The 56,552-nt window shown below is 73.0% G+C and carries 52 protein-coding genes, 1 pseudogene and 1 riboswitch (1 of these 54 cut by a window edge); of the genes and pseudogenes, 30 read left to right on the top strand and 23 right to left on the bottom strand.

Going from position 1 to position 56,552, the window contains the following annotated elements:
- Positions 1-44 precede the first annotated feature (44 nt).
- From SM611_RS30610 to SM611_RS30600, 3 genes are all read left to right on the top strand, one after another.
- Positions 45-983, top strand: a complete 939-nt coding sequence (locus SM611_RS30610) for a LysR substrate-binding domain-containing protein (RefSeq protein ID WP_371953784.1) — start codon at positions 45-47, stop codon at positions 981-983.
- A gap of 171 nt (positions 984-1,154) precedes the next feature.
- Positions 1,155-4,598, top strand: a complete 3,444-nt coding sequence (locus SM611_RS30605; protein ID WP_371953783.1) for a bifunctional glycosyltransferase/CDP-glycerol:glycerophosphate glycerophosphotransferase — start codon at positions 1,155-1,157, stop codon at positions 4,596-4,598.
- Positions 4,599-4,641: 43 nt separating this feature from the next.
- Positions 4,642-8,160: a bifunctional glycosyltransferase/CDP-glycerol:glycerophosphate glycerophosphotransferase gene (locus SM611_RS30600; RefSeq protein WP_371953782.1), complete on the top strand. Its 3,519-nt coding sequence runs from the start codon at positions 4,642-4,644 to the stop codon at positions 8,158-8,160.
- Positions 8,161-8,223: 63 nt separating this feature from the next.
- Here SM611_RS30600 and SM611_RS30595 read toward each other — a convergent pair whose 3' ends face one another.
- From SM611_RS30595 to SM611_RS30570, 6 genes and pseudogenes are all read right to left on the bottom strand, one after another.
- On the bottom strand, positions 8,224-8,925 hold the full coding sequence (locus SM611_RS30595) for a class I SAM-dependent methyltransferase (protein WP_371953781.1): 702 nt from the start codon (positions 8,923-8,925) through the stop codon (positions 8,224-8,226).
- Between the two features lie 123 nt (positions 8,926-9,048).
- Positions 9,049-9,882, bottom strand: coding sequence for an SRPBCC family protein (locus SM611_RS30590; RefSeq protein WP_371953780.1), 834 nt, complete (start codon positions 9,880-9,882; stop codon positions 9,049-9,051).
- Positions 9,883-10,046: 164 nt separating this feature from the next.
- Positions 10,047-10,901 carry an FAD binding domain-containing protein gene (locus SM611_RS30585; RefSeq protein WP_371953779.1) on the bottom strand — a complete coding sequence of 285 codons (855 nt, stop codon included), beginning with the start codon at positions 10,899-10,901 and terminating at the stop codon, positions 10,047-10,049.
- On the bottom strand, positions 10,898-13,297 hold the full coding sequence (locus SM611_RS30580; RefSeq protein WP_371953778.1) for a xanthine dehydrogenase family protein molybdopterin-binding subunit: 2,400 nt from the start codon (positions 13,295-13,297) through the stop codon (positions 10,898-10,900). Before SM611_RS30580 ends, SM611_RS30585 begins: the two co-directional genes overlap by 4 nt.
- A complete protein-coding gene (locus tag SM611_RS30575; protein WP_371953777.1) occupies positions 13,294-13,785 on the bottom strand; it encodes a (2Fe-2S)-binding protein in 492 nt (163 codons plus the stop codon). Before SM611_RS30575 ends, SM611_RS30580 begins: the two co-directional genes overlap by 4 nt.
- A gap of 187 nt (positions 13,786-13,972) precedes the next feature.
- Positions 13,973-14,083, bottom strand: a pseudogene (locus SM611_RS30570) (peptidoglycan-binding domain-containing protein); the annotation flags it as partial.
- 425 nt (positions 14,084-14,508) lie between these two features.
- On the opposite strand from SM611_RS30570, the gene SM611_RS30565 reads away from it, so the two are divergent.
- Positions 14,509-14,925 carry a cysteine dioxygenase gene (locus SM611_RS30565; protein ID WP_371953776.1) on the top strand — a complete coding sequence of 139 codons (417 nt, stop codon included), beginning with the start codon at positions 14,509-14,511 and terminating at the stop codon, positions 14,923-14,925.
- A gap of 2 nt (positions 14,926-14,927) precedes the next feature.
- On the opposite strand, the gene SM611_RS30560 is transcribed toward SM611_RS30565, so the two are convergent.
- The 3 genes from SM611_RS30560 to SM611_RS30550 all read right to left on the bottom strand — a co-directional run bounded on the left by SM611_RS30560 (position 14,928) and on the right by SM611_RS30550 (position 17,290).
- On the bottom strand, positions 14,928-15,632 hold the full coding sequence (locus SM611_RS30560; protein WP_371953775.1) for a TetR/AcrR family transcriptional regulator: 705 nt from the start codon (positions 15,630-15,632) through the stop codon (positions 14,928-14,930).
- Between the two features lie 79 nt (positions 15,633-15,711).
- On the bottom strand, positions 15,712-15,915 hold the full coding sequence (locus SM611_RS30555) for a hypothetical protein (RefSeq protein ID WP_371953774.1): 204 nt from the start codon (positions 15,913-15,915) through the stop codon (positions 15,712-15,714).
- Positions 15,916-15,991: 76 nt separating this feature from the next.
- Positions 15,992-17,290 (bottom strand): PspC domain-containing protein, encoded by a 1,299-nt coding sequence (locus tag SM611_RS30550; RefSeq protein ID WP_371953773.1) that lies wholly within the window; start codon positions 17,288-17,290, stop codon positions 15,992-15,994.
- A 140-nt stretch (positions 17,291-17,430) separates the two neighbouring features.
- On the opposite strand from SM611_RS30550, the gene SM611_RS30545 reads away from it, so the two are divergent.
- The 3 genes from SM611_RS30545 to SM611_RS30535 all read left to right on the top strand — a co-directional run bounded on the left by SM611_RS30545 (position 17,431) and on the right by SM611_RS30535 (position 20,152).
- Positions 17,431-18,636, top strand: coding sequence for an ATP-binding protein (locus SM611_RS30545; protein ID WP_371953772.1), 1,206 nt, complete (start codon positions 17,431-17,433; stop codon positions 18,634-18,636).
- Positions 18,633-19,289, top strand: coding sequence for a LuxR C-terminal-related transcriptional regulator (locus tag SM611_RS30540; protein ID WP_371953771.1), 657 nt, complete (start codon positions 18,633-18,635; stop codon positions 19,287-19,289). The genes SM611_RS30545 and SM611_RS30540 overlap by 4 nt, the downstream gene beginning before the upstream one ends.
- A 113-nt stretch (positions 19,290-19,402) precedes the next feature.
- Positions 19,403-20,152 carry a DUF4190 domain-containing protein gene (locus tag SM611_RS30535; protein ID WP_371953770.1) on the top strand — a complete coding sequence of 250 codons (750 nt, stop codon included), beginning with the start codon at positions 19,403-19,405 and terminating at the stop codon, positions 20,150-20,152.
- 89 nt (positions 20,153-20,241) lie between these two features.
- Here the strand turns inward: SM611_RS30535 and SM611_RS30530 are convergent, their stop codons facing one another.
- From SM611_RS30530 to SM611_RS30515, 4 genes are all read right to left on the bottom strand, one after another.
- Complete coding sequence (locus tag SM611_RS30530) at positions 20,242-21,141, bottom strand: serine hydrolase (RefSeq protein ID WP_371953769.1); 900 nt, start codon at positions 21,139-21,141, stop codon at positions 20,242-20,244.
- A gap of 89 nt (positions 21,142-21,230) precedes the next feature.
- Complete coding sequence (locus SM611_RS30525) at positions 21,231-21,686, bottom strand: SRPBCC family protein (protein WP_371953768.1); 456 nt, start codon at positions 21,684-21,686, stop codon at positions 21,231-21,233.
- A gap of 93 nt (positions 21,687-21,779) precedes the next feature.
- Positions 21,780-22,463 carry a PIG-L deacetylase family protein gene (locus SM611_RS30520; RefSeq protein ID WP_371953806.1) on the bottom strand — a complete coding sequence of 228 codons (684 nt, stop codon included), beginning with the start codon at positions 22,461-22,463 and terminating at the stop codon, positions 21,780-21,782.
- A 170-nt stretch (positions 22,464-22,633) separates the two neighbouring features.
- Entirely contained in the window at positions 22,634-23,590 is a 957-nt protein-coding gene (locus SM611_RS30515) for a nucleoside hydrolase (protein ID WP_371953767.1), read from the bottom strand.
- A 59-nt stretch (positions 23,591-23,649) separates the two neighbouring features.
- Between SM611_RS30515 and dhaK the strand changes: the two genes are divergently transcribed.
- From dhaK to SM611_RS30490, 5 genes are all read left to right on the top strand, one after another.
- Positions 23,650-24,645 carry a dihydroxyacetone kinase subunit DhaK gene (gene dhaK / locus SM611_RS30510; RefSeq protein WP_371953766.1) on the top strand — a complete coding sequence of 332 codons (996 nt, stop codon included), beginning with the start codon at positions 23,650-23,652 and terminating at the stop codon, positions 24,643-24,645.
- Positions 24,642-25,265, top strand: a complete 624-nt coding sequence (gene dhaL, locus SM611_RS30505) for a dihydroxyacetone kinase subunit DhaL (RefSeq protein ID WP_371953765.1) — start codon at positions 24,642-24,644, stop codon at positions 25,263-25,265. Before dhaK ends, dhaL begins: the two co-directional genes overlap by 4 nt.
- A 1-nt stretch (position 25,266) precedes the next feature.
- Positions 25,267-25,653 (top strand): dihydroxyacetone kinase phosphoryl donor subunit DhaM, encoded by a 387-nt coding sequence (gene dhaM / locus SM611_RS30500; protein WP_371953764.1) that lies wholly within the window; start codon positions 25,267-25,269, stop codon positions 25,651-25,653.
- Positions 25,654-25,804: 151 nt separating this feature from the next.
- The gene (gene pcrA / locus SM611_RS30495) at positions 25,805-28,099 is read left to right on the top strand and encodes a DNA helicase PcrA (RefSeq protein WP_371953763.1); all 2,295 of its coding nucleotides are present in this window, start codon (positions 25,805-25,807) and stop codon (positions 28,097-28,099) included.
- Positions 28,099-28,440, top strand: a complete 342-nt coding sequence (locus SM611_RS30490) for a DUF5713 family protein (RefSeq protein WP_371953762.1) — start codon at positions 28,099-28,101, stop codon at positions 28,438-28,440. The genes pcrA and SM611_RS30490 overlap by 1 nt, the downstream gene beginning before the upstream one ends.
- A 142-nt stretch (positions 28,441-28,582) precedes the next feature.
- On the opposite strand, the gene SM611_RS30485 is transcribed toward SM611_RS30490, so the two are convergent.
- Positions 28,583-29,185: a TetR/AcrR family transcriptional regulator gene (locus tag SM611_RS30485; protein ID WP_371953761.1), complete on the bottom strand. Its 603-nt coding sequence runs from the start codon at positions 29,183-29,185 to the stop codon at positions 28,583-28,585.
- Positions 29,186-29,236: 51 nt separating this feature from the next.
- Between SM611_RS30485 and SM611_RS30480 the strand changes: the two genes are divergently transcribed.
- The gene (locus tag SM611_RS30480; protein WP_371953760.1) at positions 29,237-29,800 is read left to right on the top strand and encodes a GNAT family N-acetyltransferase; all 564 of its coding nucleotides are present in this window, start codon (positions 29,237-29,239) and stop codon (positions 29,798-29,800) included.
- Here SM611_RS30480 and SM611_RS30475 read toward each other — a convergent pair.
- A complete protein-coding gene (locus tag SM611_RS30475; protein WP_371953759.1) occupies positions 29,797-31,329 on the bottom strand; it encodes a glycoside hydrolase family 15 protein in 1,533 nt (510 codons plus the stop codon). The two genes, SM611_RS30480 and SM611_RS30475, sit on opposite strands and share 4 nt — an antisense overlap.
- 299 nt (positions 31,330-31,628) lie before the next feature.
- Here SM611_RS30475 and sucC point away from each other — a divergent pair, with 299 nt between their 5' ends.
- The 3 genes from sucC (at position 31,629) to SM611_RS30460 (ending at position 35,702) form a co-directional block, all read left to right on the top strand.
- Complete coding sequence (gene sucC, locus SM611_RS30470) at positions 31,629-32,828, top strand: ADP-forming succinate--CoA ligase subunit beta (RefSeq protein ID WP_371953758.1); 1,200 nt, start codon at positions 31,629-31,631, stop codon at positions 32,826-32,828.
- A 2-nt stretch (positions 32,829-32,830) separates the two neighbouring features.
- The gene (sucD, locus tag SM611_RS30465; RefSeq protein WP_371942870.1) at positions 32,831-33,718 is read left to right on the top strand and encodes a succinate--CoA ligase subunit alpha; all 888 of its coding nucleotides are present in this window, start codon (positions 32,831-32,833) and stop codon (positions 33,716-33,718) included.
- 145 nt (positions 33,719-33,863) lie between these two features.
- Positions 33,864-35,702: a cell division protein PerM gene (locus SM611_RS30460; RefSeq protein WP_371953757.1), complete on the top strand. Its 1,839-nt coding sequence runs from the start codon at positions 33,864-33,866 to the stop codon at positions 35,700-35,702.
- 39 nt (positions 35,703-35,741) lie between these two features.
- Here SM611_RS30460 and SM611_RS30455 read toward each other — a convergent pair whose 3' ends face one another.
- Positions 35,742-36,212 carry a DUF4190 domain-containing protein gene (locus SM611_RS30455; RefSeq protein WP_371953756.1) on the bottom strand — a complete coding sequence of 157 codons (471 nt, stop codon included), beginning with the start codon at positions 36,210-36,212 and terminating at the stop codon, positions 35,742-35,744.
- Positions 36,213-36,339: 127 nt separating this feature from the next.
- On the opposite strand from SM611_RS30455, the gene purN reads away from it, so the two are divergent.
- From purN to SM611_RS30440, 3 genes are all read left to right on the top strand, one after another.
- Positions 36,340-37,029 carry a phosphoribosylglycinamide formyltransferase gene (gene purN / locus SM611_RS30450; protein WP_371953755.1) on the top strand — a complete coding sequence of 230 codons (690 nt, stop codon included), beginning with the start codon at positions 36,340-36,342 and terminating at the stop codon, positions 37,027-37,029.
- On the top strand, positions 37,010-38,575 hold the full coding sequence (gene purH, locus SM611_RS30445; RefSeq protein WP_371953754.1) for a bifunctional phosphoribosylaminoimidazolecarboxamide formyltransferase/IMP cyclohydrolase: 1,566 nt from the start codon (positions 37,010-37,012) through the stop codon (positions 38,573-38,575). The genes purN and purH overlap by 20 nt, the downstream gene beginning before the upstream one ends.
- A 128-nt stretch (positions 38,576-38,703) precedes the next feature.
- Positions 38,704-38,880: a hypothetical protein gene (locus SM611_RS30440; protein WP_371953753.1), complete on the top strand. Its 177-nt coding sequence runs from the start codon at positions 38,704-38,706 to the stop codon at positions 38,878-38,880.
- On the opposite strand, the gene SM611_RS30435 is transcribed toward SM611_RS30440, so the two are convergent.
- Positions 38,877-39,470, bottom strand: a complete 594-nt coding sequence (locus SM611_RS30435) for a GNAT family N-acetyltransferase (RefSeq protein WP_371953752.1) — start codon at positions 39,468-39,470, stop codon at positions 38,877-38,879. The two genes, SM611_RS30440 and SM611_RS30435, sit on opposite strands and share 4 nt — an antisense overlap.
- An 82-nt stretch (positions 39,471-39,552) precedes the next feature.
- A riboswitch (ZMP/ZTP riboswitch) is annotated at positions 39,553-39,637 on the top strand.
- 56 nt (positions 39,638-39,693) lie between these two features.
- On the opposite strand from SM611_RS30435, the gene SM611_RS30430 reads away from it, so the two are divergent.
- On the top strand, positions 39,694-40,542 hold the full coding sequence (locus SM611_RS30430) for a bifunctional methylenetetrahydrofolate dehydrogenase/methenyltetrahydrofolate cyclohydrolase (protein WP_371953751.1): 849 nt from the start codon (positions 39,694-39,696) through the stop codon (positions 40,540-40,542).
- Between the two features lie 163 nt (positions 40,543-40,705).
- Here the strand turns inward: SM611_RS30430 and SM611_RS30425 are convergent, their stop codons facing one another.
- A complete protein-coding gene (locus SM611_RS30425; RefSeq protein ID WP_371953750.1) occupies positions 40,706-41,434 on the bottom strand; it encodes an FHA domain-containing protein in 729 nt (242 codons plus the stop codon).
- Positions 41,435-41,650: 216 nt separating this feature from the next.
- Between SM611_RS30425 and SM611_RS30420 the strand changes: the two genes are divergently transcribed.
- The 4 genes from SM611_RS30420 (at position 41,651) to SM611_RS30405 (ending at position 45,324) form a co-directional block, all read left to right on the top strand.
- Positions 41,651-42,103, top strand: a complete 453-nt coding sequence (locus SM611_RS30420) for a DUF3017 domain-containing protein (protein WP_371953749.1) — start codon at positions 41,651-41,653, stop codon at positions 42,101-42,103.
- Between the two features lie 126 nt (positions 42,104-42,229).
- Positions 42,230-43,447: an NADP-dependent isocitrate dehydrogenase gene (locus SM611_RS30415; protein ID WP_371953748.1), complete on the top strand. Its 1,218-nt coding sequence runs from the start codon at positions 42,230-42,232 to the stop codon at positions 43,445-43,447.
- Between the two features lie 223 nt (positions 43,448-43,670).
- Positions 43,671-44,675 carry a malate dehydrogenase gene (locus SM611_RS30410; RefSeq protein ID WP_371953747.1) on the top strand — a complete coding sequence of 335 codons (1,005 nt, stop codon included), beginning with the start codon at positions 43,671-43,673 and terminating at the stop codon, positions 44,673-44,675.
- Positions 44,676-44,823: 148 nt separating this feature from the next.
- Complete coding sequence (locus tag SM611_RS30405) at positions 44,824-45,324, top strand: DinB family protein (RefSeq protein WP_371953746.1); 501 nt, start codon at positions 44,824-44,826, stop codon at positions 45,322-45,324.
- Positions 45,325-45,335: 11 nt separating this feature from the next.
- Here SM611_RS30405 and SM611_RS30400 read toward each other — a convergent pair whose 3' ends face one another.
- The 3 genes from SM611_RS30400 to SM611_RS30390 form a co-directional block, all read right to left on the bottom strand.
- Positions 45,336-46,190 (bottom strand): class I SAM-dependent methyltransferase, encoded by an 855-nt coding sequence (locus tag SM611_RS30400; RefSeq protein WP_371953745.1) that lies wholly within the window; start codon positions 46,188-46,190, stop codon positions 45,336-45,338.
- Positions 46,129-46,392: a hypothetical protein gene (locus SM611_RS30395; protein ID WP_371953744.1), complete on the bottom strand. Its 264-nt coding sequence runs from the start codon at positions 46,390-46,392 to the stop codon at positions 46,129-46,131. Before SM611_RS30395 ends, SM611_RS30400 begins: the two co-directional genes overlap by 62 nt.
- A 115-nt stretch (positions 46,393-46,507) precedes the next feature.
- Positions 46,508-46,792: a hypothetical protein gene (locus SM611_RS30390; protein WP_371953743.1), complete on the bottom strand. Its 285-nt coding sequence runs from the start codon at positions 46,790-46,792 to the stop codon at positions 46,508-46,510.
- A gap of 117 nt (positions 46,793-46,909) precedes the next feature.
- Between SM611_RS30390 and SM611_RS30385 the strand changes: the two genes are divergently transcribed.
- Positions 46,910-48,676, top strand: a complete 1,767-nt coding sequence (locus SM611_RS30385; protein WP_371953742.1) for an HSP90 family protein — start codon at positions 46,910-46,912, stop codon at positions 48,674-48,676.
- Positions 48,673-51,339: a hypothetical protein gene (locus tag SM611_RS30380; protein WP_371953741.1), complete on the top strand. Its 2,667-nt coding sequence runs from the start codon at positions 48,673-48,675 to the stop codon at positions 51,337-51,339. Before SM611_RS30385 ends, SM611_RS30380 begins: the two co-directional genes overlap by 4 nt.
- A gap of 30 nt (positions 51,340-51,369) precedes the next feature.
- Here SM611_RS30380 and galK read toward each other — a convergent pair whose 3' ends face one another.
- Both galK and galE read right to left on the bottom strand, forming a co-directional pair.
- Positions 51,370-52,527: a galactokinase gene (gene galK, locus SM611_RS30375; protein ID WP_371953740.1), complete on the bottom strand. Its 1,158-nt coding sequence runs from the start codon at positions 52,525-52,527 to the stop codon at positions 51,370-51,372.
- A complete protein-coding gene (gene galE / locus SM611_RS30370) occupies positions 52,503-53,456 on the bottom strand; it encodes a UDP-glucose 4-epimerase GalE (RefSeq protein ID WP_371953739.1) in 954 nt (317 codons plus the stop codon). Before galE ends, galK begins: the two co-directional genes overlap by 25 nt.
- Positions 53,457-53,537: 81 nt before the next feature.
- Here galE and SM611_RS30365 point away from each other — a divergent pair, with 81 nt between their 5' ends.
- The 4 genes from SM611_RS30365 to SM611_RS30350 all read left to right on the top strand — a co-directional run.
- Positions 53,538-54,539, top strand: a complete 1,002-nt coding sequence (locus SM611_RS30365; protein WP_371953738.1) for a hemolysin family protein — start codon at positions 53,538-53,540, stop codon at positions 54,537-54,539.
- Between the two features lie 13 nt (positions 54,540-54,552).
- Positions 54,553-55,623, top strand: a complete 1,071-nt coding sequence (gene trpS, locus SM611_RS30360) for a tryptophan--tRNA ligase (RefSeq protein WP_371953737.1) — start codon at positions 54,553-54,555, stop codon at positions 55,621-55,623.
- Positions 55,613-56,293 carry a 2'-5' RNA ligase family protein gene (locus SM611_RS30355; protein ID WP_371953736.1) on the top strand — a complete coding sequence of 227 codons (681 nt, stop codon included), beginning with the start codon at positions 55,613-55,615 and terminating at the stop codon, positions 56,291-56,293. Before trpS ends, SM611_RS30355 begins: the two co-directional genes overlap by 11 nt.
- A 237-nt stretch (positions 56,294-56,530) precedes the next feature.
- Positions 56,531-56,552: the 5' portion of a YihY/virulence factor BrkB family protein gene (locus SM611_RS30350; protein WP_371953735.1), read on the top strand. 983 nt of this gene lie beyond the right edge of the window; the window shows 22 of its 1,005 coding nt (coding positions 1-22); it begins with the start codon at positions 56,531-56,533; its stop codon lies off the right edge, out of view.

The raw sequence follows: 56,552 nt of genomic DNA, 5'->3' as shown, positions 1-56,552 counted from the left end.
AAGCATCACGATCTGTGACGGTCGTTGGATAACGTTCGGTCGAGATGGCGATCAGCAGACCGACGGTGGCCCAGTTGCGGGCGTTCCTGGCGCTCGCGGAGCATCTGCACTTCGGGGACGCCGCCGCCGCGCTGCGCATGAGCCAGCCCGCGCTGTCCGGGGCCGTGTCCGCGCTCGAGGAGAACCTGGAGACGCGGCTCGTCGAGCGGACGACGAGGAAGGTCCTGCTGACGCCCGCCGGCGAGCACGTCGCACGGCGCGCGGAGGTCGTCCTGGCGGAACTGGACCGCCTGGTGGACGAGGTCAAGGCCGTCCGGGGGCCGCTGGTGGGCCCGCTCCGGGTCGGGGTCATCCCGACCGTCGCGCCGTACCTGCTGCCCATCGTCCTGCCGAGGCTCGCCAAGGAGCACCCCGACCTGGAGCTGTCGGTGCACGAGGACCAGACCGAGCACCTCGTCGCGGAACTGCTCGCCGGGCGGCTGGACGTGGTGCTGCTCGCGCTGCCCCTCCTCGCGGCCGGGGTGACGGAGATCGTCCTGTACGAGGAGGACTTCGTGCTCGTCGCGCCCGCCGGTTCCGAACTCGGCGACGACGGGATCGAGCGCGAGGCGCTGCACGACATGGACGTCCTCCTGCTGAACAAGGGCCACTGCCTGCGCGACCAGGCCCTGGACGTCTGCCGGGACGTGGGCGCCCGCACGGCCGCGGCGACCTACGCGACGAGCCTGGCGACGCTGGTCCAGCTCGTGTCGGGCGGGCTCGGCGTGACGCTCGTCCCGGAGACGGCGCTGCCGGTGGAGACGCGCCGGGCGCCGAACCTCGGGCTGCACCGGTTCGCGCCGCCGGCGCCGTTCCGCCGGATCGGGCTCGGGTTCCGGTCGACGTGCCCTCGCGTGGACGAGTTCGAGGCGCTCGCGGAGAGCGTCCGCATGGCCGTCGCCGAGTCCGGCGTCGCCCCGGGGATCCGCCCCGCGCGACCGTAGGCCGCCACCGCCGCGGTTCCGCGCCTGGAGCCGCCGGACGGAGGGTCACGGGACCGTAAGCACCGGGCCAGGCGAGGTCAAGTCTGCGTCAGGGGAGGCTCTGGCAATGGCGATGCGCGTTCATGCGGTGGCGTGACGTCACCATGCTCTGTGGGGCGAGGAGGAGGCCCCATGTCCCCGAAGCTCAGCGTCGTCGTGCCGTTCCACAACACCGAGGAGTACTTCCGGGAGTGCCTGGAGTCACTGGCCCGGCAGACGCTGCGCGACATCGAGGTGATCCTGGTCGACGACGGGTCCACCGACAACAGCGCGGTGCTCGCCAAGGAGATGTGCGCCCGCGACCAGCGCTTCCGCCTGTTCACGCGCGAGCAGGAGGGCCCGGGGCCCGCGCGCAACGCGGGCGTGCGGCAGGCGAGGGGCACGTACCTGGCGTTCGCCGACGCCGATGACGTCGTGGAGCGGGACGCCTATGCGCGGCTGGTCGGCTCCCTCGACCGGACGGGTTCCGACATGGCGGGCGGCAACGTCCAGCGCATGGAGGCCGACCGCACGTGGCAGTCGCCCCTGCATGACGGCGTGTTCACGGAATCCTGTTCGCGGACGCATGTGTCGTCCAAGCCGGTCCTGATGCGCGACCGTACGCCGTGGAACAAGGTGTACCGGCGCGAGTTCTGGGAGCAGACCGGCCTGGAGTTCCCCACGGGCTTCTACGAGGACCCTCCCGTCATGGCGCGCGCGCACGCCCTGGCCCGTTCCGTGGACGTCCTGAGCGAGACGGTCTACTACTGGCGTAAGCGGCCGGGGTCCATCACCGACGACCGCCATGACTGGGACAACCTCCGGCAGCGTTTCGCGTCCGCGCGTGCGCTGCGGGAGGCGATGACCGGTTACGCGCCCCAGTTCCTCAACGCGTACGACGAGCACTCCCTCATCGAGATCGACCTCCGCATCCTCTTGGAGGCGCTCCCCAGGACGCAGGACGAGCACCACGAGGAGCTCGTCGCGATGGGTGCGGCACTGGCCCGGAAGATCAGCCCGCGCGTGCTGAAGCGGCTGCCGGCGATCCTGCGCCTGCAACTGCACCTGCTCTGCCGCCGGATGCTGCCGGAGCTGCTGGAGGTGCTGCGGTTCGTCCGGCTCAAGATGGCGGCGGACGCGCCCCGGGTGCGGCGCGGCCTGCGGCACCGCTGGTACGCGGAGTTCCCGTTCTTCGAGGACGAGGAGCGGGCCGTCCCCGCGCACGTGTACGACGTGACCGACGAGCTGAAGCCGGTCGCGGCCGTCGACCGGGCCGCCTGGGTGGACGGGCGGCTCCGCATCGAGGGGCACGCCTACATCCGGCACCTGGACTCCTCCACCGAGGACGGTTCCCGGATCCGGCTGTGGCTGGTGGCGGCGAACAAGCGGGGCCTCATGCGCGTCCCGGTCACGCGGGTCCGGCGGCCGGACGTGACGGCCCGGTCGCGGCAGTCGGCCGTGTCCTACGACTGGTCCGGGTTCGTCGCGGAGATCGAGCCGGCCGCGCTGAAGATGTTCGGGCGCTGGCGCGACATCGACTGGGTGCCGTGCGCGGAGGTCGTCAACCGAGGGCTGCGGCGGCGCTCCACGTTCGCGAACCCGCGCCTCACGAGCCGGCAGTGGCCGGACGACCGGGAGTGCGCGCCGGGCGTCCTCGTCCAGGGCGTCGCGGGCCGGCAGCGGTTCGTGGTGCAGGTGCGGCGGACGGCGGCGGCGGTCGTCGGGTGCCATCTGGAGGGCGGCGAACTGTGCCTGGACGGCTGGAGCCGCGCCCCGCTCGGGGACGAGCCGCGCGTCACCGCCACGCCGAGGTCGGGCCGGGCCACGGTGGCGGGCCCGGTCGAGCGGGTCGGCGGGGAGGGGTTCCGGGCGAGGCTGCCGGTGGCCGGGCTGGTCCGGCGGAAGGGCGACTGGGAGGTCGCCCTGCCGGGCGGCGTCCGGCCGTACCTGGACGAGGACGCGGCCGGGGCCGCGTTCCCCGTCCCCGGCGGCGAACTGGAGATCGCCAGGACGCGGCGCAGCACCCTGCGGATCGTCGTGCGCGGGCGGTCCCTGATCGCCGACGAGGTGTCCTGGTCGGACGACGGCGCCCTGCGGCTGTCCGGGACGTGCACCGACCGCGTCGGACGGCCCGACTCGGTGTTCCTCCGGCGGCGGCGGTCGTCCGAGGAGCACGTCGTCGACCTGGTCTGGGACGGCGACCGTTTCACCGCGAAGTTCTCGCCCGCGCGCATGCCGATGCTCGGGCTGTCCCGTCCCCTGGTGACCGGCCGCTGGGACGTCCTCACGACCATCGGCGGTCAGGAGCACCCGGTCGCCGTCAGGCGCCACACCCTCCGCGACCTGCCCGAACCCTACGAGGCGGGGCTGCACCGCATCACCGTCCGCGCGCATAAGACCGACCAGTTGCTGCTGCGGGTCGAGACCGCACTGGACGACGACGAGCGCGGGGCGTACGCGCAGAGCCGGATCCGGTCGGGCCACTACCGGCGCCACCTCAACCTGCCCGTCCGCGACCTCGCCGTGTTCGACGCGTACCGGGGGCGCCAGTACTCGTGCAACCCGCGCGGCATCTACGACGAGCTCCGGCGGCGCGGAACCGACCTGGAGTGCGTGTGGGTCACCGAGAACGGCCAGTTCGGCAAGCCGGCGGGCGCCCGCACCGTCCTGGTGGGCACGCGGGAGCACTACGAGGCACTCGCCCGCGCGCGCTTCGTCTTCGGCAACTGGTCGCAGAAGGAATGGTTCACCAAACGCGACGACCAGACCTATGTGCAGTGCTGGCATGGGACGCCGCTGAAGAAACTGGGCTACGACGTCAAGCAGATGCCCTTCAAGCGCACGGAGGGCGTCGACTGGATGGAGTACGACGTCCCCCAGTGGGATCTGCTCCTCGCGCAGAACGCGTTCTCCGTTCCGCTGTTCCGCCGGGCGTTCGGCTACCAGGGGGACGTCTTCGAAAGCGGCTACCCGCGCAACGACGTCCTGAGCAGCCCGCACCGCGACGAGATCGCGGCGGCGGTCAGGCGGCGCCTGGGCATTCCCGAGGGCAAGCGGGTGGTGCTGTACGCGCCGACCTGGCGGGACGACTTCCACCACGCCATCGGCAAGCGCGCGTTCCGCCTGGAACTCGACGTCGACCGGTTCAGGGCGGCGCTGGGCCGCGACCACGTCCTGCTCCTGCGCACGCACTATCTCGTGACCGACCGGCCGAAGCTGCGGCCGGGCGACTGCGTGATGGACGTGTCCGTCTACCCCGACATCTCCGAACTCTTCCTCATCAGTGACGTGCTCGTCACGGACTACTCGTCGTCCATGTTCGACTTCGCCGTCACGGGCCGTCCGATGGTGTTCTTCACCTACGACCTGGAGCGGTACCGCGACCATGTGCGGGGTTTCTACTTCGACTTCGACGCGGAGGCGCCGGGGCCGCTGCTGAGCACGTCGCGGGAGGTCGTCGACGCGCTGCGCGACCCGGCCGCGCTGGACGCGGGCTACCGGGACGCGCGCGCCGCCTTCGCCGCCCGGTACTGCCCGCACGACGACGGCCACGCCGCCGCCCGCGTGCTGGACCGGGTCCTCCGATCCGGTCGCTGACCCGCTCCAGAAAACCCCGCTCATCACCATCACGGAGTCGCACGTGTCCCCGCAGATCAGCATCGTCGTCCCGTTCCGCAACACCGGCGGCCGTCTCGCAGCGTGCCTGGAGTCGCTCGCAGGGCAGACCCTGCGCGACGTCGAGGTGCTCATGGTGGACGACGGGTCCGATGACGGCAGCGCGGTCCTCGCGAAGGAGTTCGCGGGGCGCGACGACCGTTTCACACTGCTCCAGCCGGGTCCCGACACGCCCGCTGGCGACGCCGGTGCGGAGCAGGCGAAGGGCCGCTACCTGGCCTTCGCCGACGGGGAGGACGCCCTGCCGCCCTACGCCTACGAGTTGCTGGTCGGCACGCTGGACGCGACCAGGTCGGATCTCGCCGGCGGGAACGTCATGTGCCTGGACGGCGACCGGGTGTGGCAGTCGCCGCTGCACCGGGAGCCCTACGCCAGGAGAATGAGGTCGACGCACGTCACCCGTCATCCGGCGCTCCTGCAAGACCGGACGCTCTGGAACAAGGTGTACCGGCGCTCGTTCTGGGACGCGCACCGCCTCGAACTGGGGACGGACCAGGACGTCCTGGTCGCCGCGCAGGTGCAGCTTCTGGCCTCGGCCGTGGACGTGCTGGACACGCCCGTCTACTACTGGCGCGACCGTCCGGGGACGGCGACGCGGCTCCGTCCCGACCCGGCCCACATCACCGACCGGATGGCGACCCTCGCGGCCGTCCGCAACTTCGTCCACGACCACGAACCGGAGCTGCTGGCCGTCCACGACATGTACGCGCTCGACCTGGACGTGCGCGAGCTCATGCTCGCCTTGCCCGGTGCCACCTGGGAGGAGCGCGAACGGCTCGTCGAGCTGGGCGCGGAGGTCGTCGCCGACGCCGACCGCTCGGCCACGGAGGGACTGGAGGCGATCAGGCGGCTGGAGCTGCACCTGCTGCGCGAGCGCATGGTGCCCGAACTCCTCGACGTGCTCCGGTTCGAGGAGGGCGGGCTCCAGGACGTCCCGGTCGTCCCCAGGGGGCGCCTGCGCGCACGCTGGTACGCGCGCTACCCCTTCTTCGACGATGCGGAACGTTCCATCCCGGAGGACGTGTACGACGTCACCGACGAGATCGGCCTCTGGGCGGACGTCGACCGTGTCGAATGGGACGTCGACACCCTCATCGTGGAGGGCCACGCCCACTTCGACCATTTCGACGTCTCGGCGGAGGCCGCGTCCCGCATCCGGGTCTGGATGCGGGACGCGAAGACCGGCAGGGAGATCCGGCTGCCCGTCGAACGGACCCGCTGCCCGGAGGTCACGGCACGGTCCGGCCAGACGAACCTCTCCTACGACTGGTCCGGGTTCATCGTGCGGGTGGAGCCCGAATACCTGCTGGACGGCGACGAATGGCGGACGGCCACCTACGAGCTGTTCGCGGAGGTGTCCACGGCCGGGCGCAGGGCGGCGCAGCGGCTGACCGCGACGGCCCCCGCCGTGCGGTGGACGGCGGCGCGCCATGTGGACGAGCACGTGGCCGTCCAGCCGGCGGCAGGCGACGACGACGCGTTCGTCGTCCACGTCAAGCGGGCCAAGGCCGTCCTCACCCGGATCCGGCGCGACGGGGACGTCCTCGAACTGACCGGCTGGACGCGGCGGGCCCTCGGCGCCGGCGCCGCCATGGTCGCGGCCCGCCGGCACGGGGGAGAGGAGGTCCGCGGCGAGGTGACGCTGCGCCAGTCGGCGGTCCTGCGCATGGCGGAGGGCACCGGTTTCGACTTCACGGCGCGGCTCCCGCTGGAGTACCTGGTGTCCGCCGGCGGGAGCCCCGCCCTCCAGCCGCACCTGCGCGACGCCATCGACTGGGACATCCGGCTGACCGGCGAGGGCGGCCCGCTGCGGCTCACCGTCGCGAGCAACGTCAAGCCCGTCCGGCTCGCCCTGCCCGGGGACCGCGGCCGGGAACTGGCGCTCACCCGGACGGCGTTCGGCAACCTGCGCGCCGTCGAGCGCGGCTTCCGCCCGGTCGTCCGGGAGGCCGGATGGGACGCCGGCGGGCATCTCACACTGAGCGGCGACTTCGCCGACCCGGACGACCGGCCCGGCCACCTCGTCCTGCGGCGGCGCCGGTCGGGCGACGAGCACCGCGTCCCCGTCACCTGGGAGGAGCACCGCTTCACCGCCGTGTGCACGCCCGCCACCATGGCCGTGTTCGGGACGGACCTGCCGTTGCGCAGCGGAACATGGGACGTGCTGGCGCGCACGCGCGCCGGCGCGGTGGCGGTCGTCGTCGAGCGTGAGGCGATCCCGTCCCTGCCCGGCCGGCGGAGCGTCGGCACCCACGAATTCGAGCTCGGCGTACACCAGACCGACGCGCTGACACTGGAGAGCCGTCCCGCCTTGGGCGACGACGAGCGAGGCCGCCACGCGCAGGCGCTGCTCCAGCAGCGCGACTACCCCGTCTATCTGCGCAGCCCGCTTGCGGACATCGCCGTCTTCGACAGCCACGACGGCACCCAGTACAGCTGCAACCCGCGGGCCGTCTACGAGGAACTCGCCCGGCGCGACCCCGGCCTGGAATACGTGTGGGTCACCCGGGACGGCCAGTTCTCGGTCGACGCCACGGGCGACACGGAGATCAGGACGGTCCTGGCCGGAAGCCGCGAGCACTACCGCGTCCTCGCGCGCGCACGGTACATCGTCACCAACCACGGCCTCCCGCCCTGGTACTTCAAGCGCGACGGCCAGACCTACCTCCAGACCTGGCACGGAACCCCGCTGAAGCGTCTCGCCCACGACCTCAGGGACATGCCGTACCAGCGCACCGAGCGCCTGGACTGGATGGAGTGGGAGGTGCCGCGCTGGGACCTGCTGCTGTCGCCGAGCCCGTACGCCACCCAGATCATGCGCCGCGCGTTCCGGTACGACGGGGACGTCCTTGAGGCGGGGTATCCGCGCAACGACATCCTGAGCAGCCCCGAGTGGGAGAGCGCCGGGACGCACATACGCAAGCGCCTGGGCATCCCGGACGGCAAGAAGGTCGTCCTCTACGCGCCGACCTGGCGGGACGACCGGCGGCACGGCCCCGGCAGGCAGGGGTTCTCGCTGGAGCTCGACGTGGAGACCATGCGGCAGATCCTGGGCGACGACCACGTCCTCCTTCTGCGGACGCACCACCTCGTCACGGACAGGGCCCCCGCGGCCACCGACGAGTTCGTCATCGACGTGTCCCGCTACCCCGACATCGCCGAGCTCTACATGGCGGCCGACGTGCTCGTCACCGACTACTCGTCCGCCATGTTCGACTATGCCGTCCTAGGCCGGCCCATGGTCTTCTACGCCTACGACCTGGAGCGCTACCGCGACCATGTGCGCGGTCTCTACTTCGACCTGGAGATGGAGGCACCCGGCCCCGTCGTGAGGACGACGGCGGAGGTCGCCAAGGAGGTCAAGGCGGCGCCGGACAGCGAGGAGCGGTACGCGGACGCCTACGACCGCTTCTTCGTGAAGTACTGCCCCTACGACGACGGCCAGGCGGCGGCGCGGACCGTCGACCGGCTCTTCCAACGTTGACCTGCGGCGTGTTGTTGTCATCCGGCGGCCCATAACAACAACACGCCGCAGGTCAACGGGGGGTCAGCCGGGGCGGCGGGCCCGCGCCCACAGCCACACGCCCGGGCAGCCGGACAGCGGGAGGCGGCGCTCCAGCGCGGCGGAGACGCGCAGCGCCTCGTTGGCGAGCGGATGCAGCGGCGCGAGGTCCTCGCGGCGCGCCGTCCGGTGCCTGACGCGCCGCAGCAGCGGGCGCAGCAGGACGCCCCTGCCCCACACGGCCTCCAGCACCAGCCCCGCGCCCTCCAGCAGTTCGGTCAGCGCGCGGCGGGTATAGCGGCGGACGCGGCCGAGCGCCACGTCGTGCGCCGACCACAGCGCCATGTCGCACGGCACGGACACCAGCGCGATCCCGCCCGGCCGCAGCACTCGGGTGATCTCCGCCGCGGCCCGCGCGTCGTCCTCGATGTGCTCCAGGACGTCCAGCGCCAGCGCCAGGTCGTACGCGCACGGGGGAAGCGGCAGGAAGCGGGCGTCGCCCAGATAGGCCTCGACGCCGTGCGCGCGCGCCAGCGCGACCGCGTCCGGGCTCAGGTCGACGCCCGTCGCCCGCCAGCCGTGCTCGGTGAGGACCCGGCAGCCCGTCCCGGACGCCGCGCCGATGTCGACGGCCGTCCCGGGCACGCTGAACCGCAGCAGCTCCGCGGACAGGATCTCCCGCCGCTCGCGGTACCACCAGTTGTCGTTCTCGATCCGCGCGATCCGCTCAAGCTCGATGGTGTCCACGGGACAACCCGACGGCATCGGCGGCGGCCCGTTCCACCGTCGCCGCCGTCCGCGGGCGGATCGTTGACCCGCGCTTGACCCCCGCCCTGTGCTCCAGGACGTCCTGTGCTCCAGGCCGCCGCGTCAGCGCTTGCGGCGCCGCCGGACGAGGAAGCGGACGGCCAGCAGCAGCGCGACGGCGCCGCCCAGCGCCGGGACGGCCCGCTTCACGACCGACGGGCCCGCGACCTCCAGCAGGTCGATCGCGTCGTCCTCGTCCGCGACGTGCAGTGGCCGCCGCGCGGGACGCTCCGGCACCGCGGCGGAAGACGCTGCGGCGGGCTCGGTGGCGGGCTCGGTGGCGGGCACCGCGGCCTCGGCCCTGGCGGCGGCCTCCTCCGTGGCCTTCACCGGGCCGGGCTTGTCGACCGGTTCCGCTGCCGCCCCGGTCTTGGCCGCCGGCTCCGGCTTCACGGCCTCGGCGGGCTCAGCGGGCGCGGGGCTCTCGGCGGGCGCGGCGGCGGTTCCGCCGGACGTCTCCAGCTCGGTCTCCAGCGCCTTCGCGAACCGCGAAATGATCTTCGAGCCGACCTCGGACAGGATGTTGCGGCCGAACTGCGCCGGACGTCCCGTCACGTTCAGCTTGGTGTGCACGGCGACCCGCGTGGTGCCGTCGCCCTGCTCGTGCAGCCTCGCCTGGACGGTCGCCGACGCCGTCCCGGAGCCGCGCGCCTCCTTCGCGGACGCCTCCAGCGTCACGACCCGGGCCGACTCGTCCGCCGAGACGATCCGCGCGGTGCCGCGGTAGGTGATGGTCATCGCGCCGACCTTGACCTTCATCCGGCCCGAGTACTCCCCGCCCTCGACCGAGTCGAGCGTGGCGCCCGGCATGCACGCCGCGACGCGCTCCACGTCGAGCAGCACCGACCAGGCCTGATCCACCGGTACGGGGACGGTGAAATCGTGGTCGAGCTCCATGATCAAAGTCCTTATCGTCCGGAGAACTTGCCGCGACCCTACGGTGGTCGCCCGTCCCGCCGCCAGTGGGGCACCCCCGACAGGGGTCGGTTACCCGGCGGCGCGGCGATCATGCGGCCGGATCCCGGGGCGACGGGACCCGGCCGCATGCCCTGCGGATCGCCTCAGCCCGCGGCGGCGGCCAGCGCCCGCGCGGTGAGCACCGTCGCGAGATGCGTCCGGTACTCCGACGACCCGTGCAGGTCGGTGGGCGGTTCGGTGCCGGCTGCGGCCTGCGCGGCGGCGGTCCGGAACGCGTCCTCGGACGCCGCCCCGCCCTTGACGGCGACCTCCACCGCGCCGGCCCGCACGGGCGCCGGGCCCATGTTGGTCAGCGCGACGCGCGCGTCCTCGATCCGGTCCCCGTCGCGGCGGACGGCGCACGCGACGCCCACGATCGCCCACGCCTGCGCCGTCCGATGGAACTTCTCGTAGTGCACGCCCCAGCCCGCACCCAGCTTCGGTACGCGGACGCCCACGAGCAGCTCGTCCGCCTCCATCGCCGACGTCATCCAGTCGACGAAGAACTCCGACGCGGGGATCTCCCGCTCGCCGCGCACGGACCGGACGAGGAACACCGCGTCCAGCGCCAGCGCGACCGCCGGGAGGTCGCCCGCCGGGTCGGCGTGCGCCAGCGACCCGCCGAACGTGCCGCGGTGCCGGACGGCCGGGTCGGCGACCGTCTCCGTGGTCTCCGCGATCAGCGGGACGTGCTCGCGCACCAGCGGGTCGCGGATCACCTGGTGGTGGGTCGCCATCGCGCCGATCACGATCGCGTCGCCGTCGTCGCGGATCTCGCGGAGCCCGCCGACCCGGTCGAGGTCGATCAGCGCGTCCGGGATGGCGAGCCGCATCCGCAGCAGCGGCATCAGGCTCTGCCCGCCGGCCAGCACCTTCGCGTCCTCGCCCGCGTCGGACAGCGCCCTGACGGCGTCGTCCAGCGAGGCGGGCCGCACGTAGTCGAACGTCGCGGGGATCACTGGTCACCTCCGGCCGATCCGAGCCCGCCGCCCGCGCCCGGTTCGGCGGCGGCCGGTTTCGCCTCCCCGCGCAGGGCGCGCCAGACGCGTTCGGGCGTGCACGGCATCGGCACGTCCTTGACGCCGTGCGGGCGCAGCGCGTCCACGATGGAGTTCACCACCGCCGGGGTGGAGGCGATCGTGCCCGCCTCCCCGACGCCCTTCACGCCCATGGGGTTGGACGTCGCGGGCGTCTCCGTGCGGTCGGTCGTGAACGTGGGCAGGTCCATCGCCGACGGGATCAGGTAGTCGGCCATGGTGGTCGTCGTCAGGTTGCCGTCGGCGTCGTACACGGCCTCCTCGTAGAGCGCCTGGGCGATGCCCTGCGCGAGCCCTCCGTGGACCTGGCCCTCCACGATGAGCGGGTTGACGACCTTGCCGACGTCGTCGACGGCCACGTACTTGCGTATCTTCACCATCCCCGTCTCCGTGTCGACCTCGGCGGCGCACAGGTGCGTGCCGTGCGGGAAGGAGAAGTTGTCAGGGTCGAACGTGGCGTCGGAGTCCAGCGAGGGTTCGATGCCCTCCGGCAGGTCGTGCGCGGCGAACGCGGCCAGCGCGACCTCCTGCAGCGTCTTGCCCTCCTGCTCGACACCGCGGACGCTGAACCGTCCGCCGCTGAACTCCAGGTCCTGCTCGGACGCCTCCAGCAGGTGCGCCGCGACCTTGCGGGCCTTGTCGACGACCTTCTCGCAAGCGGAGAACAACGCGACCCCGCCCACGGCCAGGGAACGGGAACCGTACGTGTCCATCCCCTTGTGCGAGATCGCCGTGTCGCCGTGCAGGACCTTCACGTCCTCGAACGGGACACCGAGCCTGTCCGCGGTGATCTGCGCCCAGGCCGTCTCGTGGCCCTGCCCATGCGCGGACGAACCCGTGACCACCTCGACCTTGCCGGACGGCAGCACGCGCACCGCCGCGTGCTCCCACCCGCCGGCGCCGTACGACAGCGAGCCCAGCACGCGGGACGGGGCGAGCCCGCACATCTCCGTGAACGTGGACACCCCGATGCCGAGCTGCACGGGATCCTGCCGGTCGCGCCTGTCGGCCTGCTCGGCGCGGAGCTTGTCGTACTCGAACAGCTCCAGGGCCTTGTCCGTCGCCGCCTCGTAGTTACCGGAGTCGTAGGTGAGGCCCGCGATCGTCTCGTACGGGAACTCCTCGTGCTTGATCCAGTTGCGGCGCCGCACCTCGATGGGGTCGATGCCCAGTTCGGCGGCCAGCTCGTCCATCAGCCGCTCGATCGCGTACGTGGCCTCCGGACGGCCCGCGCCCCGGTACGCGTCCGTGGGCACCTTCGTCGTGAAGACGCCCGTGCAGGTGAACGACAGGGCGTCCATCTTGTAGATGCCGTTGAACATGAACGCGCCCAGCAGCGGGATGCCGGGCGTGACCAGCATGAGGTACGCCCCCATGTCGGCGAGCAGGTCCACCTTGAGACCGCGGATGCGGCCGTCCTGCTCCGCCGCGAGCGTGAGCCGCTGGATCTGGTCGCGTCCGTGGTGGACGGTCATGTTGCCTTCGCTGCGCGTCTCCGACCACTTGACCGGGCGGCCCAGCCTGCGGGCCAGCAGCAGCGCGATGACCTCCTCCCCGTACACCTGCAGCTTGGAGCCGAAACCGCCGCCGACGTCCGGGGCGACGACCCGGAGCCGGTGCTCGGGGATGCCGGTGACCGTGGCCAGCATCAACCGCAGGATGTGCGGGATCTGCGTGGCCGAGTACAGCGTGAACTCGTCCCCTTCCGGGACGCACAGGACCGACCGCGGCTCCATCGCCGTGGGGATGAGCCTCTGCTGGACGTAGCGGCGCTCGATGACGACCGGCGCGTCCCTCATCGCGGCGTCGAGATCCCCGTTCTCGAACACCCACGTGTAGGACTTGTTCGTCCCGAGGTCGTCGTGGACGAGGTCGGCGCCTTCGGCAAGTGCCGCCTCCATGTCCACCACGGCGGACAGCGGCTCGTAGTCGACGTCGATCTCCTCAAGGGCGTCGACGGCGGCGGCCTTGTCGCGGGCCACGACGCACGCGACGGGCTCACCGACGTAGCGCACCTCGTCCACCGCCATGGGCGGGTGGTCCGGGTGCTTCATGTCCTCGGTCACGACCCACGCGCACGGCAGCGAGCCCTGCTCGTCGGCGAGGTCCCGGCCGGTGAGCACGGCGACCACGCCGGGGCTCCGCTTCGCCTGCGACACGTCGATGTCAGTGATCTTGGCGTGCGCGTACGGGCTGCGCAGGAACGCCACCTGCAGCGTCCCGGCCGGGGTCATGTTGTCGGTCCACCGGGTGCGCCCGGTGATGAGCCGGGCGTCCTCCGACCGCCTGCGCGGGCTGCCGACCTCCTGCACGGTCACGGCGTCACCTCCTGTCCGGCGGGCTCGCGCATCTCGCTCGCCGCCCGCCGCACCGCCTTGACGATGTTCTGGTAGCCCGTGCACCGGCACAGGTTGCCCTCCAGGCCCTCCCGGACCTCCTCCTCGGACGGGTCGGGGTTCTCCCGCAGCAGGTCGATCGACGCCATGATCATGCCGGGTGTGCAGTAGCCGCACTGGAGCGCGTGCTCCTCGTGGAAGGCCGTCTGCATCGGATGCGGGGCGCCGCCGGCGCCGAGGCCCTCGACGGTCGTGACGTCACGGCCGTCCGCCTGGACGGCGAGCACGGAGCAGCTCTTCACGCTCATGCCGTCCATCAGGACGGTGCAGGCTCCGCAGTTGCTGGTGTCGCACCCGACGGGGGTCCCGACCTTTCCCAGCCGTTCGCGCAGATAGTGGATGAGAAGGAGGCGCGGTTCGACGTCGTCCTCGTACGTCGCTCCATCGACCTCGACACGGATACGTGGCATGCGTTCTCTCCCAGGGACGTCTCGGGGTGGACATGGAGAAGAGACGTCCCCAGGGCGGGGCTCGCTGGTCAGGCCACGTCATCGGGGCCACCTCCGTGGAAGCGACCCTACGAACCTACGACGCGGTTGAATGCCGTACTAGCCCTTTACGCCGCTTATTTAACGACGTGTGGGGGAAGGATGGCGGCTAGTGCACGCGAAGGAGAACCGACCAGGTCATGGGACCGACGATGCCGTCGTCGTCGACGCCGCCCCACCGCTGGACCGCCTTCACGGCCGCCTCGGTCGCGGCGTCGAACGTGCCGGTCCTCTCCTATATCCGCGTCATAACACACCCAATCGTGCGCACACCCTCTCCACCAGGTCAGACGGGCGCACGTCCGCCACTGGCCGCCCGGCGATAACAGGGGATTCGGGGGTAGGTCCCCGCCTATGTTCCTCTTCTTCTCGTCGCGGCTCGGATGCCTCGGTTCGCTGATCGTCACGCTCGTCCTGAGCGGAATCGTCTACGTGCTCCTCAGCCGCTGACCCGCCCGCGCGCCCGGCGGCGCGCCGCCGGTTTGACAATCGTCGGTGACGGAGTGTCTTCTTGGTTCCGTGACCGAGCGCCTGTCGACCGACAGCCCCGTGGCCCTGCGCCGCGTGGCCAGCGCGCTGTGTCCTTCGTGTTGTCGCTGAACCCGTTCATTCCGGCCGACACCCGTACACGAAGGACCTCTTCCCGTGGACCTCTCCGTGGTTCCCGATCTCACCATGCGCGGCCAGGACGATCCGCACGACCGCGCGATCGCCGCCGGCCCCCCGACCGTCGGGCAGCTCGCCGCCCGCGTCCGTGACCTGGCCGGACGTCCCGACGAGTGGTGGCGGCTCGTCCGGTTCGACGCCGACCGGCCGCTCGACGTCCCGCTGGACGAGGCGACGCTGCCCGGGTGCTCGCTGACGATGTGGCCGCCCGGCCACGGCGGGACGGTCCACGGGGGCGTCAGCACCCTCGTCGCGGGCGAACTGGCCGTCGTCACGATCACCGAGCGCGGCGTCACCGAGCGGCCGCTGCGCGCCAACCGGATCCGCGTGCACGGCGGCCCGCAGGCGCTGACGAACCCGGGTCCGGCCTTCGCCGTCAGCCTGCACGCCCGCTGAGATCAGCCGGGCTCGTCGGTGAGGTAGGGCGCCGCGCCCTCCCGGCCGATCAGGGGCAGCAGCGCGAAATACGTCAGCGACGGCAGCAGCGACGGAAGCTCGTCGGCGTCGCCCGTCTCCATCTGGACGTGGATCGCGCTGTAGATGCCGCCGACGATCGCGTCCACCACGGCGACCGGGACCGGCGGCAGGGACGGGCCGGTGAAGAAGGCGCGGAACCGGGCCAGGTTGGCGATGCGCGCCTGCCGGACCCGCGGGCCCGCCGCGTTCGCCTCGACGAGCGACACCCGCGCGAACCGGGGCTCGCGGGCCAGCGCGACGAGCAGCGTCCGCAGCGCCGCGTGGATCCCGTCCGGCCAGGTCGCGGCCGAGTCGTAGGCCCGCGTCATGCGGCCGAGCAGGATGTCCATGCCGCGCTGGTAGGCGGCGAGGAAGCACGCGTCCAGGTCGGGGAAGTGCGCGTAGAACGTCTTCTTGGTGACGCCCGCGCCCTCGGTGACCCGGCTGATCGTGGTGTGCGCGAACCCGCGCTCGGAGGCGACCTGGACGAGCGCGTCGATCAGCCGCTCACGCTGGATGCCGGCGACCGTCTCGGGGGACAGGCCGTGCCGTCCGGGTTTGATGGCGCGGCCCGGATCGAGCGCGGACCGGGATCCGGGCAGCACCTCCGTGCAGCCCGCCTCCGGCGTCCCGGTGTGCCCTGACATCGAACCTCGCTCCGTCACCTGCCGTCGGGATCACACTACTTCCCGTCCCGGGGGCAAGGGGAGGCGCGGTCGGGGCCGGTCAGCGCAGGTTGCGGCGGCGCGAGCGGGTCAGCACCCGGACGGTCCCGACGAGGCCGAGGCCGATCAGCACCACCGGGGCGAGCACCGTCACGGACACGACGGGATCCTCCGCCAGGCCCTCCGCGAGGAACAGCCCCGCGAGGACGAGGAAGAACAGCCCGGTCACCGGGCCCGCCGGGTCGAACCGGTATCGCTTCGCCATCTTCCCCCCAGCCTCGTCTCGGTCAGGCGCTTTGTTCGGACTAGGCGCTCTGTTTGGACCAGGTGCTTTGCTCGGACTAGGCACGGTGCACGTCCACGTCTCCGACCTTGCCGCGTATCCGCAACTCGATCACCGGCGGATCGGCGCCGAGCGACTCCGGTTCGAGGACCTGGGTGACCCGGACTTTCGGGCCGCTGGTGGTCCGGTGCTGGACGCGCAGGTCGCCGAGCGCGATGCGCGCGTCCACCATGACGCGGGCGGCGGGCGGCACCGTGACGGCGATCCCGCCGACGCCGACCTGCGCGTGGATTGTGACGTGCTGGCCCGGCGCCAGCGTGAGCGCGGTGAGGTCGAGGTCGCCCTGGCCGACACCGATCTTGTAGGTCTGGTGCGTCTGGGACGCGTCGGTGGGACGCCAGTCGACGTCCCCGTACTCGGCGTTCTGCGGCATGTCGCCCACCACCGTCGTCGTCAGCAGGCCGAGGGTCAGCAGGGTCCCCACCGTGGCGAGGCCGCGCGTCCGGAACCAGCCGCCGACGACGAGCCCGAGCCCGACGACCGCGAGCGCGGGCGCCATGACGATCATCCAGGAGTCGGGGGCCGGGTACCCCTTCGCGACGGGGATCATCGCGGCGCCGGCGGCCATCGCGGCCAGCAGCGTGATCGTGGCCGCCGGCGCCCGGCCGTCGCCGCACCGGTCCTCGCGCCGCGTCGCCGGGGCGTCGCCGGCCAGGGCGTCGGCGCGGGTGGCCGAGTACTCGGCCAGGTCGATCATGCCGGGCGGCAGCCCCCCGCCCGCCGGCGTCCGCGCGGAGGCGTCCTTCTTGTAGAGGGACACGCCGCCGACGATGACGTCCTCCGACCGGGTCCACGCGGCCGACGGTTCCGGCGGATGCCCCGCGAGCCGCTCGGGGACGGCCCGCGCCGCCGCCACCAGGTCGACGCCCCGTGAGCGCGCGACCAGCAGCACCAGCCCGAACACCACCAGGACGGCGATCGCGTCGGTGTAGGCCCCGCCGAACAGCGTGAGCGTGACGCCGACGCACAGCAGCGCGCCGAGGATCGACAGGACGGCCGCCGCGTCGAACCACCGCTTGAAGAGCTGCTCCGCGAGCGACGACTCGCCGGGGCTCGCGGGCATCAGCAGCGCCGCCGCGATGTAGAGGAAGATGCCCTGCCCGTGCGCCAGGACCAGGATCGCGAAACCCACGCGGAAGATGACGGGGTCGATGCCGGTGTAGCGGCCGAGGCCGGTGCACACGCCGGTGAGCAGCCGCCGGTCGGCGTCCCGCGCCAGCCGCCGGTAGCCCTGGCCCGTCCGTTCCCGGGTCTTCTGCTCGCCGTCCATGCCCGCCATCCCGTCCATGCCTGCCATCGTCGCCTCCCGCGGCCCGCGAGCGGTATCGGGGACGTCCCTGAACCGACCCTGAGCCGGGTCCGGGGTACGTCCCTGATGCGGTTCGGTCGCGGGCGTGTGACGATCGATGACGTGGGAGTACCGAGGAGAGGGCGGCGGTGAGCCAGGAGACGGTGGAGCGGCCGGAGGCGCCGCCGCGGCCGCCCGCGCTGGAGCGCGCCGCCGAGGGCAGGCTCGTGGCCGGCGTGTGCCGCGGCCTGGCCCTGCATCTGGGCGTGGACGTGCTGATCGTCCGGGCCGCGTTCGTGCTGCTGACGCTGGCGAGCGGGCTCGGCGTCGCCGCGTACGCCGCGTTCTGGATCCTCGTGCCCGCGCCGGAGAAGGACGCGGCGGCGGGGGCGGACGGCGCGGCCGGTCGGCTGCGCGGCCGCGACTGGGGCCAGCTGCTCGCCTACGCGGCGGTCACGCTGGGCCTCGCGGTGCTGCCGTGGGGCGCGGCGGGGGTCGTCCAGTGGGCGCTGTGGCCGTTCGTCGTCGGCGGCGTCGGCGCCGCGATCCTGTGGCAGCAGGCCGACCGCGACCAGCGGCAGCGGTGGACGCTGCCGCTCCGGCAGCGCTGGCTGCGCAGCCTGATGGGCCTGCTGCTGGTGGTCGGCGGCATCGGCGGAGTCGTCGTGCAGAACGTGGAGGCGGCCCAGGCGCGCTCGGTGATCATCGCCATGCTGATCATCCTGACCGGGGTCGCGGTGATCGTGACGCCGTGGGTGGTGCGGCTCTGGCAGGACCTGGACGCCGAGCGGCACGAGCGCATCCGCTCCCAGGAGCGCGCCGAGCTGGCCGCGCACATCCACGATTCGGTGCTGCACACGCTGACGCTGATCCAGCGGAACGCGCACGACACGCGGGAGGTGCAGCGGCTCGCCCGGTCCCAGGAGCGGACGCTGCGGACGTGGCTCTACCAGCCGCGCGCCGACCCCGACCGGACGTTCGCCGCCGCGATCAGGGAGGCCGCCGGAGAGGTCGAGGACGACCACGGCGTGCCGATCGAGGTCGTCTGCGTGGGCGACACGGCCCTGGACGAGCGGCTCGGCGCGGCGCTGCAGGCGGCGCGGGAGGCGATGGTGAACGCCGCCAAGTACGCGGAGGCGCCGTCGGTGTCGGTGTACGCGGAGGTGGCGGACGACGAGGTCGCCATCTTCGTCCGCGACCGCGGCAAGGGATTCGACCTCGACCAGGTCCCGGCGGACCGGATGGGCGTCCGGGGGTCCATCATCGGACGTATGGAGCGCAACGGCGGCAAGGCGACCGTCCGCACGGCGCCGGGCGAGGGCACGGAAGTGCGGCTGGAGATCAAGACATCATGAGCCAGGACGGCATGAGCGAGGCGTTGAAGCGGGTCGTGCTGGTCGACGACCACCAGATGTTCCGGACCGGCGTCAAGGCGGAGCTGGGCGGCGGCGTCGAGATCGTCGGCGAGGCGGGCGACGTGGACGAGGCGGTCGCGGTGATCCGCGGGACGCGGCCGGACGTGGTGCTGCTGGACGTCCACCTGCCCGGCGGCGGGGGCATCGAGGTGCTGCGCCGGCTGCACGGCGCCGTCACGTCCAAGTTCCTCGCGCTGTCGGTGTCGGACGCCGCCGAGGACGTGATCGGGGTCGTGCGCGGCGGGGCGCGCGGCTACGTCACCAAGACGATCTCCGGTCCGGAGCTGACGGACGCGATCGGCCGGGTCGCGGAGGGCGACGCCGTGTTCTCGCCGCGCCTCGCCGGGTTCGTGCTGGACGCGTTCGCCGCGTCCGACGTCCCGGCCGTGGACCCCGAGCTCGACCAGATCACCCAGCGGGAGCGGGACGTCCTGCGGCTGATCGCGCGCGGCTACGCCTACAAGGAGATCGCCAAGGAGCTGTTCATCTCCGTGAAGACGGTGGAGACGCATGTGAGCAGCGTGCTGCGGAAGCTCCAGCTGTCGAACCGGCACGAGCTGTCGCGCTGGGCGGCGGCCCGCCGGCTCGTGTAACGTCCGGCGCGCGTCTCCGGCCGGCGCGGGTGGCGGCCCGGTTGATAACGGTCGGCTCGCTGAACGGTCGTTTCGGATAGAACCGGTATCAGTGGCCGATACAGTCGCTGGCCATGACATATCCTCCCCCCGGATCCGGATATCCGGGTCCGCAAGGGCCGTATCCCCCGGCGCCTCCGCCGGCGCCGCCCGGCCCTGGCTACGGCTCCCCCCACGGCGGCGGCAAGACCAACGGCCTGGCCATCGCGGCCTTCGTCACCGGGCTGCTCGGCTGCTTCGGCGTCGTCGGGATCATCCTCGGGGCGATCTCGCTGGGGCAGATCGGCCGCACCGGCGACCGGGGCCGCGGCTTCGCGGTCGCCGGCATCATCCTGTCCTGCCTGTGGATCGCCGCCGGCATCACCATCGGCGTGATCGCCGCGAACAGCGACTCCTCCGGCGGATCGGGGGCCGCGCCGAGCGCCACCCGGACCAAGCCCAAGGAGGTGGACGCGCAGAAGATGAAGGTCGGCGACTGCATCAACGACAACACGACCGCGTCCGCCCCGTCCACCGCCGAGCCGGTCGAGGTCGAGAGCGTCAAGATCGTCCCGTGCACGTCGCCGCACGACGGCGAGGTGATGGCGGTCTTCCGGCTGTCGGGCCTGACGATGCCGCCGGAGTCGCAGCTGCGGCAGCGGGCGTCGGACGGCTGCAAGATCCGCACCCGGTCGCGGATCAGCCGCGACCCGGCGGCGAACAGCCTCGCGAACTCCTACTACTACCCGACCGACGAGTCGTGGCGGTCGGGCGACCGGTCCGTCACCTGCGTCGCGGTGGCCGCGAACGAGGGCACGAAGCTCACCCGGCCGCTGGCGCGCTGACGTTCCGGCGTCCGCCGGGCGGCCGGCCCGCCGCCCGGGCCCCGGGCACCCCTCACCGCGGTGCCCGAACCACGACCCGAACGCCGTCGTCAGTGCGAGTCGCGCATGGTGCTCACGACCATCTCGGCGACGTGCTCGACCGTCGACACGCCCGCCTCCATCGTCGGGCTCTCCCCGCTGCACACCGCGATGACGAAGTCGTGATCCCGGCCGGTGACGCGGCCGATGCTGTTCACCGCCCAGCCCTGCCCCTGGTGGCGGACGGGCGTCCAGCCGTTCTTCAGCGCGACCCTCTCGCCCGGACGCGCCGCCGCGCTGACGCCCCACGCCTGCTCGTCCAGGACGGAGCCCATCAGGCCCAGGATGTAGCGGCGGCCCGGCGCCTTGATGGGGCTCTTGTCCGACACCAGGTTCTTGAGCAGGCGCACCTGGTCGGCGGGGGTCGTCAGGGACGAACCCCACGAACCGGGGAACGGTGTCGTGTTCTTCAGGGCCAAGCTCCTGTTGGCCTTCCTGACGCCGCTCGCGCCGCCGGCCGCCGAGTAGAGGGCGTCCGCCGCGTGGTTGTCGCTCTCGCGGATCATCGGCTCGGCCAGCTGCCGCTCGCCCGCGGTCAGGGCGCTGCGGTCGCGCTGCCGCTGCAGGACGAGGCTCGACAGGATGTCGACCTTCATGATGCTGGCGGTCACGAACCGGCCCTTCTCGTTCTCCCCGAAGGACAGCCCGGTGCGCAGGTCGGCCGCCATGACCCCGGCCTCGCCCGGACGCGTGTCGAGGTAGGCGCGGACGGCCTGGCGCAACGCGGCCGGTTCGAACGGCCGGGTCGGCGCCCGGACCAGGGCGGCTCCCCGTCCGGCCGCGATCGATTCGGTCGCTACGACGACCGCGCCCCTCCTGCGGGCCGGTGCGTCCGAGATGAGCTGGTGGGCGGTGAGCCCCGCCCCGGTGGCGCCCGCGGCCAAGGCGAGCACGATGACATGACGCCGCATCGATCCCCCCGAATTCGTTGCGACCCGTGATGATCAGGACGTGCCGGTCCCGGGGGCCGGCGCCCCCGCGTGAACGGCTTGCGTGCGCGTTAGAGCACGCCCGGAAGGCGGGCGGGGCAGCCGGGCTCGCAGCGCTCGGAGTGCCACGCGACCCGGCGCGCGTACGACCCGAAGCGGCGGCGCAGCGCCGCCCGCGTGAACGGCCCGCTGCCCGGGAACCCGTCGATCTCGCCGCGCCAGCGGATCAGCGTCCCCGTGGGGCAGGGCTCCAGCGTGACGTCCGCCCGCACGCGGCGCCGCGGCGGACCGGCGAGCGCGACGTACCCGTAGTGCCGCGGCGGGTCCCACGCCACGACCTCCTCGCGCCAGGGCGGGACGGTCCGGACGGCCCCGACGCCGTTCCGGTGCTCGGTCCCGTCGGCCTCGCGCGTCGCGCGGATCCAGAAGCCGCCCCATTCGCCCCAGGCCTCCGCGAGGCACAGATGCTTGAAGATCACTTCCGGTTCGGCGCGGGACGTGGCGGTGGCCTCGACCTCATGCGGCATGACAACCCCCCGTGTTCTGTCACATGGGGTACATGCCCGAATCCGAGCCAATTACGGCTTGTGAGTAGCCGTATTTATACGGTGACCGAAAAATCAGGCGGTGTTGACCACCTGGAACGACTCGGCGAGACGTCCCGCGGGCAGGCCCGCCGCCGCGGCGTTGGCGCCCAGCCAGCCGCGCAGCATCTCCGGCAGCCCGTCGCCCATGTGCCCGGTCTGGCTCGCGTGCGCGCGCAGCGCGTTCACCTTCCGCTCGAAGCGGTCGGTGATGTCGACGTAGTGGTTCACGACGGGCCCGCCGGTGGTCCACACCTCCCGCGCCGTCCACGCCTCCAGGCCCTCGTCGGCCAGCAGCTCCGGGAACGCGTACGGGTTGCGGGCGTCCGGGTAGACGGCGTCGAGCGCGGCCGCGCCCACCGCCCGGTGGTCGGGATGGCTCGGGTAGATCCGGTCGTAGTTGCGCTCCGGGCTCGGCATCAGCACCCGGTCCGGCCGGACCTGCCGGATGACCCGGGCGATGTCGCGGCGCAGGTCCAGCGTGGCCTCGACCCGCCCGTCCGGATAGCCGAGGAACCGGACGTCGCTCACCCCGACGCACTTGGCCGCCGCGCGCTGCTCCTCCCGGCGCAGCGCCGCCATCTCCTCGCGGGAGACGTCGTCGTCGAAGCCGCCGGCGTCGCCGTCGGTCACCATCAGGTAGGCGACCTCGATGCCCCGGTCCGTCCAGCCCGCCACCGTCCCGGCCGCGCCGAAGTCGACGTCGTCGGGATGCGCCATCACGACGAGGATCCGCTGCAGATTGCCGTCGTCCAGAACGAGAACGTTGGTCACGCTTTCAACAATAAGGTCTGGAAAGCAGCTCGACAGGCCCCGCGGCACGTGAAGATCAAGAAATCCCCGCGAACATCCGGTGCGATCCCCCCGATCGCGTGCACGCGCGACCGCTGTCAGAACGAGGTGAGGGCCGCGAGCAGGCGGTCCTGGAACGCTCGCACATCGCTGCCGACGGCGATCCTGACCGGGCGGCGGACGTCCTCGGCGGGCAGCGACCGCGCGTCCCACACCGTCGTGCCGCGCGTCAGGTCCCCGCGCAGCTCCACCCGGACGGGACGGTGCGCGTACTCGCCGAGAGCCGGGTCGACCGCCAGCATCGCGGCGAGCGCGTCGTGGATGACGGCGCCGCGGCGCTTCAGCGTCGGCGTGTAGGCGTCCTCGTAGAACTTCAGGATGCGCGCGGCGAACCGGGCGACGGGCGAGTCGTGGGCGCCGAGCCGGTCGAGCCAGTCGTCGTGGACGGCGGTCGGGTGCGTGGCGTCCAGCGGCACCAGCACGACCGGCCAGTCCGCCGCGAACACCAGGTCGGCGGCCTCCGGGTCGTGCCAGATGTTCGCCTCGGCGTGCGTGGTGATGTTGCCTGGGTGGTCGAAGGCGCCGCCCATGACGACGACCTCGCGGACCAGGGACGGCAGCTCGCCGTCCAGCAGCAGCGCCGCGCCCAGGTTCGTCAGCGGGCCGGTCGCCAGCAGCGTCAGCTCGCCGGGCCGCTCGCGGGCCAGCCGGACGATCTGCGCCGGCGCGGACTCGGCGACGGGACGTCCCGCCGGGTCGGGGAGGTGCGTGTCGCCGAGGCCGTCCGTGCCGTGCCAGTCCAGCGCGTAGTGGACGTCCTGCGCCATCGGCCGGGCCGCTCCCACCGCGACGGGGACGCCCTCCGTGACGCCGGCGGCCTCCAGGACGCGCAGCGTGTTCAGCGCGCCGGTCAGCGGGTCGACGTTGCCGTGCACGGTGCCGACGCCCACCAGTTCCGCCTCGCCCGCGCGCACGAGGGAGGCCAGGTAGAGCAGCGTCATCGCGTCGTCGATGCCGGTGTCGCAGTCGTACAGGAACACGGGTCCATTCGTCACGGACGCAACCTATCGATCGGGCCTGGGGACGTGGCGTCGCGCCGGGGTAGAGCATGAGCATGCGCAAACTCATCAACGCCCCGGCGGACGTGGTCTCCGACGCGCTGCGCGGACTGGCCGCCGCGCATCCGGAACTGAGGGTCGACCCGGAGAACGGCACCGTGGTGCGGGCGGACGCGCCGCGCGGCGGGAAGGTCGCCCTGGTGTCGGGCGGCGGGTCCGGTCACGAGCCGCTGCACGCGGGGTTCGTCGGCCACGGCATGCTGGACGCCGCCTGCTGCGGCGAGGTGTTCACCTCCCCGGTGCCCGACCAGATCATCGCGGCGACGATGGCGGTGGACGGCGGCGCGGGCGTCCTCCACCTGGTGAAGAACTACACCGGCGATGTCATGAACTTCCAGCTCGCCGCCGAGCTGGCCGAGGACGAGGACATCGCGGTCACCTCCGTCATCGTCGACGACGACGTCGCCGTCGAGGACAGCACGTTCACGGCGGGGCGGCGCGGCACGGGCGCCACCCTGTTCGCCGAGAAGATCGCCGGCGCGCTCGCCGAGGAGGGCGCCGCGCTGGACGCCGTCGCGGCGGTGGCGCGGGAGGTGAACGAGCGCAGCCGGTCGTTCGGCGTCGCGCTGTCGCCCTGCACCGTCCCGGCCGCCGGGACGCCCACGTTCGAGCTGGGCGAGGACGAGATGGAGCTCGGCGTCGGCATCCACGGCGAGCCGGGCCGCGAGCGCGTCAAGGCCGGCACCGCGGCGGAGATCGTGGACGCCTCGCTGAGCGCGATCGACGCGGACATGCCGCTGGCCGGGTCGGAGGTGCTGGTGCTGGTGAACGGCATGGGCGGCACCCCCCTGATCGAGCAGTACGTCGCCTACGCGGCGGCGGCCGAGTGGCTGGACGGGCACGGCGCGAGCGTCGTCCGCCGCCTGGTCGGGCCGTACGTGACGAGCCTGGAGATGGCCGGCTGCATGATCAGCGTGTGCCGGGTGACGCCCGAGCTGACCCGGCTGTGGGACGCGCCGGTCGAGACGCCGGGGCTGCGGTGGGGCCGGTGAACGGCGAGGGCCTCGCCTCCTGGATCCGGCACGCGGCGGACCTCGTCTCCGCCGACGCCGAGCGGCTCACCCGGCTGGACGCGGCCATCGGCGACGGCGACCACGGCCACAACCTGGACCGCGGCTTCCGCGCCGCCGTCGGCGCGCTCCCCGGCGACGCCCCGCCCGGCAAGGTGCTGATCGCCGCCGGGCGCGCGATCGTGTCCAAGACCGGCGGCGCGTCCGGGCCCCTCTACGGGACGGCGCTGCGCCGCGCGGGCAAGGCGCTCGGCGACGCGCGGGACGTGGACGCCGCCGGGCTCGGCACCGCGCTGAAGGCCGCGCTCGACGGCGTCCAGGACCTCGGGAAGGCCGTCGAGGGCGACAAGACGATGGTCGACGCGCTGGCGCCCGCCGTCGCGGCCTACGAGGCGGCGCTGGCGGACGGCTCCGGCCTCGCCGGCTGCGTGCGCGCCGCCGCGGACGCCGCCGCCAAGGGCGCCGACGACACCGTCCCGATGCAGGCGCGCAAGGGCCGCGCCAGCTACCTCGGGCCGCGCAGCGTCGGGCACATGGACCCGGGCGCCTCGTCCACCGCGCTCGTGCTGCGCGCGCTGGCCGACGTGGCGGGGGAGGGCTGAGATGGTCGGGATCGTCATCATCTCGCACAGCCGGACGCTCGCCGAGGGCGCCGCCGAGGTCGCCCGCGAGATGGGAGTCGGCAAGGCCGTCGTCGAGCCCGCCGGGGGCGACTCGGAGGGACGGCTCGGCACCAGCATCGACCTCGTCGAGCAGGCCGTCGCGGCGGCCGACGGGGGCGACGGCGTCGTGCTGCTCGCCGACCTCGGCAGCTCCGTCCTCACCGCGAAGATGCTCATCGAGGACGCGGCCGGCGACCGCGTCCTGCTCGCGGACGCGCCGCTGGTCGAGGGCGCGGTCGCCGCCGCGTCCATGGCCGCGACGGGCGCCGGCCTCGCGGCCGTGCACGCCGCCGCCGAGTCGGCCCGCGACCACCGCAAGACGGGCTGAGCGGGCGGCGGGCCCGGCCCGCCGCCCGGCCCGCCGGCGGCCGGCCCGGCGCCGATCGGCCCGTGACCGCGCGCCCGTCCGCATCCCGCCGCCGGGCCGGGACTCGCGGACGCGCCGAAAACGTCCGCGCCGCGCCGTAGACTCGCACGTGATGTCGAAGACCGAAGCTCACCCCTTGCTCGATGGCCTCAACCCGCAGCAGCGCGCCGCCGTCGTGCACTCCGGCGGCCCCCTGCTGATCGTCGCGGGCGCCGGCTCGGGCAAGACCCGGGTGCTCACCCACCGCATCGCGCACCTGCTCGGCGAGCGAGGCGTGCACCCCGGCCAGATCCTGGCGATCACGTTCACCAACAAGGCCGCCGCCGAGATGAAGGAGCGCGTCGACGCCCTCGTCGGGCCGCGCTCGCGCGCCATGTGGGTGATGACGTTCCACTCCGCCTGCGTGCGGATCCTGCGCCGCGAGGCCAAGCGGCTCGGCTTCCCGACGAGCTTCTCGATCTACGACCAGGCCGACGCGAACCGGCTGATGGCGCTCGTCTGCCGCGAGCTCGACCTCGACCCGAAGCGGTACCCGCCGAAGTCGTTCAGCGCCCAGGTGTCGAACCTGAAGAACGAGCTGATCGACTACGAGACGTTCAAGGAGCGGGCGTCGACGCACATGGAGCAGACGCTCGCCGAGGCGTACGAGATGTACCAGGCGCGGCTCCAGCAGGCCGGCGCCATGGACTTCGACGACCTCATCATGATGACGGTCAACCTGCTGCAGGTCTTCCCGGAGGCCGCCGAGCACTACCGGCGCCGGTTCCGGCACGTCCTCGTCGACGAGTACCAGGACACGAACCACGCGCAGTACGAGCTGGTGCGCGAGCTGACGGCCCCCATCACGGTTCCTGAGGGGTCGTCCCCCCGGGAGGAGCAGGTCGATGGGGTCGGCGCGGCCGAGCTGTGCGTCGTCGGCGACGCCGACCAGTCGATCTACGCGTTCCGCGGCGCGACGATCCGCAACATCCTGGAGTTCGAGCGCGACTACCCGGACGCCACCACCATCCTGCTGGAGCAGAACTACCGCTCCACCCAGACCATCCTGTCGGCGGCCAACGCGGTGATCGAGCGCAACGCCGACCGCAAGCCGAAGAAGCTGTGGTCCGACCAGGGCGAGGGCCACAAGATCACCGGCTATGTGGCCGACAACGAGCACGACGAGGCCGCGTTCGTCGCCCACGAGGTCGACCGGCTCACCGACGACGGCGACGCCCGTCCCGGCGACGTCGCCGTGTTCTACCGCACCAACGCCCAGTCGCGTGTCTTCGAAGAGGTGTTCATCCGGGTCGGGCTGCCCTACAAGGTCGTCGGCGGCGTCCGGTTCTACGAGCGCAAGGAGATCCGCGACGCGCTCGCCTACCTGCGCTGCCTCGCCAACCCCGAGGACACCGTCTCCCTGCGGCGCATCCTGAACGTCCCCAAGCGCGGCATCGGCGACCGCGCCGAGGCGTGCGTCGAGGCGTACGCGTCCCGCGAGCGCATCTCGTTCTGGCAGGCGCTCCGCGTCCCCGAGGACGTCCCCGGCATGGCGACCCGCTCGATCAACGCCGTCCGCGAGTTCGTCGCCCTGCTGGACGAGCTGCGCACGGCCGCCGAGACGCTCACCCCCGCCGACCTCGTCGCCGAGATCCTCAAGGCCAGCGGCTACCTGGAGGAGCTCCAGAACTCCAAGGACCCGCAGGACGAGACCCGCGTCGAGAACCTCCACGAACTGGAGGCCGTCGCCCGCGAGTTCGAGGAGCGCCTCGACGGCGAATCCGCCGAGGGACGCCTCCCCGAGTTCCTGGAGCAGGTCGCCCTGGTCGCCGACGCCGACTCCATCCCCGGCGGCGCGAAGGGCGCCCCCGTCCCCCCGGGCGAGCAGCCCGAGGAGACCGACCAGGGCGTCGTCACCCTGATGACCCTGCACACCGCCAAGGGCCTCGAATTCCCGGTCGTGTTCCTCACCGGCATGGAGGACGGCGTCTTCCCGCACCTGCGCGCCATGAGCAACCCCAAGGAACTCGAAGAGGAGCGCCGCCTCGCCTACGTCGGCATAACCCGCGCCCGGCAGCGCCTCTACGTGTCCCGCGCCGCGATGCGCAGCTCGTGGGGCGCGCCCCAGGTCAACCCGCCGTCCCGGTTCCTCGGCGAGGTCCCGAGGAACCTCGTCGAATGGGAGCGGGAGGCGTCCTCGGCGTCCACCCCGGCGATGGCCCGGATGGCCGAGCGGCCGGGCACCCGCTCGCCCGGCAACCGCGCCGTCCCGTCGCTCGCGCCGGGCGACAAGGTCACCCACGACGCCTTCGGGCTCGGCACCGTCGTCTCCGTCTACGACCGGGGCGAGAAGGCCAGCGTCGACTTCGGCGGCGAGTACGGCGTCCGCACCCTCGTGCTGCGCTTCGCGACCATCGAGAAGCTCTGATGGCGCCGGCCAACGAGCAGGTGAACGACCGCGCGTTCCTCAAGGAGATGTACGCGGACGACTACTACCCGGCCCGCCTCGTCGACCAGGGCCGGGCGATCCTGCTGCGGCTCTGCGAGCGGATCGAGGCGGAGCGGCCGGCCGATCTGGCGGCGCTGTACCCGCTCACGCACGCGGCCACGGAGGAGTTCAACGCGCTGGAGGAGGAGTTCGTCGCGGCGGACAGCGAGATCGAGACCGTCGCGAGGGAGGCCATCGCCATGGAGTTCTGGTTCGTCGCCTCCGCGTACGGCTTCGCGGACGCCGACATCGAGGAGCTGATCGCGCCCCGCAACTGGTGACCCCCCGCAGGGCCGTTCAGACCGGGCGGTCTGCAGGAGGTAATCGGGAGGGTCGACTGGACGATCCGGTCGTCCTGGTTCAGGAGTTCCGCGCGGGTGCGGACGATGCCGTGGTCGGGCTCGGTACCAGCAGGGCGCTTCCTCATTCCGGCCGGACGGCCGGAGTGAGGGAGGCGAGGAAGTCGTCGAGCATGGCGGTCTGGCGGTCGGCGGGGAACCGGGCCGGGTCGAAGAGCGCGTGGACGACGAGGCCGTGCGCGAAGGCGGCGGCAGACGCGACGACGTCGTCCACGTCGCTGGAGGCGGGCAGCTCGCCGCGCGCGACGGCCGCCGCGACGTGCGGGCGGAGCCGGCCGCGCCAGCTGCCGTAGCGGTCCCTCTGGCGGGCCGCGAGGTCGGGGTCGGCGAGCGCGACGTCCCAGGAGCCGACCCAGACGCGGTTCATGGCGGCGGCGTCCGGGGTCAGGGGGAGGACGTCGAGGAGCGCGGCGCGGAGGGCGGGCAGGCCGGGGGCGGGGGCGTCGCGGAGGGGACGGGTCGCGGTGCGCTCGTCGGCGAGGTCGAGGGCGTGCGCGATCAGCGCCTTCTTGCTCGGGAAGTAGTGCGTGAGCAGGCCGGTGGAGGCGTCCATCTCGGTGGCGACGGCGCGCAGGGTGAGGCCGCCGAAGCCGCGGGCGGCGAGGACGCGCCAGACGGCCTCGGACACGTCCCGGCGGCGGGCTTCGTGGTCACCTCGTGCGGGCATTCCCGTAGGGTACATAACAAACGTTCGGTACGTACCCCCTGGGAGGCCCCCATGTTCGCTCTCACGCTCGCCGAAGGCGCGGAGCTCCGGCCGCTGGAGCCGTGGCGGGCGGCCGAGTTCGCCGCGCACGTGGACCGGGTCCGCGCCGACATCCGCGACTACATTCCGTTCGCCGGGACTGTCGTGGACGAGCCGGCGGCCCGGCGGTTCCTGCAGGCGTACGCCGACAAGCAGGCGCGGGACGCGGCGCGCATCTACGGCATCTGGGTGGACGGCGTCCTCCAGGGCGGCACGTTGTTCCGGACGTTCGACGCCGGGCGGGGCATCTGCGAGGCGGGCGTGTGGCTCGCGGCGGAGGCGCGGGGGCGCGGGCTGGTGACCGCAGCCGTCCGCCACATGATCGACTGGGCGTTCGGCGAGCGCGGGCTGCACCGGGTCGAGTGGCTCTGCGACCCGCGCAACACCGCCAGCGCGGCCGTCGCGCGGCGGCTCGGCATGACGTGCGAGGGGCTCCACCGGCAGGCGTTCACGCTGGACGGAGAGCGCAGGGACGTCCAGGTTTGGGCCGTCCTCGCCGCGGAGTGGCCGGCCGGGCCGGCCTCTGCGGACTCTTAGGGGACGGGGAGGGGGCGTTCCAGGGCGGAGAGCGTCAGCAGGACCAGGGAGGCCGTCCAGCCGAGGGGCGCCGGGCCCGCGGGCTTGCCGCTCGGGCTCACCTTCTCCGGCAGGACGCCGAGGGACGTGCGGTGGGCGGACAGCCAGCCGAGCCGGCCGAGCGCCTCGTCCGTGCGGCCCGACGCGGCGGCGTTCAGCCCGAAGAGGGCCGTCTCGGGCGTCCAGGCGACGTCCGGGGTGCCGGACCAGCGCTCGCCCGGCAGCACGCCCCCGTTCGGCAGCGCCTGCTTGCGCGCGGCGTCCTGGATCGCGGCGGTGACACCGGCGTCGGACGGCGCGAACGGCGGCGCGAGGAACGTCACGGACGTGTCCATCAGCCCGCCGGGGATGGGTGAGCGCGGGTAGCCGTAGGGCGCGAACTGCCTGTCCACGGCGTCGGCGACGCGCTGCGCCGCATGCCGCCACTCGGCCGCCTTGCCGGTCTCGCCGCGTCCCTGCGCGAGGTCGCCGGCGGCCCGCAGCCCCGCGAGGACGGGCCCGACGACGCCGAGCGTGGGGCGCCGCGGGTCCTGCTCGCGGCCCGGGTCGCGCTCCCAGTAGTCGGACGAGGCGGGCGGCAGGCCCTCGGCGTCCAGCGAGCCGGCCAGGTGGTCGGCGGCGCGGCGCACCATCGGCCACAGGTCCGGCAGGTCGTCCGTGGACCCGGTCTGGGCGCGGTAGAACCAGGCCGCCCACAGCACCCAGCCGAGCGAGTCGAGCTGGGGCGCGCGGCCGTCGGCGACCGCCGTCCCGTCGGCGTTGTAGCGCGCGGCCCACATCCCGTTGTCGCTCTGCGCGCGGGCGAGGAAGCGCAGGACGCGGCGGGCCTCCGACGGGTGGCCGGTGACGCTGAACGCGGCGACGGTGAACGCCGAGTCGCGCGGCCAGCAGTACCGCCACTTGGTGTACCAGGAGGCGAGCGAGGCGCCGTTCGGGCGGGTGAGGAGCCGCAGGTCGAGCAGCGCGCGCGCCGACATGTCGCGGTACGCGGCGCCCTGCCCGCCGGTCGGGACCGCGCCCTTGGCCAGCCAGGCGCTGTCGGCCCGGACGGCGCGGGCGACCCGCGGATCGGACCGGTCCACGGTGATGGGGGTGTCGCCGCCGGACGGGATGAGCCTGACGCGCCCGTCGTCGAGCCGGACGACCGAGCTGTCCGGCAGGTAGGCGGCTCCCTCGGCCTGCTCGGGGGAGAGCGGGACGCCGGCGAACGGCCAGCCGCCCCCGCCGATGAGGCCGGGGCTCGCCCAGCCGGGGCTGGACGGTTCGGGCACGTTGGCGCCGCCGGTCGCGACGAGCGCGGCCACGAGCAGGAGGGCGCCGGTGCGGCGGATCTTGCGCGCGCCCGACCGCCTGCGGGACCATGGCCGCGCGGGCCTCGGCCGCATCGGCGGGGGCGGCGGCGCGGTACCGCCGGGGCCGGCCGGGACCGGCCTCGCGGGGACGGGGACGGGGACGGTGATGGATGTGTCCCGTTCCTCCGCCATCGCCATGCGTTCGCCCCCTTTGCCGCATCCCACCGCAGCGAATTAAGTACATCAAACTACGTCAATTGGTTCATCCTCCTCACGGGCCACTCGTGCCCACCCCTCAGGAGGAGACACCTGCCGCCCGGTGACACTTGCCTTCTAGAGTGGACACTCCGTGACATATGGACCCGGCGGCATCACCACGAAGGCGGGTTGACTAGGCTGCGTCGACGGAGCGGACCGCAGAGTCCAGGCCGCACGGACACCCGTGTAGATCGCCGACTCGTGTGGTCTTTGGCTGTCGATCCGTTTAAGGACGCCTCGTGGACCTGTTCGAACATCAGGCGAAGGAACTCTTCGCCGAGTACGGGGTACCGGTGCCTACCGGCAAGGTCGCCCATACTCCCCAGGAAGCACGCGCCATCGCGGAGGAGCTGTTCTCCGCGGGCAGCAAGAAGGTCGTGGTCAAGGCCCAGGTGAAGACCGGGGGCCGGGGCAAGGCCGGCGGCGTGAAGCTGGCCGACACGGCCGACGAGGCGGAGACGCTCGCCGGTCAGATCCTCGGCATGGACATCAAGGGCCACACGGTCCACAAGGTCCTGATCGAGGAGGGGAGCGCGATCGCGCAGGAGTACTACTTCTCCTTCCTGCTCGACCGCGCCAACCGCACCTTCCTGTCCATCTGCTCCGTCGAGGGCGGCGTGGAGATCGAGGAGGTGCCGCACGACCGGCTGGCGATGGTGCCGGTGTCCCCGCTGGACGGCGTCGACCGGGCCAAGGCCCGCGAGATCGCCGAGCAGGGCCGCCTCCCGCAGGAGGCGCTCGACGGCGCCGCCGAGCTGATCGAGCGGCTGTGGGCCGTGTTCACCGACGAGGACGCCTCCCTCGTCGAGGTGAACCCGATGATCCTCACCGCCGACGGCCAGGTGAAGGCCCTCGACGGCAAGGTCACGCTGGACGACAACGCCGGGTTCCGCCAGGAGCACGACAAGTTCGAGGACAAGGCCGCCGCCGACCCGCTGGAGGCCGCGGCCAAGGCCAAAGACCTCAACTACGTCAAGCTGGACGGCAGCGTCGGCATCATCGGCAACGGTGCCGGCCTGGTCATGTCCACGCTGGACGTCGTCGCCTACGCGGGCGAGCAACTGAAGGGGCAAGGGGAGGCGGGCGGGGGGCAGAAGCCCGCGAACTTCCTCGACATCGGCGGCGGCGCGTCCGCCGAGGTGATGGCGAACGGGCTGGAGATCGTCCTGTCCGACGCCGCCGTCAAGTCGGTGTTCGTGAACGTCTTCGGCGGCATCACCGCCTGCGACGCCGTCGCCAACGGCATCGTCTCCGCCTACAAGCTGCTGGCCGACCGCGGCGAGACCGTCGACCGGCCGCTCGTCGTCCGGCTGGACGGCAACAACGCCGAACTCGGGCGCAAGATCCTCAGCGACGCGGGGCTGCCCGGCGTCCAGCAGGTCGACACCATGGACGCGGCGGCCGAGCGCGCCGCCGAACTCGCAGCGGCAGGTGCATGACAATGGCCATCTGGCTCACCGAGAACAGCAAGATCATCGTCCAGGGCATCACGGGCTCCGAGGGCACCAAGCACGGCCGCCGGATGCTCGCGTCCGGCGCCCAGGTCGTCGGCGGCGTGAACGCCCGCAAGGCCGGCCAGACGGTCGACTTCGACGGCACCTCCCTCCCGGTGTTCGGCACCGTCAAGGAGGCCATGGAGCAGACCGGCGCGGACGTGTCCGTCGTGTTCGTCCCGCCGAAGTTCACCAAGGACGCCGTCGTCGAGGCGATCGACGCCGAGATCCCGCTCTGCGTGGTCATCACCGAGGGCATCCCGGTGCACGACACCGCCTACTTCTGGGCGTACGCCGAGAAGGCAGGGAACAAGACGCGCATCATCGGGCCGAACTGCCCCGGCATCGCGTCGCCCGGCAAGTCGAACGCGGGCATCATCCCGGCCGACATCACCACGCCCGGCCGCATCGGGCTGGTGTCCAAGTCGGGCACGCTGACCTACCAGATGATGTACGAGCTGCGCGACATCGGCTTCACCACCTGCGTCGGCATCGGCGGCGACCCCGTCATCGGGACGACCCACATCGACGCGCTCCAGGCGTTCCAGGACGACCCGGAGACCGACGCCATCGTGATGATCGGTGAGATCGGGGGCGACGCCGAGGAGCGCGCCGCCGCCTACATCGAGCAGCACGTGACCAAGCCCGTCGTCGGCTACGTCGCCGGGTTCACCGCCCCCGAGGGCAAGACCATGGGCCACGCGGGCGCGATCGTGTCCGGCTCCGCCGGCACCGCGCAGGCGAAGAAGGAGGCCCTGGAGAAGGTCGGCGTCCGGGTCGGCAAGACCCCGAGCGAGACCGCCGTCCTCATGCGGGAGATCATGCAGAACCGCTGACCCCGCGCGACCCCGAAAGACGCCCGAGCCGCCTGCCGAAGCGCGGCTTGGGCGTCTTTCGTTCGCGGCCCGGGTCCCGGACGACAAAGGCGACACGCCGGGCGGGCGGACCGCCGGGAGCCGGGCGCGGTGCCAGCATGGACCGGTGAGCGACGAGACCCCCGGGCGGCGTGCGAAGCGCGAGCCGGCGAAGGACGAGCCCGGACGGACCGGCGGACGGCCGCGCGCCGAGCCGCCGAGGGGGCGCCCGCCGGCCGCCGCCGCGGCGCGCCCGCTGTACGTGACCGGGCTGGTCGCGGCGCTGTGGTGCGTCGGGATCGGGCTCGCCGTGCTCACCACGATCACGCTCATCGGATGGATCGCGGCGCCGAAGACGGCGCTCGGCCACGGCATGTCCGGGGTGTTCCGGACGGCCGTGAACTTCTGGCTCGTGTCCCACCACGCGGGCTTCTCCTACGGGCAGGGACGGGTCGGGCTGCTGCCGCTCGGCGTCCTCGTCCTGCCCGGCGTGCTGCTGTACCGGGGCGGCGGCTGGATGATCCGGGTCGCGGGGCTGCGGCGGCGCCCGCGGATCGCGGTCGCGCACGTGGCGGTCGCGCTGGCCGCGCCGTACGCGGGGCTGGCCGCGCTGCTCGCGTTCGCGGCGTCCTCCGAGGAGGTGCGGCCGTCGGCGTGGCAGGCGCTCATCGGTTGCTTCCTCGTCGCCGCCGTCGCGGGCGGCCTCGGCGCCGCGCGGGCCGTCGTCGCGGCGCAGGTCGCGGCGGAGGCGCGCGGCCGGCGGGTCAGGTCGGGGCTCGGCGCGCTGCTGCGGCTGCTGCCCGATCGGCCCCGCTCACTGGTGATCGGGGTGGCGGGGGCGCTCGGCGTGCTGCTGGCGTCCGGCGCGGTGCTCGTGGCCGTGGCGCTCGCCATGAACATGCCGGGCGCCGACGACCTGTACGACATGCTCGCCCCCGGCGTCGTCGGCGGCGTCCTGCTGCTGCTGGTCGAGCTGGCCTTCCTGCCGAACGCGGTGGTCTGGGGGATGGCGTACGCGGTGGGCCCGGGGTTCTCCGTCGGCGCCGGGACGAGCGTCTCGCCGACCGGGGTGTTCCTGGACGCCGTCCCCGCGTTCCCGCCGCTCGCGGCGCTGCCGGAGCCCGGTCCCGCGCCCGCGCTGTCGCTGCTCGCGCTGGCCGCGCCGTTCGTCGCGGGCGCGGTCGGCGGCGTCCTCACGATCAGGTCGCTGCCGAGCCCGGCGGCGGAGGGCGCGCCGCTCTGGGGGTTCGTGTCGGGCGCGCTGACGGGCGTCGTGGCGGCGCTGCTCAGCGCGCTGTCGGGCGGGCCGCTGGGCGGCGGCCGGATGGCGACCGTGGGGCCGTCGCCCTGGCAGGTGGGGCTGCTCGCGGCCCTGGAGGTCGGGATCTCGGCGGCGATCGCGGCGTGGGCGGCCAACGTGCTGGTGCTGCGGCGCCCGGCGCGCGCCGCCTCCGGGAAGGCGGCCGGGAAGAAGGCCGAGAAGAAGGCGGGGACGAAGGCGGGGAAGGCGGGGAAGGCGGGGAGGCCGAAGCGGCCGGCCCGTCCGGAGCCCGTGGCGGTGCCGCTGTCGGCGCCGGTCCCGGGCGACTACGACCCGCCCGCGCGGTCCGGGGAGCCCGCGAAGCCCGCGGCGAAGGCGCCGAGGGCCCCGCACGCGCCGGACCCGCTGGAGTTCGAGGAGGCCGACCCCGTCCTCGCGCCGCGGCGGCCCCGCCGGCGGAGCGACCCGCTGCCCGACCTGGTCGAGGAGCGGGTCCCGGAACCGGCCCCGGAGCCCGCGCCCGGCCCGGTCCACGGCGACGGCGACGGCACGATCGTCGTCGAAGGCCACATCGTGGACGATCCCGAACCGGGGCCCGAGCCGCCGCGCAGGCCCGTCCCGCCGCCGCGCGCGGACCCGAACCGCACCGAGAACCGGGGCGGCGCGATCTACGTCCTGCGCGAGGAGCCCGAGCGGGACGACTAGCGCCGGAAGATCGGCGCCGGGGACGTCGGGGCCGGGCGGTCAGAGCAGGTGGCCGTACTTGTCCATCCAGCCGGGCGGCAGGTCGAGCTTGTCCTCGATCTTCGGGTAGTACTCGTCGCGGCACACCTGCTTGTCGGTGTTGGTGTTGGACGCGTTGACGCAGTCCCAGTAGCCGCTGAACTCCGTCCGCAGGAAGACCGCCATCGCGACCATCAGCAGCGACATCGCCAGGCCGATCCCGCCCATGACCATGCCGGGGAGGGCGCCGGGCACGGCGTCCCGGGTGCCGCGCACCTGCCGCCGGGCCCGGATCCCGACGACGAGCGCGGCGACGCCGAGCACGAGGCCGAGCGGATAGAAGAACAACGAGGTCAGCAGGGCGATGCCGCCGAGCCACAGGGCCCGCAGGCCGGTCTGCCGCGCCTCGGACGGTCCTGCGGGCGGCTCTCCCGCCGGCCGCCCGTCCGGGCGGTCCTCGGGACGGGCCTCGCGGCCCTGCTGCTCGCTCACGTTCGTTTCCTCCTGGCCCGTCCGCTTGGACGTACGGTGTGGATCCGCCCGCGCGGATCTGCGGTGAAGCGGTGTCGAACCGGCCCGATAGGCTTCGTGGTGTCCCAGCAACGTCCACCGGGGAGTCATGGTGTCCGCCCGGCTCGTCGTCCTCGTCTCCGGCGCGGGGACCAACCTACAAGCGCTGCTCGACGCGTGCGCGGATCCAGCCTACGGGGCGAAAGTGGTGGCCGTGGGGGCGGACCGCCCGGATATCGCGGGAACCGAACGCGCAGAACGTGTGGGTTTGCCCACTTTTACGGTGCGCGTCCCGGATTTCCCGTCCCGGGACGACTGGGACGCGGCCCTGGCCGAGGCCGTCGCCGAGCACGAACCCGACCTCGTCGTCTCCGCCGGCTTCATGAAGATCTTCGGGCCGCGCTTCCTGGCGCGGTTCGGCGGCCGGACGGTCAACACCCATCCCGCGCTGCTGCCCTCGTTCCCCGGCGCGCACGCCGTACGGGACGCCCTGGCGTACGGCGTCAAGGTCACGGGCTGTACGGTTCACTTCGTCGACGAAGGCGTGGACACCGGACCCGTCATCGCCCAGGAGACCGTCCCCGTGGGCTGGCATGACGACGAAGACTCCCTGCACGAGCGGATCAAGCGGGTGGAGCGCCGGCTCCTCGTCGACGTCGTCGGACGCCTCGCCCGCGACGGCTGGACCACGCGCGGCAGGCGGGTCTCGATGAAGTGCAGGACCTGCGGCGACGCGTCCGACAGGGTAACTTCCGACGATCATGAGGGGAGCTCGGCCGGTGAGTCGGGTGGCGATTAGGCGCGCGCTGATCAGCGTGTACGACAAGACCGGGCTGGAGGAGCTGGCCCGCGGCCTGCACGAGGCCGGGGTGGAGATCGTCTCGACGGGGTCCACGGCGGGCCGGATCTCCGCCGCCGGCGTCCCGGTGATGAAGGTGGAGAAGCTCACCGGCTTCCCCGAGTGCCTGGACGGACGGGTCAAGACCCTGCACCCCAAGGTGCACGCGGGCCTGCTCGCCGACCGCCGCAAGGAGGACCACCTCCAGCAGCTCGACGACCTGGCCGTGGAGCCGTTCGACCTCGTGATCGCGAACCTGTACCCGTTCGCCGACACGGTCGACTCGGGCGCGGGGCCGGACGAGTGCGTCGAGCAGATCGACATCGGCGGCCCGACGATGGTGCGCGCCGCCGCGAAGAACCACGCGAGCGTGTCCGTCGTCGTCGACCCGGCCGCGTACGGGTCCGTCCTCGACGCGGTGAAGGCCGGCGGGTTCACCCTGGCGGAGCGGCGCCGCCTCGCCGCGCGGGCGTTCGCGCACACCGCGTCCTACGACGTGGCCGTGGCGTCCTGGTTCGCCGGCTCCTACGCCCCCGACGAGACCGCCGCCGAGACGCGGTGGCCCGACTTCCTCGGCGCCACCTGGGAACGGTCGAACACCCTCCGGTACGGCGAGAACCCGCACCAGCGCGCGGCCCTGTACCGCTCGCCCGGCGAGACCGGGCTGGCCGGCGCGGAGCAGCTGTACGGCAAGGAGATGTCCTACAACAACTACGTGGACACCGACGCCGCCCGCCGCGCCGCCTACGACTTCACCGAGCCGTGCGTGGCGATCATCAAGCACGCCAACCCGTGCGGCATCGCGGTCGGCGCCGACATCGCCGAGGCGCACCGCAAGGCGCACGCCTGCGACCCCGTGTCCGCCTACGGCGGCGTGATCGCGGCGAACCGCCCGGTCACCGCCGCCATGGCGCGGCAGGTCACCGAGAGCTTCGCCGAGGTGGTCATCGCCCCCGCCTTCGACGACGAGGCCGTCACCGTCCTGAAGGACCGGTTCAAGAACGTCCGGCTGCTCGTCTGCCCGGACGCCCCGGCCGGCGCCGCCGAGTACCGGCGCATCGACGGCGGCGTCCTGCTGCAGGACGTCGACCGCGTGGACGCGCCCGGCGACGACCCGTCCACCTGGGAACTCAAGACCGGCGACGCCGTCGACGAGGCCACCCTGCGCGACCTGGCGTTCGCGTGGCGGGCGGTCCGCTCGGTGAAGTCGAACGCGATCCTGCTGGCCGCAGGCGGCGCGACCGTCGGCGTCGGGATGGGCCAGGTCAACCGGGTCGACTCCGCCAAGCTCGCGGTCGCGCGGGCCGGCGCGGAGCGCGCCGCGTCCGCCGTGGGCGCGTCCGACGCGTTCTTCCCCTTCCCGGACGGCCTCGAAGTGCTCACCGAGGCGGGCGTGAAGGCGGTCGTCGAACCCGGCGGGTCCGTCAACGACGACAAGGTGATCGAGGCGGCGCGGAAGGCCGGGATCGCCCTGTACTTCACCGGCGTCCGGCACTTCTTCCACTGACGCGCTGATGGCCGGAGGGGCCGGCCGGCCCGCGGACTGCCCACTCGTTCCGGCAGGTAGTCTCGGGCTGGCCGCGCCCTCATGACCCTCCGTTGACTCCGGCGCGGGCATTCCGTGATGGAGGCGCGATGGACGTGCTGCTCGCCGTCATGCTGAGGTCGGTGTACCTGGTCGGCTCGCTGCTGATGGACTCCCGCCAGGTGATCGGGCTGGTCGCCGCCTTCCTGGCCGCGGTCCTGGCCGCCCGGTTCGGCTGGCACGGCACCGACCGCGTGCTCGCCCGGCGGCAGCGCTCGGAGGACTAGCGCAGCCGTTCCCGCAGGGCCCGCGCCGCGGCGGGCCACTCGTCGTCGGTCATGCCGTAGGCGGCGGTGTCGCGGATCGAACCGTCCGCCCGGATCCGGTGCTTGCGGTGCACGCCCTCGAACGAGGCGCCGAGCCGCTCGATCGCCGCCCGCGACCGCGCGTTCCGGACGTGCGTGTGCCAGCCGACCCGGATCGCGCCCAGCTCGTCGAACGCGCGGCCGAGCAGGAGCAGCTTCGCCTCGGTGTTGACCGCCGTCCGGTGCCACCGCGCGCCGAGCCAGGTGTGGCCGATGCACAGGCCCCGGTGGGACGGCGCGACCTCGTAGTACGACGTCGTCCCCGCCACCTCCCCGGTCGCCGCGTCGATCTGGACCCAGGGGAGCCGGACGCGGCGCTCGCACTCGTCCAGCGCCCTGCCGACGAGCGCGGCCATCTCGCCGGCCGTCCCCGGCCGCCGCTCGCTCAGCCACGTCCACACGTCCGGGTCCCTGGACGCCTCGAACAGCCCGCCGGCGTGCTCGGGGGACAGCGGCTCCAGCCGCACATGACGCCCGGTCAGGACGGGCCGCTCGAACCATGCGTCGCTCATGCCGCTCACGCTAGAAGGCCCGGCGCCCGCGCCGGCAGGGCCACTCGGCGCCGATTCCCGCGTGCCACTCGCCCGTTACCATGGGTTTTCACGTGACTGGCGCGGCAAGGTGGATCACCACCGGGGAGCGAACGACAGTCCCGTTGCCGCGCGCCTGGGCGGACGGGACCTCGAGCCGGGCTCGGTCCTGCGAGGCCCCGGCGAGATCCACGCGGAGGAACGCATGACGGCACAGATTCTGGACGGCAAGGCCACGGCCGCCGAGATCCGCTCGAACCTCAAGGTCCGCGTCGAGGCGCTCCGCGACCGCGGCGTGACCGTCGGGCTCGGCACCGTGCTGGTCGGCGACGACCCGGGCAGCCGCTCCTACGTCAACATGAAGCACCGCGACTGCGCCGAGGTCGGCATCGAGAGCATCCGCCGCGACCTGCCCGCCACCGCCTCCCAGGACGACGTGGAGCGGGCCGTCGCCGAGCTGAACGCCGACCCGGCCTGCACCGGCTACATCGTCCAGCTCCCGCTGCCGAAGGGCCTGGACGAGCAGCGCGTGCTGGAGCGCATCGACCCGGCCAAGGACGCCGACGGCCTGCACCCGACGAACCTCGGCCGGCTCGTCCTGATGCGGCCGGGGCCGCTGCCCTGCACCCCGAAGGGCATCGTGGAGCTGCTGCGCCGCTTCGACGTCCCGATCAAGGGCGCCGAGGTCGCCGTCGTCGGCCGCGGCATCACGGTCGGGCGCTCCCTCGGCCTGCTGCTGACCCGCCGCACCGAGAACGCGACCGTCACCCTCTGCCACACCGCGACCCGGGACCTGGCCGCGCACACCCGCGCGGCCGACATCGTCGTGGCCGCCGCCGGCGTCCCCGGCCTGATCACCGCCGACATGGTGAGGCCGGGCGCGGCCGTCCTCGACGTGGGCGTCTCCCGGGTGGACGGCAAGCTCGCCGGGGACGTCGCCGCCGACGTCGCCGAGGTCGCCGGATGGGTCGCGCCCAACCCCGGCGGCGTCGGCCCGATGACCCGCGCGATGCTGCTCGCGAACGTCGTCGAGGCCGCCGAGCGGGACGGCTGACGCACGCACACACGCGGACGGGGCCGCCGCCCCAGCACCGAGGCGGCGGCCCCGTACTCGTCTTCCCCGGCCGGGGCCGCGCCGTCACCTGCACGGCCCCGCCCGGGAGGGTTCAGCGATCGCCCTCGTTGCGCGCTGCCGGGAGGACGACCGCAGGTTCACATCAGCTGGCCCTCCGTCCGGCGGTGCTCGGGGCGGGACGTCCCGGCCCGTGCCCGTGGCCGGGGGCGCCCGGCCGCCGCGTCTCCGTCGTGCCGCGGACCCCGGGGACCCGGCCGTCCACCGGCGGACGTCCCTGGTGCGGGACGTGCACCGGCGGCAGCGGACGGACGAGGCCCATCGCGATGACCTCGTTGGCGAGCCGCGTGCGCCGGTTGGCGCCCTCGGGGATGCGGAACTTCTGGTAGAGGCGCAACAGGTGCTGCTTGACGGCGGCTTCGGTGACGACCAGCTCGCCGGCGATGTCGCGTGCCGTGGCGGGGGCCACGAACGCCTCGTCGGACAGGGCGGGTCGGCACAGCGAGGTCAGCACGTCGACCTCGCGGCGGGTGAGCTCGGGTGCGACGGCGCGCCGCAGTTCGACGTCCGGGTCGACCTCCTCACGGGGGATGCCCCCCAACCGGCAGCGCGCCGTGCCGAAGCTCACGACGTCACCGTCCTCCAGCACACGGCGGGCGATCGGCCGGCCGTTGACGCGTGTCCCGTTGCGGGACAGGCCCATGTCCACCACGTAGACGTACGGACCGCGTCGGACGATTTCTGCGTGCAAACGGGACACACTCGGGTCGTCGAGGCGTACGTCGACTCCTCTCCCTCTCCCGACCGTCGTAACGTCGGGGCGCAGCGGCATCACCAGCCCGCTGTCCTCGATCCGCATGAACGGCCCCTCCACGGCAGTCCTCCCAGCTAGTTAGCGACCCCTGTCTGCCGGGTTACCCGGGCGCCGTGCCGTCACACCCTCCTACTGGCGAGTAGCACCGATGGTGCAAGGGATTCCGGCCTCCCGGGCACCCTCCGTCACACCCCTTCTCCCGGCGGCGGGCGGCCGGACGGACCGTTCCATCCCGGCGAGGTCGTCGTGGGCCCCGATCGGCGATACCGTGAGGCCATGAGCACTCAGGTGCACCGGCGCCGGCGCAGGGCGCCGCGCCGCAGGGGCGCCGCGCCGCACTGGCTGGCGCAGCTCCCCTACCTGCTCGTGCTCAGCGGAGTCGGCGCCGGCCTGACGCTGTGCGCCTTCAACTACTTCCGCAAGGGCTCCGGCCTGATGGCCGCCGCACTGCTGATCGGCGCGCTCGCCCGGCTGCTGCTGCCCGAGTCGCAGCTCGGCCCGCTCGCCGTCCGCAGCCGGTCGGTCGACTGCTGGACGCTCGTCGTCCTCGGCGAGATGGTCGCGTTCGTGTCGTTGAGCGTCCCGCCGATGAACAAGACCGGCCTCGTCCTCGCGGGCGCGTTCGGCGTGCTGATCGCGCTCACCGCGGCGGCGCGCGGCATCCGGCTGCTCATCGCCGGACGCCGCTCCGCGGGCGGCCCATCACCCGGGAACGGGCCGCCGGGTTAGCGCGTCGTCCCAGGTGGAGGCGTTCTGGGCCGGGCCAGGTCTAGACCGCGTGACCGCCTCGGCTAGCCTAGCCAGTTGAGCCTTACAAGGACTGCTGGCCAGGTGTAGGAAAGGGACAGCACAAGCATGCCCAAGATCAAAGTAACGGGCCCGGTCGTCGAACTCGACGGCGACGAAATGACGCGGATCATCTGGAAATTCATCAAGGACCAGTTGATCCTGCCCTACCTCGATGTGGACCTGAAGTACTACGACCTGGGGATCGAGCACCGTGACGCCACGGACGACCAGGTCACCATCGACGCGGCGAACGCCATCAAGGAGCACGGCGTCGGTGTCAAGTGCGCGACCATCACCCCCGACGAAGCGCGCGTCGAGGAGTTCGGCCTGAAGAAGATGTGGCGGTCCCCGAACGGGACGATCCGCAACATCCTGGGCGGCGTGATCTTCCGCGAGCCGATCGTCACGTCCAATATCCCCCGCCTGGTCCCCGGCTGGACGAAGCCGATCATCATCGGCCGCCACGCCCACGGCGACCAGTACAAGGCCACCGACTTCGTCGTCCCCGGCCCGGGCAAGGTGACGATCACCTACACCCCGCGGGACGGCTCCGAGCCGATGGAGCTGGAGGTCGCGGACTTCCCCGGCGGCGGCGTCGCGATGGGGATGTACAACTACGACGACTCCATCCGCGACTTCGCCCGGACGAGCATGCGGTACGCGCTGAGCCGCGAGATGCCGCTGTACCTGTCGACGAAGAACACGATCCTCAAGGCCTACGACGGCCGGTTCAAGGACCTCTTCCAGGAGATCTACGAGACCGAGTTCAAGTCGGACTTCGAGGCCAAGGGCCTGTCCTACGAGCACCGGCTCATCGACGACATGGTCGCCGCCGCGCTCAAGTGGGAGGGCGGGTTCGTCTGGGCCGCCAAGAACTACGACGGCGACGTCCAGTCCGACACCCTCGCGCAGGGCTACGGCTCCCTGGGCCTCATGACGTCCGTCCTCATGACGCCGGACGGCAAGACCGTCGAGGCCGAGGCCGCGCACGGCACGGTGACCCGCCACTACCGGCAGCACCAGCAGGGCAAGCCGACGTCGACCAACCCCATCGCGTCGATCTTCGCGTGGACGCGGGGCCTGGAGCACCGCGGCAAGCTCGACAACACCCCCGAGTTGATCGACTTCGCCCGCAAGCTGGAGCAGGTCTGCGTCGAGACGGTCGAACACGGCCAGATGACCAAGGACCTCGCCCTCCTGGTCGGCCGTGAGACCCCCTGGCTGACGACGCAGGAATTCCTGGAGGCCCTCGACACCAACCTCCAGAAGAAGATCAACGGCTGACACCCCTCCGCCGAGGCCGTCCCGGAGCGATCTGGGGCGGCCTTTCGCGTGGGGGCGGCATGCCGGTGGGTGCACCTGGGCGTCGGCGGGTAGGGGCTGCGCGATAACCTGACCCACGAAAGTATCTCGACGGCGAGAGAAACCGCGGCGGCGCGGCTCTTCGGCGGTCGGGTTCGAAGGATGGCCGCCTGAGCCCCGTCAGGTCACAGCAGGAGAAGGACGCATGACGCGCACCCCAGTCACAGTCACCGTTACCGGCGCCGCGGGCCAGATCGGCTACGCGCTGCTGTTCCGCATCGCGTCCGGGCACCTCCTCGGCGCGGACGTCCCCGTACGCCTGCGCCTCCTGGAGATTCCGCAGGCGGTGAAGGCCGCCGAGGGCACCGCCATGGAGCTGGACGACTGCGCGTTCCCGCTGCTGTCCGGCATCGACATCTTCGACGACGCCACCAAGGCCTTCGACGGCGTGAACGTCGCGCTGCTCGTCGGCGCCCGCCCCCGCACCAAGGGCATGGAGCGCGGCGACCTGCTGGAGGCCAACGGCGGCATCTTCAAGCCGCAGGGCGAGGCCATCAACGCGGGCGCCGCCGACGACGTCAAGGTCCTCGTGGTCGGCAACCCGGCCAACACCAACGCCCTGATCGCGCAGTCGCACGCCCCGGACGTCCCCGCCGAGCGCTTCACCGCGATGACGCGCCTCGACCACAACCGCGCGCTCGCCCAGCTCGCGAAGAAAGTCCGGGGGACGGGGGCACGCGTCTCCGTCGCCGACATCAAGAAGATGACGATCTGGGGCAACCACTCCGCCACCCAGTACCCGGACATCTTCCACGCCGAGATCGCCGGCAAGAACGCCGCCGAGACGGTCAACGACCAGAACTGGCTGGAGAACGACTTCATCCCGACCGTCGCCAAGCGCGGCGCCGCGATCATCGAGGCCCGCGGCGCCTCCTCGGCCGCGTCCGCCGCGTCCGCCGCCCTCAACCACGTCCACACCTGGGTGAACGGCACCGCCGACGGCGACTGGACGTCCATGGCGGTCGTGTCGGACGGCTCCTACGGCGTCCCCGAGGGCCTGATCTCGTCCTTCCCGGTCACCACGAAGGACGGCAGGTGGGAGATCGTCCAGGGTCTGGACATCGACGACTTCTCGCGTGCGCGCATCGACGCCTCGGTGAACGAGCTGTCGGAGGAGCGCGACGCCGTCCGCAAGCTCGGCCTCATCTGACCCTTCACGCGGACGAGCCCCGGACCGACCGAGGTCCGGGGCTCTTCCGTTGCGCCGCGTTTGCCGGAACCGCACAGCGATGTGCCTGATCACGGCGGGCCGGGAAGGCTGGGAACGTGCTGGCTTCGTCCACCGAGAGGGAGGCACCATGCCCGCCACGACCGGCCGCAGGCGCCGCCGCGACACCCCGCCGCCCCGGACGGGAAGCAGCGAGACCGAGGTCCTGCGCGGATTCCTCGACTACCTCCGCGCCTCGATCGCCGCGAAGGTCGACGGCGCCCCCGAACCGCGGGTCCGGGCGGCCATGGTGCCGTCGGGCACGAACCTGCTCGGCCTGCTCACCCACCTGACGTCCGTCGAACGCTCGCTGTTCCTCGGCGAGGAGGTCGCCGACTGGCAGGCGACGTTCGAGGCGGCGCCGGAGGACGGCGTGGCCGAGGTCGTCGCCCGCTACCGGGAGGCGGTCGAGCGTGCGAACGAACTCCTGGACGGGTGCACCGACCTCGCCGCGCCCGTCCCGCGGCCCCGTCCGGGACGCCCCGCTCCCAGCCTCCGCTGGGCGCTCACCCACATGATCGAGGAGACCGGCCGCCACGCGGGCCACGCGGACATCCTCCGCGAACTCATCGACGGCCGAACCGGCCGCTGAGACGAGCCGGTTCAGGCCGCCGTCGCCACGTAGTAGACGTTCACCGGGTCCCCTTCGACCGATCGGACCTGGACGTCGGTGAAGCCGGCGTCCCCGAGCATCCGCCGGGCGGTCTGCTCCCCCCAGACCGTGCCGAGGCCGGCGCCGCCGGTGCTCAGCGAGGTGGTCATGCAGTAGAACACCGAGAAGCCGAACAGCGCGGGCCCGAAGGGATGCCCGACGTTCTCCTCCAGCTTGCTGGACGCGGCGAAGTCGCCCATCAGGAAGGCGCCGCCATCGCGCAGGGACGCGGCGACGGCGTTCAGGACCTCCTGCGGCCGGGCCAGGTCGTGGATGACGTCGAAGGCGGTGACCAGGTCGTACCGGCCGTCGATCTGCGACGCGTCGCCGATCGTGAAACGGACGTTGTCCAGGGACAGCCGGCCGGCCTCCTCGCGGGCGGCCGAGACGCCTTCCTCCGACTGGTCGAGGCCGTGGAAGCGGCTGCGCGGGAAGGCCTGCGCCAGGACGATGGGCGCGTGCCCCTGGCCGGTGCCCACGTCCAGGACGTCGATGCCGGCGCGCAGCCGTTCGGTGAGGTCCGGCACCAGGGGGACGATCGTGTCGACGAGCGCCGCGTCGTAGACGCGGGCCGTCTCCCCCGCTTGGAGGGCCTGGAAGCGGGGGTACGCGGAGTAGGGGACGCCGCCGCCCTCGCGGAAGCATCCGACGACCTGCTGCTCGACCTCGCCCATCAGCGCGATGTACGGCATCATCCCGGCGAGATTGTCGACGCCGGCGGCGGTGGTGAGCGAGGCGGCGTGCTCAGGCGGCAGTGTGTAGGTCGCCTCGTCGGGCTCGTATTCCAGGATGCCTCCGACGACCATGCCGCCCAGCCTCCCGCACGTACCGCTCGTCGAGGTGCGCCGCCTCGGCGATCTCCTGGCTCGTGGACGGGGGCAGTGTGCTCAAGGTGTCGAACAGTCCGGTCTGGTGGCCGACGCTCACGAGGAGGGCCAGCGCGCCCTTGTTGAGCACGTCGACCATGAGGCCGGTGAACGCCTCCTGCCGCGCGGTGTCCGTTGACACGGCCCCCTCCTCGGCTCAGAACGGCATCGTCTCCCCTCCCTACCCGCGGCGGAGGCGATGAGAAAGGGCCGTGCACCAACTATTGCCAGATCCGGCCACCCCCTTTCGCTCCGTGTCACCAGGTCGGTCCGGCGGGGGTCAGTGCCGAGACGCCGACGCCGTAGGGGACGAGGAGCGCCAGGTAGCCCAGGGCCAGGGGCACGCTCTTGAACCGGAGCGGCCGGCGCGTGTCGTACAGGAGGCCCAGCGCGATGGCCGCACAGGCGAAGCCGGCGATGGCGAGCAGCACGGCGGCCGCCATGTCCCACCACAGGTTGGCGGCGGCGGCCGCGGCGAATCCGAGCAGGGCGATGCCGAACGTGCGGGTCCCGCGCCAGAGGGCGCGCAGGGGTGCCGGCATGCGTCCCTCCACAGGATGGTGTGCTGGTCGAACCGTAGCGGTGGCAAATGATCTGAAGGCGTCGGTACCGGTCGCTAGGGTGTGATCCGCTCGGGAAGGTGATCGGGGAGGCGGACGGTGGCGGATCAGGCGTTTCAGGTGGATCTCCGCGGGGTGGTGGACCTGCTGAGCCGCCACCTGTACGCGAGTCCGCGGGTGTATCTGCGGGAGCTGCTGCAGAACGCGGTGGACGCGATCACGGCGCGGGGCGCGGGCGGGCGGGTCGAGATCGAGACCGGTGGCGGGACGCTGCGGGTCGGCGATGACGGCGTCGGGTTGACCGAGGACGAGGTCCACACGCTGCTGGCGACGATCGGACGGTCGTCCAAGCGGGACGAGCTGGGGTTCGCGCGGCACGACTTCCTGGGGCAGTTCGGCATCGGGCTGCTGTCGGCCTTCCTCGTCGCGGACGAGATCGAGGTCGTGACCCGGTCGGCGCGGGGCGGTGACGCCGTCCGGTGGACGGGCCGGTCGGAGGGCAGTTACCAGGTCGAGCCGGGGGAGCGGGACGAGCCGGGGACGACGGTCATGATCAGGGCGCGTCCCGGGGCGGAGGAGCTGCTGAGTCCGGGCGTCGTCGCCGAGCTGGCCCGTACCTACGGGTCGCTGCTGCCGGTCGAGCTGGTCGTGGACGGTGTGCCGATCAGCGGGGACGGGCCGCCGTGGCGGGCGCCCCACCGGGATCCGGCCACGCGGCGGCGGGCGCTGGAGGCGTACTGCGAGGACCTCTACGGGTTCACGCCGTTCGACGTCGTCGACCTGGACGTGCCGGAGGCGGGGCTGACCGGGGTCGCGTTCATCCTGCCCGCGCCCGTCTCGCCGACCGCGCGCGGCGCGCATCGCGTCTACCTGAAGCGGATGCTGCTGGCCGAGAGCGTCGAGGGGCTGCTGCCCGAATGGGCGTTCTTCGCCCGGTGCGTCGTGGACGCCGGCGAGCTGCGGCCCACCGCGAGCCGCGAGGCCCTTTACGAGGACGAACTGCTCGACGCGACCCGGCAGGGGCTCGGGGACGTCCTGCGGCAGTGGCTGGTGCGGCTCGCCGAGACCGACCCGGCGCGGCTGCGCGCGTTCCTGCGGCTGCACCAGCTCGGCGTGAAGGCGATGGCCCTGCACGACCTCGACATGCTCCGGATCGTCGACCGGTGGCTGGAGTACGAGACGTCGTCCGGGCCGATGACGCTGCACGAGTTCCGCCGCCGGCATCCGGACGGCCGGTTCACCGGGAGCGTGGACGAGTTCCGGCGGATGTCGGCGGTCGCGGGCGCGCAGGGCGTCGGGCTGGTCAACGGCGGCTACGTGCACGACACCGAGATCATCGAGCGGCTGCCCGACCTGGACCCCGACATCCGGCTGGCCCGGCTGGACGCGGCGGAGCTGACCACGACGTTCGGCGTGCTCGACCCGGCGGCGGAACTGGCGCTGCGGCCGTTCCTGGCGGCGGCGCAGCGGGCGGTGGAGCGGCTCGGCTGCGAGGTGGTCGTCCGCGACTTCGACCCGGCGTCGCTCCCGGCGCTGTATCTGACCAGCCGCGACGCGCAGTTCCGGGACGAGCTGGCGCGGGCGCGGGAGGAGGCGGACGAGCTGTGGGCGGACGTGCTCGGCGCCGTCAACGCGTCCGCCGGCGTCGAACGTCCCCGGCTGGTGCTGAACCACCGCAACCCGCTGGCCCGGCGGGTCATGTCGCTGGGTGACGGCGGGCCGGTCGAGCCGGCCGTCCAGGCCCTGTACGGGCAGGCGCTGCTGCTCGGCCACCATCCGCTGCGGCCCGCCGACACGGCGGTGCTGAACCGTTCCTTCATCGGCCTGCTGGAGTGGGCCGTCCACTCCCCGGAGGCTCCCGAATGACCACGGACGACGTCTACACCCTGATGGCGCGGTCGCAGGAACTGCCCTACGGGGAGGCCCGGACCGTCCTGGTCGAGGACGCGCTGCGCCGCGCGGAGGCCGCCGGCGACGAGGTGCTGGCGTTCCACGTCCGGGTCCGGCTGACCGACGCCTACCGGTACGGCGGCGAGCCCGCGAAGGCGTTCGCGACGTTCAGCCGGACGCTGGCCGACCACGACCGCGACCCGGGCCGGTTCGACGAGACGCACGGCCTGCTGTGGCAGATGAAGGCGATCGTCAGCTCCCTCACGCTCTTCCCCGAGATCCCGCTCGACCGCGCCTACGCCGTGCTGGACGACATGGAGCGCCGCTACAAGGCGGGCGGGCACAGCCTCCAGGCGGTGTACCACTACCGCAACGTGGTGGCACGGCACGTCGGCGACGGCACGGCCGACGAGTGGTACCTCAAGTGGCGCGCGGCCAGGCGGGACGAGCTGTCCGACTGCGAGGGCTGCGACCCGACCGGCATGGCCCGCCACCTCATCGAGGCCGGGCGTCACGAGGAGGCGTTCGAGGTCGCCGCGCCCGTGCTGAACGCGCAGCTGAACTGCAACGAGCAGCCGCAGTCCATCCAGACGGCGCTGCTGCCCGTGTACCTGCGGACGGGCCGCGCCGAGCAGGCCGCCGACGCGCACCGCCGCGCCTACCGGGTGCACCGGGCGCGGCTCGCCGACCTCGCCGACATCGCCGAGCACCTGGAGTTCTGCGCGGTCACCGGCAACGAGGCGCGCGGCCTGGAGATCCTGCAGCGGCACCTCGGCTGGCTGGACCGGGCGCCGAGCGCGCACGCCGACATGGAGTTCTCCGCCGCGGCGGCCCTCCTGCTGGACCGGCTGACGGCCACCGGGCACGGCGCCGCCACGATCCGCAGGTCCGGCCCGGACGGGCGCGCGGCCGACGTCTCCCTCCAGGAACTGCACGCGGAGCTGGCGGAACGCGCGACGGCCCTGGCCGCCCGGTTCGACGCCCGCAACGGCACGCCGCACCAGGGCGACAAGGTGCGCGCCACGCTTGCCGCCGAGCAGGCCGCCGAGTTCGTCCCGCTGGCCGCGCACCATCGGCGTCCGGCGGCCCCGGCGCCCGAGCCCGCCCCGCAGGACGATCTCGCCGCCGTGGACGACCTCGCCGCCGTGGACGACCTCGACGAGATCCTCGACATCGCCGACCGGCGCCGCAGGAGCAGCGACGTGCCCGGGATGCTGGCGGCCTGGCGCCGGTTCGACGCCGTCGCCGAGGCGGCCGGCCCGACGCCGCTGCAGAAGGCCCGCCGCCTGGACGCCCGGGGCGTCGAGCACGCCGTCGGCGGCGCGGGCGAGGACGCGGTCGCGTGCTGGACGGAGGCGGCCCGGCTGTTCGGCGAGCTGGGCGAGGAGACCCGCCGGCACCGGACGCTCGGCCGGCTCGGCGCGCTGCGCATCGACCTCGGCGACGAGGGAGGGCTGGAGCAGGTGACCGCCTCGGCCGATCACTTCACCGCGCATCCGGGGGAGGACGGCGACGCCGCGCCCGCGCTGCTCCGCCTCGCGACCGCGCACATCAGGTTCGACCGTCCCGCCGACGCTCTCGCCGTGCTGGACCGGGTCGACCCGCAGGACGCGCCCGACCGCGCCGGTGAGCTGTGGTTCCTGCGCGGGCAGGCGCTCCTGCTGACCGACCGCGTCGACGAGGCGGTGGCGGCCCTGCGCCGTTCGCTGGAGACCGCCAGGGACGCCGCCGACTCCGAACTGGTCGCCTCGCCCGCGCTGCTGCTCGCCCGGACGCTGGCCCGGCGCGAAGGCGGCCCAGGCGACGAGGTGTTCGCGCTGCTCGACGAGGTGCTGGCCGCGCTGACCGGCCCGTCGCCGATGCGCGCGGCGGCGCACTCCGAGCGCGGCCTCGCCTTCCTCGCCACGGACCGTCCGGCCGACGCCGTCGCCGACCTGGTCGAGGGCATCGCGGGGTGGACGGCGGAGGGCCTGCACCCGCAGGCCGTGCAGCTCCGCGTCGACCTCGCCGCCGCGTACCTGTCGACCGACCGCGCGCTGGAGGCGGCGGAGACCGCCGAGGAGGCGCTGCCGGGCCTCGACACCGACGACGCGCGGCGCTGCCGGCTGATCCTCGCGCACGCGCAGAAGGAACTGGGCGAGGAGGACGCCGCCGCCCTGTTCCAGGGCCTCGCCGAGGAGGCCGCGCGGGAGGGGCAGCACGACGCCGTCCCGCACTTCCTCCACGAGTCGGCCGACGTCCTGACCGGCCTCGACATGGACGCGCAGGCCGCCGAACGGTACGCGCAGGCCGCCGAGGCGTACGAGAAGGTCGGCGACCCGCTCGGCGTGGTCCGCGCCCGCCGCCGCGCCGCGATGTGCCTGATGTGGAGCGGCGAGACGGACGAGGCGGTGACCGCCATGGAGACGGCCCGCGCCGCGCTGGCCGGCCTGCCCCCGGAGGACGAGCCGCTGCGCGTCTGGGAGACCGCGCTGACGTCGTTCGAGCAGGCCCGCGTCCTCGCCCGGGCGGGCCGCCTCGACGAGGCCGCCGCCCACGCGTCCGCCGCCGCGGACGGCTTCACCGCCGTCGACCAGGCCGAGCCCGCCGAGGACGCCGCCCGCCTCCTGGAGGAGATCAGGAACGCCCTCGGCGGCTGACGCGCGACCTTCACCGGCTGGCGGGGGCCGTCAGCTGAGGCGCTGCGCGCCCGGGGACGGGACGGCGTCCAGGAACCCGGGCGGCGTCCAGCCGCGCTTGGCGTAGGCGGCGGTGATCGCCTCCCGCACCCCGTCGGCACGGGAGACGGGGGTCAGGACGATCACGGACCCGCCGAAGCCGCCGCCGACCATGCGTCCGCCCCGCGCGCCCGCCCGGACCGCCGCGTCCACGGCGGCGTCGGCCTCGGGCCACGACACCTCGAACTGGTCGCGCAGCGACAGATGCGACGCGTTCAGCATCGCCCCGAACTCGGGCAGCGCGCCCGCCCGCAGCAGGCCGACGCTCGCCTCGACGCGGTGGTTCTCGGTGACGACGTGCTGGACGCGCCGCCGCAGCACGGGGTCGCGCAGCGTCCCCAGCGCCCCGGCGAGGTCCTTGACGTCGCGCAGGGCCTCGACGCCCAGCGCCGCCGCCGCCTCCTCGCATTCGGCGCGGCGGCGGCCGTACTCGCCGCCGGTCAGCGCGTGCGCGGCGCGCGTGTCGACCACCAGGAGGGCCAGGCCGGCGGCGGCCGGGTCGAACGGGACCTGGGACGACAGCCCGCTGCGGCAGTCGAGCATCAGCGCGTGGCCGGCGGTGCACAGCAGGGACGCCGACTGGTCCATCAGCCCGCACGGCATGCCGACCTGCTCGTTCTCCGCGCGCTGCGCCAGCCGCGCCAGCGCCGGACGGTCGATCTCCACGCCGTGCAGGTCGCAGAGCGCCAGCGCCGTCGCGCATTCCAGCGCGGCGGACGACGACAGCCCCGCCCCCTGCGGAAGATCGGAGTCGATCAGGAGGGACGCGCCGCCCGTCCCGTGCTCGCGCAGGACCCGCGCCACACCGACCGGATACGCCGCCCACGCCCGCTCGGCCGGCCACCCCTCGGAGACGACGGGCGGGCCGTCCGCGGGCGCCGTCACGGCGGTCGCGGCCTGCCGCGACCGGACCTCGATCACGCCGTCGTCGCGGCGCGCGGCGGCCACCGAGACCCCGCGCGACAGCGCGAACGGCAGCACGAACCCGTCGTTGTAGTCGGTGTGCTCGCCGATCAGGTTGACCCGGCCCGGCGCGTGCCAGACGCCGTCCGGAGCCCGCCCGAACGCCGCCGCGAAGCCCTCGATCACCGGGACCGCAGGAAGGTCCACGCGTCGTCGACCATGGTGCGCAGGTCCCGCTCGGGCTTCCAGCCCAGCCGCTCCTGGATCTTGTCGGACGAGGCGATCAGCACCGCCGGGTCGCCGGGCCGGCGCGGCGCCACCTCGGCCGGGATGTCGCGGCCGGTGACCTCGCGGCACACGTCCACGACCTCCCGGACGGAGTTGCCGGTGCCGCTGCCCAGGTTGAAGATCTGGTGCGCGCCCGGCTCGCAGGCGTCCAGCGCCAGCAGGTGGGCGCGGCCCAGGTCGACCACGTGGATGTAGTCGCGCACGCAGGTGCCGTCCGGCGTCGGGTAGTCGTCGCCGAACATCTTCACCGCCGACCCGCCGCCCTGCGCGATCTTCAGCACGTTCGGGATCAGATGGGTCTCCACGGAGTGCCGCTCGCCGTGCCGCCCGTAGGCGCCCGCCACGTTGAAGTACCGCAGCGACACCCCGCCGATGCCGTGCAGCCGCGCGTACTCGGCGAGCGTCGTGTCGATCGCCAGCTTGGACGCGCCGTAGGGGTTGGTCGGACGGGTCGGGTCGGTCTCCACGATCGGTGTCGACTCCGGCTCCCCGTACGTCGCCGCCGTCGAGGAGAACACGATGCGGGGGACGCCGGCGACGCGCATCGCGTCCAGCAGCGCCAGCGACTCGCCCAGGTTCTTGTCCCAGTACAGGCCCGGCTTCTCCACCGACTCGCCGACGAGGGACCTGGCCGCGAAGTGCAGCACGGCCTCAAAGCCGGCCCCGGCGAGGACGTCCGCCGCCATGTCGCGCAGGGTGCCGCGCACCAGCCGGGCGCCGTCCGGCACCGCGTCCTCGTGCCCGGTGGACAGGTCGTCCAGCACGACGACCTCGTGCCCCGCCTCCAGCAGCAGAGCGGACACGACGCTGCCGATGTAGCCGGCGCCTCCGGTGACGAGCAGCTTCACTGACGGACCTCCACGGAGAGACTCTGGGACGGCGGGGTCCGTCCAGGCTATCCGGAACCTCGAACGGGGAAGGGATAACGCATGGACCGGACGCCGCCCGGCTCACCGCCCCGGCCGCCCGCGGTGCCCGTGCGCCCGCTGGTGTGGCTGCTGTCGCGCTCGGCGAACCTCGTCGTGCGGCTGTCGGGCGGCGACCCCGGCGCGCTGCGCGAGGAGATCACCGCCGAGCGGATGCGGGCGCTCGTGGCCGAGAACACCCAGATCGCCGCGGACGAGCGGGCCCTGATCGAGGAGGTGTTCGCGGCGGGGGAGCGGCCGCTGCGCGAGGTCCTCGTGCCGCGCACCGAGGTGGTGTTCCTGGACGCGGCGCTGTCGCTGACCGCCGCCGCCCGGCTCGCCGCGCGCAGCCCGCACTCCCGGTTCCCGGTCTGCCGCGACTCCCACGACGAGGTGATCGGGTTCGTCCACATCCGCGACCTGCTCGCGCCCGACGCGCCCGGCGCGGGCGTCCCGGTGGGCGATCTGGTGCGTCCGGTGAAGTTCCTGCCGCCGTCGAAACGGGTACTGCCGGCGTTGTCGGAGATGCGCCGCGAGGGCTGCCACCTGGCGATCGTCATGGACGAGTATGGCGGCGTCGCCGGAATCGTCACCCTTGAGGACCTCCTGGAGGAGCTCATCGGCGACATCCGCGACGAATATGATGTGCAGGACGCGCAGGCGCGGCGCCTGCACGGCGGGGTGGTCGAGGTCGACGGCCTGCTCAACCTGGACGACTTCGCCGCCGAGACCGGCATCCGGCTGCCCGACGGGCCGTACGAGACGGTCGCCGGGCACATCATGGCGGTGCTGCGCCGGGTGCCCGCCGAGGGCGACTCGGTGGACGCCGGCGGTCGCCGCCTCGCGGTCGCCCGGATGGACGGCCGCCGGGTGGCGCGCGTGCGCGTCATGCCGCGCGCGGCGCCGCAGGTCGTACCGGCGCCGTCCGGCACGCCGCCCGCGACCCCGCGAGCGGTGCCCGGCGACGCCGCCACGGCCCCGCCCAGCGGGCAGGCCACCAGCGGCGGAGTCCCCCGTGACACCTGAGAGAATTGTGCACATGCCCGAAGCGCCCAGCCAGCAAGCGTCCGGAACCACCGCGGCGAAGCCGCGCGTACTGTCCGGCATCCAGCCCACCGCCGACTCGTTCCACCTCGGCAACTACCTGGGCGCGCTCCGGCAGTGGGTCTCCATGCAGGAGACGCACGACGCGTTCTACTGCGTGGTCGACCTGCACGCCATCACGATCGAGCACGAGCCCGCGCTGCTGCGCCGCCGTACGAAGGTCGCCGCCGCGCAGCTGTTCGCGATGGGTCTCGACCCCGACCGCGCCACCGTGTTCGTGCAGAGCCACGTCCCCGAGCACGCCGAGCTGGCGTGGGTCCTCGGCTGCCTCACCGGGTTCGGCGAGGCGGGCCGCATGACCCAGTTCAAGGACAAGTCGTCCAAGCAGGGCACGTCCGGGACGAGCGTCGGCCTGTTCACCTACCCGATCCTGCAGGCCGCCGACATCCTGCTCTACACGCCCGACCCCGCCGAAGGGAAGCGGCCCCTGCGCGTCCCCGTCGGCGAGGACCAGCGGCAGCACCTGGAGCTGACCCGCACCCTCGCGCAGCGGTTCAACCACCGGTTCGGCGAGACGTTCGTGCTGCCGGACGCGCACATCCCCGAGGGCGCCGCGAAGATCACCGACCTGCAGGAGCCGGGCGCCAAGATGAGCAAGTCGGCGTCCTCCGCGCAGGGGATCATCGACGTGCTGGAGGAGCCCGGCCCGATGCGCAAGAAGATCATGCGCGCGGTCACCGACACCGGCTCCGAAGTCGTCTACGACGAGGAGAAGAAGGCCGGCGTCACCAACCTGCTGCGGATCTACTCCGCGCTGGAGGGCACGTCCGTCGCCGACCTGGAGACCCGCTACGCGGGCGCCGGCTACGGGCAGTTCAAGAAGGACCTCGCCCAGGTCGTCCTGGACACGTTCACACCGATCAGGGAGCGCACCCTCAAGCTGCTGGACGACGAGGACGAGCTCGACCGGCTCCTCGCCCGGGGCGCCGACCGCGCCTCCGAGGTCGCCGTGCGGACGATGGAGACGGTGCGCGAACGGGTGGGATTCGTGGGACGTGGTCGCTGACCGCCCACCACGCCACGCCGCCGCGCCGGGCCAGGGGGAGGCCCCCTCCGCGGCCGAGACCACGATGGTCGGCGGCCTGCCGGCCACCACCGGTCCCGGCCGCCGCGCGATCGGCGTCGCCATCCCGATCCCCGACCCGCACGGCTCGTTCCTGCAGGCCAGACGCGCCTCGTTCGGCGACCCCCTGGCCCACGCGATCCCGACGCACATCACGCTCCTGCCGCCCACCGAGGTGGACGAGGCCGCGCTGGAGGGCATCCACCGGCACCTGTTCCGGGTCGCGCGCACCGAACACCCGTTCACGATCAGATTGCGCGGCAGCGGAACGTTCCGGCCCGTCTCACCGGTCGTATTCGTGGCGCTCGCCGAAGGAATCGGCGGCTGCGAACGCGTCCAGGAAAAGGTTCTGTCGGGCCCCCTCGCCCGCCCGCTCCCGTTCCCGTACCACCCGCACGTCACCATCGCCCACCACCTCCCCGACGACGTCATGGACCGCGCCTTCAAGGAACTGGCCGGCTACGCCGCCGACTTCCAGGCCTGGGGCTTCTCCCTCTACGAACACGGCCAGGACGGCGTCTGGCGCCGCCAGAACGACTACGTCTTCTCTCGGGGGGGCGACCCCCCGAGCCCCCCGGCTGCGCGGCACGGGTCTCCTCGCTCCGGTCGCTAGCAGGTTCACCGGGTGCGTTGACCTGCGGCGTGTTGTTGGTATGAGCGCGTCGGAAGCAACAACACGCCGCGGGTCAACGACGTGGTGGCCCGGTCGACGTTCGTGGACCCCGCACTAGCGCTCCTTCCGCGTGCCTGCCCGTGAACGTCGGCTGGGGTGTGGGGTGGGGGAGTGTTGGGTTGCAGGTGGGGTTAGCGGGGGCGGCATCTCGGGGGGTGGGGTGGGTAGGTTTCCTGCATGCGGCAGGTGATCAATCGGG

It is taken from the genome of Actinomadura monticuli, assembly GCF_041463655.1.
Classification (GTDB): Bacteria; Actinomycetota; Actinomycetes; order Streptosporangiales; family Streptosporangiaceae; genus Spirillospora; species Spirillospora monticuli.
The sequence above is the reverse complement of the archived record's forward strand: the minus strand, read 5'-3'. Positions and strand labels throughout refer to the sequence as shown.

Excerpts from the sequence above, each read along its gene's own strand:
- SM611_RS30610 (WP_371953784.1), top strand. The coding sequence starts at position 45 with ATGGCGATCAGCAGACCGACGGTGGCCCAGTTGCGGGCGTTCCTGGCG.
- sucD (WP_371942870.1), top strand. The coding sequence starts at position 32,831 with ATGGCCATCTGGCTCACCGAGAACAGCAAGATCATCGTCCAGGGCATC.
- pcrA (WP_371953763.1), top strand. The coding sequence starts at position 25,805 with ATGTCGAAGACCGAAGCTCACCCCTTGCTCGATGGCCTCAACCCGCAG.
- SM611_RS30560 (WP_371953775.1), bottom strand. The coding sequence starts at position 15,632 with ATGTCAGGGCACACCGGGACGCCGGAGGCGGGCTGCACGGAGGTGCTG.
- SM611_RS30490 (WP_371953762.1), top strand. The coding sequence starts at position 28,099 with ATGGCGCCGGCCAACGAGCAGGTGAACGACCGCGCGTTCCTCAAGGAG.
- SM611_RS30400 (WP_371953745.1), bottom strand. The coding sequence starts at position 46,190 with ATGGTCGTCGGAGGCATCCTGGAATACGAGCCCGACGAGGCGACCTAC.
- trpS (WP_371953737.1), top strand. The coding sequence starts at position 54,553 with ATGCCCGAAGCGCCCAGCCAGCAAGCGTCCGGAACCACCGCGGCGAAG.
- SM611_RS30430 (WP_371953751.1), top strand. The coding sequence starts at position 39,694 with ATGACGGCACAGATTCTGGACGGCAAGGCCACGGCCGCCGAGATCCGC.
- SM611_RS30475 (WP_371953759.1), bottom strand. The coding sequence starts at position 31,329 with ATGGCGATGGCGGAGGAACGGGACACATCCATCACCGTCCCCGTCCCC.
- SM611_RS30530 (WP_371953769.1), bottom strand. The coding sequence starts at position 21,141 with ATGCGGCGTCATGTCATCGTGCTCGCCTTGGCCGCGGGCGCCACCGGG.
- dhaK (WP_371953766.1), top strand. The coding sequence starts at position 23,650 with ATGCGCAAACTCATCAACGCCCCGGCGGACGTGGTCTCCGACGCGCTG.
- SM611_RS30380 (WP_371953741.1), top strand. The coding sequence starts at position 48,673 with ATGACCACGGACGACGTCTACACCCTGATGGCGCGGTCGCAGGAACTG.
- SM611_RS30485 (WP_371953761.1), bottom strand. The coding sequence starts at position 29,185 with ATGCCCGCACGAGGTGACCACGAAGCCCGCCGCCGGGACGTGTCCGAG.
- SM611_RS30575 (WP_371953777.1), bottom strand. The coding sequence starts at position 13,785 with ATGCCACGTATCCGTGTCGAGGTCGATGGAGCGACGTACGAGGACGAC.
- dhaM (WP_371953764.1), top strand. The coding sequence starts at position 25,267 with ATGGTCGGGATCGTCATCATCTCGCACAGCCGGACGCTCGCCGAGGGC.
- SM611_RS30365 (WP_371953738.1), top strand. The coding sequence starts at position 53,538 with ATGGACCGGACGCCGCCCGGCTCACCGCCCCGGCCGCCCGCGGTGCCC.
- SM611_RS30555 (WP_371953774.1), bottom strand. The coding sequence starts at position 15,915 with ATGGCGAAGCGATACCGGTTCGACCCGGCGGGCCCGGTGACCGGGCTG.
- SM611_RS30550 (WP_371953773.1), bottom strand. The coding sequence starts at position 17,290 with ATGGCAGGCATGGACGGGATGGCGGGCATGGACGGCGAGCAGAAGACC.
- SM611_RS30410 (WP_371953747.1), top strand. The coding sequence starts at position 43,671 with ATGACGCGCACCCCAGTCACAGTCACCGTTACCGGCGCCGCGGGCCAG.
- SM611_RS30480 (WP_371953760.1), top strand. The coding sequence starts at position 29,237 with ATGTTCGCTCTCACGCTCGCCGAAGGCGCGGAGCTCCGGCCGCTGGAG.
- SM611_RS30520 (WP_371953806.1), bottom strand. The coding sequence starts at position 22,463 with ATGGCGCATCCCGACGACGTCGACTTCGGCGCGGCCGGGACGGTGGCG.
- SM611_RS30420 (WP_371953749.1), top strand. The coding sequence starts at position 41,651 with ATGAGCACTCAGGTGCACCGGCGCCGGCGCAGGGCGCCGCGCCGCAGG.
- SM611_RS30440 (WP_371953753.1), top strand. The coding sequence starts at position 38,704 with ATGGACGTGCTGCTCGCCGTCATGCTGAGGTCGGTGTACCTGGTCGGC.
- SM611_RS30415 (WP_371953748.1), top strand. The coding sequence starts at position 42,230 with ATGCCCAAGATCAAAGTAACGGGCCCGGTCGTCGAACTCGACGGCGAC.
- SM611_RS30540 (WP_371953771.1), top strand. The coding sequence starts at position 18,633 with ATGAGCCAGGACGGCATGAGCGAGGCGTTGAAGCGGGTCGTGCTGGTC.
- SM611_RS30535 (WP_371953770.1), top strand. The coding sequence starts at position 19,403 with ATGACATATCCTCCCCCCGGATCCGGATATCCGGGTCCGCAAGGGCCG.
- SM611_RS30435 (WP_371953752.1), bottom strand. The coding sequence starts at position 39,470 with ATGAGCGACGCATGGTTCGAGCGGCCCGTCCTGACCGGGCGTCATGTG.
- SM611_RS30605 (WP_371953783.1), top strand. The coding sequence starts at position 1,155 with ATGTCCCCGAAGCTCAGCGTCGTCGTGCCGTTCCACAACACCGAGGAG.
- SM611_RS30525 (WP_371953768.1), bottom strand. The coding sequence starts at position 21,686 with ATGCCGCATGAGGTCGAGGCCACCGCCACGTCCCGCGCCGAACCGGAA.
- purN (WP_371953755.1), top strand. The coding sequence starts at position 36,340 with ATGGTGTCCGCCCGGCTCGTCGTCCTCGTCTCCGGCGCGGGGACCAAC.
- SM611_RS30390 (WP_371953743.1), bottom strand. The coding sequence starts at position 46,792 with ATGCCGGCACCCCTGCGCGCCCTCTGGCGCGGGACCCGCACGTTCGGC.
- SM611_RS30590 (WP_371953780.1), bottom strand. The coding sequence starts at position 9,882 with ATGGAGCTCGACCACGATTTCACCGTCCCCGTACCGGTGGATCAGGCC.
- SM611_RS30405 (WP_371953746.1), top strand. The coding sequence starts at position 44,824 with ATGCCCGCCACGACCGGCCGCAGGCGCCGCCGCGACACCCCGCCGCCC.